This window comes from Christiangramia forsetii KT0803 (assembly GCF_000060345.1).
Classification (GTDB): Bacteria; Bacteroidota; Bacteroidia; order Flavobacteriales; family Flavobacteriaceae; genus Christiangramia; species Christiangramia forsetii.
In genome coordinates this window covers 2,767,599-2,825,269 of sequence record NC_008571.1, presented here as the reverse complement: position 1 = coordinate 2,825,269, position 57,671 = coordinate 2,767,599, and the positions used below count along the sequence as shown (strand labels likewise).

Annotated in this window: 57 protein-coding genes (2 of these 57 cut by a window edge); 19 read left to right on the top strand and 38 right to left on the bottom strand. The window is 36.2% G+C overall.

From position 1 onward, the window contains the following. Both GFO_RS12755 and GFO_RS12750 read right to left on the bottom strand, forming a co-directional pair. Nucleotides 1-351 carry the start of a zinc ribbon domain-containing protein gene (locus tag GFO_RS12755; RefSeq protein ID WP_011710567.1) on the bottom strand. The gene continues 429 nt to the left of window position 1, outside the view, so only the first 351 of its 780 coding nucleotides appear in the window; the start codon lies at nt 349-351; its stop codon lies off the left edge, out of view. Nucleotide 352: 1 nt separating this feature from the next. Beyond that, nucleotides 353-1,447 (bottom strand): Nif3-like dinuclear metal center hexameric protein, encoded by a 1,095-nt coding sequence (locus GFO_RS12750; RefSeq protein ID WP_011710566.1) that lies wholly within the window; start codon nt 1,445-1,447, stop codon nt 353-355. 121 nt (nt 1,448-1,568) lie between these two features. Here GFO_RS12750 and lpxK point away from each other — a divergent pair, with 121 nt between their 5' ends. Next, nucleotides 1,569-2,579 carry a tetraacyldisaccharide 4'-kinase gene (gene lpxK, locus GFO_RS12745; protein ID WP_011710565.1) on the top strand — a complete coding sequence of 337 codons (1,011 nt, stop codon included), beginning with the start codon at nt 1,569-1,571 and terminating at the stop codon, nt 2,577-2,579. A gap of 107 nt (nt 2,580-2,686) precedes the next feature. Here lpxK and GFO_RS12740 read toward each other — a convergent pair whose 3' ends face one another. From GFO_RS12740 to GFO_RS12715, 6 genes are all read right to left on the bottom strand, one after another. Then, complete coding sequence (locus GFO_RS12740) at nt 2,687-4,918, bottom strand: ATP-binding protein (RefSeq protein ID WP_011710564.1); 2,232 nt, start codon at nt 4,916-4,918, stop codon at nt 2,687-2,689. Between the two features lie 41 nt (nt 4,919-4,959). Further along, entirely contained in the window at nt 4,960-5,967 is a 1,008-nt protein-coding gene (gene gap, locus GFO_RS12735) for a type I glyceraldehyde-3-phosphate dehydrogenase (protein ID WP_011710563.1), read from the bottom strand. Between the two features lie 7 nt (nt 5,968-5,974). Then, complete coding sequence (gene lipA, locus GFO_RS12730) at nt 5,975-6,856, bottom strand: lipoyl synthase (RefSeq protein ID WP_011710562.1); 882 nt, start codon at nt 6,854-6,856, stop codon at nt 5,975-5,977. Nucleotides 6,857-6,934: 78 nt separating this feature from the next. Next, nucleotides 6,935-7,504 carry an RNA polymerase sigma factor gene (locus GFO_RS12725; protein ID WP_173362637.1) on the bottom strand — a complete coding sequence of 190 codons (570 nt, stop codon included), beginning with the start codon at nt 7,502-7,504 and terminating at the stop codon, nt 6,935-6,937. Continuing rightward, nucleotides 7,495-8,598, bottom strand: coding sequence for a glycosyltransferase (locus tag GFO_RS12720; protein ID WP_011710560.1), 1,104 nt, complete (start codon nt 8,596-8,598; stop codon nt 7,495-7,497). Before GFO_RS12720 ends, GFO_RS12725 begins: the two co-directional genes overlap by 10 nt. Before the next feature lie 5 nt (nt 8,599-8,603). Next, complete coding sequence (locus GFO_RS12715; RefSeq protein ID WP_011710559.1) at nt 8,604-8,810, bottom strand: hypothetical protein; 207 nt, start codon at nt 8,808-8,810, stop codon at nt 8,604-8,606. A gap of 167 nt (nt 8,811-8,977) precedes the next feature. On the opposite strand from GFO_RS12715, the gene GFO_RS12710 reads away from it, so the two are divergent. Next, a complete protein-coding gene (locus tag GFO_RS12710) occupies nt 8,978-9,598 on the top strand; it encodes a fasciclin domain-containing protein (protein WP_011710558.1) in 621 nt (206 codons plus the stop codon). Between the two features lie 365 nt (nt 9,599-9,963). On the opposite strand, the gene GFO_RS12705 is transcribed toward GFO_RS12710, so the two are convergent. From GFO_RS12705 to rsfS, 6 genes are all read right to left on the bottom strand, one after another. Continuing rightward, the gene (locus GFO_RS12705; RefSeq protein ID WP_011710557.1) at nt 9,964-10,239 is read right to left on the bottom strand and encodes an acyl-CoA-binding protein; all 276 of its coding nucleotides are present in this window, start codon (nt 10,237-10,239) and stop codon (nt 9,964-9,966) included. Nucleotides 10,240-10,244: 5 nt separating this feature from the next. Next, nucleotides 10,245-10,901, bottom strand: coding sequence for a phosphatidylserine decarboxylase family protein (locus GFO_RS12700; RefSeq protein WP_011710556.1), 657 nt, complete (start codon nt 10,899-10,901; stop codon nt 10,245-10,247). Beyond that, nucleotides 10,891-11,727, bottom strand: coding sequence for a phosphatidate cytidylyltransferase (locus GFO_RS12695; protein WP_011710555.1), 837 nt, complete (start codon nt 11,725-11,727; stop codon nt 10,891-10,893). The genes GFO_RS12700 and GFO_RS12695 overlap by 11 nt, the downstream gene beginning before the upstream one ends. A gap of 3 nt (nt 11,728-11,730) precedes the next feature. Further along, nucleotides 11,731-12,342: an LUD domain-containing protein gene (locus tag GFO_RS12690; protein ID WP_011710554.1), complete on the bottom strand. Its 612-nt coding sequence runs from the start codon at nt 12,340-12,342 to the stop codon at nt 11,731-11,733. Between the two features lie 96 nt (nt 12,343-12,438). Then, entirely contained in the window at nt 12,439-14,499 is a 2,061-nt protein-coding gene (gene ftsH, locus GFO_RS12685; protein ID WP_011710553.1) for an ATP-dependent zinc metalloprotease FtsH, read from the bottom strand. A 23-nt stretch (nt 14,500-14,522) separates the two neighbouring features. Beyond that, nucleotides 14,523-14,894 (bottom strand): ribosome silencing factor, encoded by a 372-nt coding sequence (gene rsfS, locus GFO_RS12680; protein WP_011710552.1) that lies wholly within the window; start codon nt 14,892-14,894, stop codon nt 14,523-14,525. A gap of 91 nt (nt 14,895-14,985) precedes the next feature. Between rsfS and GFO_RS12675 the strand changes: the two genes are divergently transcribed. After that, nucleotides 14,986-15,714, top strand: coding sequence for a biotin--[acetyl-CoA-carboxylase] ligase (locus GFO_RS12675; RefSeq protein WP_011710551.1), 729 nt, complete (start codon nt 14,986-14,988; stop codon nt 15,712-15,714). 161 nt (nt 15,715-15,875) lie between these two features. On the opposite strand, the gene GFO_RS12670 is transcribed toward GFO_RS12675, so the two are convergent. Both GFO_RS12670 and pyrE read right to left on the bottom strand, forming a co-directional pair. Then, nucleotides 15,876-16,268, bottom strand: a complete 393-nt coding sequence (locus tag GFO_RS12670) for a hypothetical protein (RefSeq protein ID WP_011710550.1) — start codon at nt 16,266-16,268, stop codon at nt 15,876-15,878. Between the two features lies 1 nt (nt 16,269). After that, complete coding sequence (gene pyrE / locus GFO_RS12665; RefSeq protein WP_011710549.1) at nt 16,270-16,911, bottom strand: orotate phosphoribosyltransferase; 642 nt, start codon at nt 16,909-16,911, stop codon at nt 16,270-16,272. An 8-nt stretch (nt 16,912-16,919) separates the two neighbouring features. Between pyrE and GFO_RS12660 the strand changes: the two genes are divergently transcribed. Next, nucleotides 16,920-17,543, top strand: a complete 624-nt coding sequence (locus tag GFO_RS12660; RefSeq protein ID WP_011710548.1) for an NUDIX hydrolase — start codon at nt 16,920-16,922, stop codon at nt 17,541-17,543. Here the strand turns inward: GFO_RS12660 and GFO_RS12655 are convergent. Continuing rightward, nucleotides 17,511-19,262 carry a M14 family metallopeptidase gene (locus tag GFO_RS12655; protein WP_011710547.1) on the bottom strand — a complete coding sequence of 584 codons (1,752 nt, stop codon included), beginning with the start codon at nt 19,260-19,262 and terminating at the stop codon, nt 17,511-17,513. The two genes, GFO_RS12660 and GFO_RS12655, sit on opposite strands and share 33 nt — an antisense overlap. 164 nt (nt 19,263-19,426) lie before the next feature. Here GFO_RS12655 and GFO_RS12650 point away from each other — a divergent pair, with 164 nt between their 5' ends. Beyond that, nucleotides 19,427-20,719 (top strand): PQQ-dependent sugar dehydrogenase, encoded by a 1,293-nt coding sequence (locus GFO_RS12650; protein WP_011710546.1) that lies wholly within the window; start codon nt 19,427-19,429, stop codon nt 20,717-20,719. 8 nt (nt 20,720-20,727) lie between these two features. Next, nucleotides 20,728-23,016 carry a TonB-dependent receptor domain-containing protein gene (locus GFO_RS12645; RefSeq protein ID WP_011710545.1) on the top strand — a complete coding sequence of 763 codons (2,289 nt, stop codon included), beginning with the start codon at nt 20,728-20,730 and terminating at the stop codon, nt 23,014-23,016. A 160-nt stretch (nt 23,017-23,176) separates the two neighbouring features. On the opposite strand, the gene coaD is transcribed toward GFO_RS12645, so the two are convergent. Beyond that, complete coding sequence (gene coaD / locus GFO_RS12640; RefSeq protein WP_011710544.1) at nt 23,177-23,632, bottom strand: pantetheine-phosphate adenylyltransferase; 456 nt, start codon at nt 23,630-23,632, stop codon at nt 23,177-23,179. Nucleotides 23,633-23,679: 47 nt separating this feature from the next. Next, a complete protein-coding gene (locus tag GFO_RS12635; RefSeq protein ID WP_011710543.1) occupies nt 23,680-24,660 on the bottom strand; it encodes a D-alanine--D-alanine ligase in 981 nt (326 codons plus the stop codon). Between the two features lie 101 nt (nt 24,661-24,761). Between GFO_RS12635 and GFO_RS12630 the strand changes: the two genes are divergently transcribed. The 7 genes from GFO_RS12630 (at nt 24,762) to GFO_RS12600 (ending at nt 32,893) form a co-directional block, all read left to right on the top strand. After that, the gene (locus GFO_RS12630; RefSeq protein ID WP_011710542.1) at nt 24,762-25,385 is read left to right on the top strand and encodes a PASTA domain-containing protein; all 624 of its coding nucleotides are present in this window, start codon (nt 24,762-24,764) and stop codon (nt 25,383-25,385) included. Next, nucleotides 25,375-26,439, top strand: a complete 1,065-nt coding sequence (locus GFO_RS12625) for an RluA family pseudouridine synthase (protein WP_011710541.1) — start codon at nt 25,375-25,377, stop codon at nt 26,437-26,439. The genes GFO_RS12630 and GFO_RS12625 overlap by 11 nt, the downstream gene beginning before the upstream one ends. A gap of 162 nt (nt 26,440-26,601) precedes the next feature. Next, nucleotides 26,602-27,087: a type II RES/Xre toxin-antitoxin system antitoxin gene (gene parS / locus GFO_RS12620; RefSeq protein WP_011710540.1), complete on the top strand. Its 486-nt coding sequence runs from the start codon at nt 26,602-26,604 to the stop codon at nt 27,085-27,087. A 12-nt stretch (nt 27,088-27,099) separates the two neighbouring features. Continuing rightward, nucleotides 27,100-27,558, top strand: coding sequence for an RES family NAD+ phosphorylase (locus GFO_RS12615; RefSeq protein WP_011710539.1), 459 nt, complete (start codon nt 27,100-27,102; stop codon nt 27,556-27,558). Nucleotides 27,559-27,738: 180 nt separating this feature from the next. Beyond that, entirely contained in the window at nt 27,739-28,500 is a 762-nt protein-coding gene (yaaA, locus tag GFO_RS12610) for a peroxide stress protein YaaA (RefSeq protein ID WP_011710538.1), read from the top strand. A 277-nt stretch (nt 28,501-28,777) separates the two neighbouring features. Then, a complete protein-coding gene (locus GFO_RS12605; protein WP_011710537.1) occupies nt 28,778-32,227 on the top strand; it encodes a pyruvate carboxylase in 3,450 nt (1,149 codons plus the stop codon). Further along, nucleotides 32,228-32,893, top strand: coding sequence for a uracil-DNA glycosylase family protein (locus tag GFO_RS12600; RefSeq protein ID WP_011710536.1), 666 nt, complete (start codon nt 32,228-32,230; stop codon nt 32,891-32,893). Between the two features lies 1 nt (nt 32,894). On the opposite strand, the gene GFO_RS17580 is transcribed toward GFO_RS12600, so the two are convergent. The 12 genes from GFO_RS17580 to GFO_RS12550 form a co-directional block, all read right to left on the bottom strand. Beyond that, a complete protein-coding gene (locus GFO_RS17580) occupies nt 32,895-33,029 on the bottom strand; it encodes a 30S ribosomal protein THX (protein WP_011710535.1) in 135 nt (44 codons plus the stop codon). Between the two features lie 3 nt (nt 33,030-33,032). Continuing rightward, the gene (locus tag GFO_RS17830) at nt 33,033-33,176 is read right to left on the bottom strand and encodes a hypothetical protein (protein WP_173362636.1); all 144 of its coding nucleotides are present in this window, start codon (nt 33,174-33,176) and stop codon (nt 33,033-33,035) included. A 71-nt stretch (nt 33,177-33,247) separates the two neighbouring features. Beyond that, a complete protein-coding gene (trpA, locus tag GFO_RS12595; protein ID WP_011710533.1) occupies nt 33,248-34,018 on the bottom strand; it encodes a tryptophan synthase subunit alpha in 771 nt (256 codons plus the stop codon). Nucleotides 34,019-34,129: 111 nt separating this feature from the next. Next, nucleotides 34,130-35,311, bottom strand: coding sequence for a tryptophan synthase subunit beta (trpB, locus tag GFO_RS12590; RefSeq protein ID WP_011710532.1), 1,182 nt, complete (start codon nt 35,309-35,311; stop codon nt 34,130-34,132). Between the two features lies 1 nt (nt 35,312). Next, nucleotides 35,313-36,026: a phosphoribosylanthranilate isomerase gene (locus tag GFO_RS12585; protein ID WP_011710531.1), complete on the bottom strand. Its 714-nt coding sequence runs from the start codon at nt 36,024-36,026 to the stop codon at nt 35,313-35,315. Continuing rightward, nucleotides 36,027-36,815, bottom strand: a complete 789-nt coding sequence (gene trpC, locus GFO_RS12580) for an indole-3-glycerol phosphate synthase TrpC (RefSeq protein ID WP_011710530.1) — start codon at nt 36,813-36,815, stop codon at nt 36,027-36,029. A 5-nt stretch (nt 36,816-36,820) separates the two neighbouring features. After that, nucleotides 36,821-37,816, bottom strand: coding sequence for an anthranilate phosphoribosyltransferase (gene trpD, locus GFO_RS12575; RefSeq protein ID WP_011710529.1), 996 nt, complete (start codon nt 37,814-37,816; stop codon nt 36,821-36,823). A 111-nt stretch (nt 37,817-37,927) separates the two neighbouring features. Beyond that, a complete protein-coding gene (locus tag GFO_RS12570) occupies nt 37,928-38,542 on the bottom strand; it encodes an anthranilate synthase component II (protein ID WP_049792134.1) in 615 nt (204 codons plus the stop codon). A gap of 10 nt (nt 38,543-38,552) precedes the next feature. After that, on the bottom strand, nt 38,553-39,947 hold the full coding sequence (locus GFO_RS12565; protein ID WP_011710527.1) for an anthranilate synthase component I family protein: 1,395 nt from the start codon (nt 39,945-39,947) through the stop codon (nt 38,553-38,555). 223 nt (nt 39,948-40,170) lie between these two features. Further along, nucleotides 40,171-40,740, bottom strand: a complete 570-nt coding sequence (locus GFO_RS12560) for a YceI family protein (protein ID WP_011710526.1) — start codon at nt 40,738-40,740, stop codon at nt 40,171-40,173. Between the two features lie 18 nt (nt 40,741-40,758). After that, nucleotides 40,759-41,412, bottom strand: a complete 654-nt coding sequence (locus GFO_RS12555; RefSeq protein WP_011710525.1) for an NAD(P)H-dependent oxidoreductase — start codon at nt 41,410-41,412, stop codon at nt 40,759-40,761. Then, nucleotides 41,396-41,848, bottom strand: a complete 453-nt coding sequence (locus GFO_RS12550; RefSeq protein ID WP_041250129.1) for a MarR family winged helix-turn-helix transcriptional regulator — start codon at nt 41,846-41,848, stop codon at nt 41,396-41,398. The genes GFO_RS12555 and GFO_RS12550 overlap by 17 nt, the downstream gene beginning before the upstream one ends. A gap of 150 nt (nt 41,849-41,998) precedes the next feature. On the opposite strand from GFO_RS12550, the gene GFO_RS12545 reads away from it, so the two are divergent. Together GFO_RS12545 and GFO_RS12540 are read left to right on the top strand one after the other, a co-directional pair. Beyond that, complete coding sequence (locus tag GFO_RS12545) at nt 41,999-42,313, top strand: rhodanese-like domain-containing protein (RefSeq protein ID WP_011710523.1); 315 nt, start codon at nt 41,999-42,001, stop codon at nt 42,311-42,313. Nucleotides 42,314-42,475: 162 nt separating this feature from the next. Then, complete coding sequence (locus GFO_RS12540) at nt 42,476-43,156, top strand: outer membrane beta-barrel protein (protein ID WP_011710522.1); 681 nt, start codon at nt 42,476-42,478, stop codon at nt 43,154-43,156. A gap of 346 nt (nt 43,157-43,502) precedes the next feature. Here the strand turns inward: GFO_RS12540 and GFO_RS12535 are convergent, their stop codons facing one another. The 4 genes from GFO_RS12535 to rlmF form a co-directional block, all read right to left on the bottom strand. Next, nucleotides 43,503-44,138 (bottom strand): HD domain-containing protein, encoded by a 636-nt coding sequence (locus tag GFO_RS12535; RefSeq protein ID WP_011710521.1) that lies wholly within the window; start codon nt 44,136-44,138, stop codon nt 43,503-43,505. Between the two features lie 284 nt (nt 44,139-44,422). Beyond that, entirely contained in the window at nt 44,423-45,958 is a 1,536-nt protein-coding gene (locus GFO_RS12530; protein ID WP_011710520.1) for an alanine/glycine:cation symporter family protein, read from the bottom strand. Between the two features lie 81 nt (nt 45,959-46,039). Beyond that, a complete protein-coding gene (locus tag GFO_RS12525; protein ID WP_011710519.1) occupies nt 46,040-47,170 on the bottom strand; it encodes a helix-turn-helix transcriptional regulator in 1,131 nt (376 codons plus the stop codon). A gap of 66 nt (nt 47,171-47,236) precedes the next feature. Then, nucleotides 47,237-48,094 carry a 23S rRNA (adenine(1618)-N(6))-methyltransferase RlmF gene (gene rlmF / locus GFO_RS12520; protein ID WP_011710518.1) on the bottom strand — a complete coding sequence of 286 codons (858 nt, stop codon included), beginning with the start codon at nt 48,092-48,094 and terminating at the stop codon, nt 47,237-47,239. 77 nt (nt 48,095-48,171) lie between these two features. Here rlmF and GFO_RS12515 point away from each other — a divergent pair, with 77 nt between their 5' ends. From GFO_RS12515 to GFO_RS17685, 3 genes are all read left to right on the top strand, one after another. Next, complete coding sequence (locus GFO_RS12515; protein WP_041250128.1) at nt 48,172-49,482, top strand: DEAD/DEAH box helicase; 1,311 nt, start codon at nt 48,172-48,174, stop codon at nt 49,480-49,482. Between the two features lie 379 nt (nt 49,483-49,861). Beyond that, on the top strand, nt 49,862-50,692 hold the full coding sequence (locus GFO_RS12510; RefSeq protein WP_011710515.1) for a GIN domain-containing protein: 831 nt from the start codon (nt 49,862-49,864) through the stop codon (nt 50,690-50,692). A gap of 122 nt (nt 50,693-50,814) precedes the next feature. After that, nucleotides 50,815-51,264, top strand: a complete 450-nt coding sequence (locus tag GFO_RS17685; protein WP_148264623.1) for a hypothetical protein — start codon at nt 50,815-50,817, stop codon at nt 51,262-51,264. On the opposite strand, the gene GFO_RS12505 is transcribed toward GFO_RS17685, so the two are convergent. Then, entirely contained in the window at nt 51,145-52,668 is a 1,524-nt protein-coding gene (locus GFO_RS12505) for an exonuclease domain-containing protein (RefSeq protein ID WP_011710514.1), read from the bottom strand. The genes GFO_RS17685 and GFO_RS12505 overlap by 120 nt on opposite strands. Nucleotides 52,669-52,785: 117 nt before the next feature. Further along, nucleotides 52,786-54,564 (bottom strand): vWA domain-containing protein, encoded by a 1,779-nt coding sequence (locus GFO_RS12500; RefSeq protein WP_011710513.1) that lies wholly within the window; start codon nt 54,562-54,564, stop codon nt 52,786-52,788. Nucleotides 54,565-54,839: 275 nt separating this feature from the next. Between GFO_RS12500 and GFO_RS12495 the strand changes: the two genes are divergently transcribed. Beyond that, nucleotides 54,840-56,966, top strand: coding sequence for a catalase (locus GFO_RS12495; RefSeq protein ID WP_011710512.1), 2,127 nt, complete (start codon nt 54,840-54,842; stop codon nt 56,964-56,966). A 170-nt stretch (nt 56,967-57,136) separates the two neighbouring features. On the opposite strand, the gene GFO_RS12490 is transcribed toward GFO_RS12495, so the two are convergent. Further along, nucleotides 57,137-57,671, bottom strand: partial view of an SGNH/GDSL hydrolase family protein gene (locus GFO_RS12490; RefSeq protein ID WP_229664724.1) — the 3' portion only. It continues 32 nt past the right edge of the window; 535 of the gene's 567 nt are visible here — the last part of the coding sequence; its start codon lies off the right edge, out of view; the stop codon is at nt 57,137-57,139.

Sequence of the window (57,671 nt, the reverse complement as noted above, 5' to 3'; positions counted from 1 at the left end):
TTTATCAGAAAGTTCTATTTCCAATTCCTGGAATTCAACTTCCTTGCTTAAAGCGTTAAACTCTCTGTTGTTACGAACATTCTTTTGCTGATCAGAATATTTTTTGATGGTAGTTTTAGATTCCTCAATCTGGTTCTTCTTGTTCTTGATGTCATTTTCAATGACTTCTATATCTGCATCCAGCTTTTCCAGGCGTCTGTTTAAACCTGCTACTTCATCTTCCAGATCTTCAACTTCCAGAGGAAGTTCACCGCGTACGTTTCTGATTTCGTCTATTCGCGAATCCACCAACTGAAGATCGTACAGTGATCTTAACTTCTCTTCTACAGTAACATCGTTTTTTTTCGCCATATTATAAATAATGTATTGGATTGGTATTTGTATCTCCTAAAATAAGTGCAAAACTACTAATTTTTTTGCTAAGAAAAGAATATAGTAAATTTTTTGTAAACTGTTCACTTTCATAGTGTCCAATATCTGCCAGCACCAGCTTTTCCTCGGCTTTATAGAAGTCATGGTATTTAAGATCTGCAGTGATAAATATATCTGCTCCTACAGCTTTTGCATTAGTAATGGCAAAAGCACCGCTACCGCCAAGAACTGCCACTTTTTTAATTGGTTTTTTCAATAATTTTGAATGCCTCACACATCCTGATTTAAAAGTATCTTTTAAATGCTTTAAAAATGCCTCTTCATCTGTTTCAGATTCCAGTTCACCGATCATGCCCATTCCAAGATGTTGATTTTTATTTTCGAGACTACTAATTTCATATGCAACCTCTTCATAAGGATGCGCATCGAAAAGATTTTTTAGGATTTTTGATTCTAAATGAGAAGGAAAAGTGATACTAATTTGTGACTCTTCTTCGAAGTGAACCATTCCTTTTTCTCCTACAACTGGATTAGATTCTTCATTCCCTCTGAAACTACCCTTACCCTGAATATTAAAGCTACAATGATCGTAATTTCCTATACTTCCTGCCCCTGCTGCGAATAAAGCTTCCCTAACCTTATCTGTATCTTTTGAAGGAATAAAAGTGGTGAGTTTTTTTATTGAATCTTTACGTGGAATAAGGATCTGCCGGTTCTTAAGACCTAATTTTTCACAAATCATATCGTTCACACCCTTATATTGATTGTCTAAAGCAGTATGAATGGCGTAAATAGCAATATCATTCTTTATCGCTTTTAAAACAGTTCTTTCAACATAATTCTTACCGGTCAGTTTTTTTAAGCCTGAAAAAATAATTGGATGGAAGCTGATAATAAGATTGCAATTCTTTTTTATAGCCTCTTCAACTGTAGCCTCAAGTGTATCCAGCGTGATTAGTGCACTAGAAACTTCAGCAGAAGAATCACCTACTAAAAGACCAACATTATCAAAATCTTCAGCATATTTTGTGGGAGCGAAATCTTCTATCAGGTCTATTACTTCCTGTATGATCATAATTTAATATTTTAGCTTTCAGTTTTAAAAAAGATAGATATTTGGAATTGTAGAATTATTCTTCAATTCTTCAAATTTTATTTACTAGCTGTTCAAATATAAATATTATAGAAATCCTTTCATGCCGAATCCAAGAAAATTGCTTTATCCCTTTTCAGTAATATACCATGGGGTAACCGAGGTTCGGAACAAACTTTATGATGCTGATATTTTTAAATCGGAGTCCTATAATATTCCGGTAATAGCTGTGGGGAATCTCAACATGGGTGGAACCGGGAAATCACCAATGATAGAATATTTGCTTAGAACAATTGGGAAGGATAAAAAAATAGCAACTTTAAGTAGGGGGTATAAACGTGAGAGCAAAGGTTTTCAATTAGTTCAAATTGATGATTCCGCATCAAAAGTTGGAGATGAGCCTCTGCAATTTAAAAATAAGTATCCTGAAACGCTGGTTGCTGTAGATGCAAACAGGAGGGAAGGTATTGCGGAATTGATGAAATTTTCGCCAGATGTGATCCTGCTGGATGATGCTTTTCAGCATAGAAAAGTAAAAGCCGGATTTTATATTTTACTTACAGCTTTCGATGATCTTTATATTAATGATCTCTTGTTGCCAGGCGGGAATTTAAGGGAGTCAGCTTCTGGTGCCAGTAGGGCAGATGTAATTGTAGTAACAAAATGTCCTGAAGATCTTTCAGAAAACAAAATGAAAGAGTTTGAGAAGCAATTGAAGCCTTCACCAAATCAAAAAATATATTTCAGTTCTATTGGGTATTCAGATAAAGTTTTTTCTATGAAGAATAGTTCAGGCGTAGAGCTTAGGGATATTAAGGGAAGAGATTTTTCGCTGGTAACCGGAATTGCAAATCCAAAGCCACTACTGGAGTATCTTAGGCAGAATGAAATTAATTTTAATCATTTAAAGTTCTCAGATCATCATAATTTTAATAGCACGGAAATAAAGGAACTTCAGGGGCTTTCGGAAATAATTACTACTGAAAAGGATTATATGCGATTGAAAGATAGACTGCCGGCAGATAAACTGTTTTATCTTCCAATACAAGTAGACTTCTTAAGAGATCGGGGAAAATTCGATTCTAAAATCTTCAGATTTATAAATAAAAAATGAGGTGTGAAAACACCTCATTTTACTTTGGCTAATTCAAACTATATAAGTGTCTTTTTCTCTATATAATTTTACTGGCCATTTTATTTACAAAGCATGTGCCAAAGAATCTAAACTGTTGTTTCTCTCGCAGCTAAGTATTTATTGATTTTGTGAAAGAATTCTTCTGTTTTATATGGTTTTGGAATAATATCGTTGAAGCCATTTAAGTAGAATTCATCCAGATTATCGTCTAGCGTGACAGCTGTTAAAGCGATAATAGGTATTTCTGAATCAAATTTTCTTATTTCTATAGTTGCCTCAATCCCGCTAATTCCGGGCATATGGATATCCATTAGAATTAGATCAAAATGATTGTTTTGAACCTTCTCGATGGCAATACTACCATTATCTGCCACATCGCAAATTACTTTATTCTTTTCCAGAATCTTACGGGTAATCATCTGATTGATCTTGTTATCCTCAACAACCAGAATGTGTTTGTCTTCCATGATTTCGTTAGAAATCGGTTTCTCATCAATTTTTATTGGCGCTACAGTAGTATCTTTCGTATCTGCTTCATGAGATTCGAAATTTAATTCAAATGTAAACTTGGATCCTTTACCCAGTTCACTTTCCAGCTCTATTTCACTATTTAGAAGGCTTAGCAGGTTTTTAACAATAGACAGGCCTAAGCCGGTTCCACCAAATTTTCTATTGATCTGAGTAGATCCCTGTGTGAAATTCTCAAAAATCGCTTTCTGTTTTTCCTTGCCAATTCCCTCACCATTATCTTTAATTTCAAAAAATAAAGAAACCATCTTTTCCTTGCGTCTGACTTGTTTTACTGAAATCCAGATATCTCCGTCTTCGGTAAATTTAATGGAGTTGCCTAGTAAGTTAATCAGGATCTGAGATATTTTTAAAGGATCACCAACGAGATTTTTTGGAATATTCTGGTCAAAATCGAAATGAATTTTTGTGTTTCTTTCATCTGCAGAATTCTTTAATGCAATAAGAACATCAGACATTCTTTTTTCCAGATCAAAATCAGTTTTTACGATTTCAACTTTATTTGCTTCCAGCTTGTTAAGATCTAAAATATTGTTGATGAGGGATAATAAATATTCTCCTGAAAATTTTAAAGAGTTTAGATGTTCCTTTTGACTTTCTGTTGGACTTTCTTCTAAAAGTAGATGCGTAAGCCCTGTAACGGCATATAAGGGAGTTCTTAATTCGTGGGTTATGGTGGTTAAGAATTGGGCTTTAGCCAGAGAGGCTTTTTCAGCGTTTTCTTTGGCTAGAATCAATTCAGAATTTTTCTTTTGAAGTAATTCATTAGCCCTAGCCCTTAAATTATTGTTTTTATAAAGTGATAAGGTGAGTAATGACAAGATTGTTATCAAAGCCACACTTAAAATTGTAGTTAGCTTATTTACTTTTAAAGTTTTTTCCTGCTCGGCATTTTGTACTGTTAGCTCATCTAAAGTACTTTTCAATGCATCTACTCCCTTTCTGTCATTAGCTTCAGTGAGTAACGCTTCTTTATTAATATTAAATACATACTCACGAACTTCGTTCATCTTCTGTAAATAGTTTAAAGATCCGGCAAGGTCTCTTCTTTTTTCTGCAATACCACTTAAAAGCCCATAACTGTACATAGTCATGCCAGTGTAATTACCCTCTTTTGCAAGTTCTAAAGATTTCAACGCAGAATTCTCTGCCTTTTCGTAATTCCCTTCATGTTCAAATGCCCGGGCTAAAAAATAGTGGAGTCTGGACAGTTCGTAAGTGTTTTCACTGTTTTCAAGATAAATTTCAGCATTTTTAAGTTCAGATAATGCTCTATCTTTAGTCTCTTCATTATTTAAATAAAGTACAGCCTTATTTAATGAGACAAGGCCTAATTGTTCCAAGTCACCTTCTGATTCATAATATTTTTTGGCAAGATCAAGATATTTTAGAGCTCTATCATAATCTCCTTTGGAGTTAAGAATTTTTGAATATAAAACGTATGAGTATGCCAGTCCGGCCTCATCTTCTGCCTCTCTTTGTATAGAAATGGCTCTTTCTAATTCTGTGATGGCTTTGTCATATTCATGACGAACCTGGAACATTCTTGCTAAAATTCCGCTGGTAAGAGCTACATAAGGTTTGTGGTCTATTTGCTTAGCGTAATCAAGAGATTTGTTGAGCTGTTCCTGAGCTTTATCAAATTCCATCATGTCTATAGAACTTTCTGCCCTTGCAAGTAATTCTCTAATTTGCTCTGGCTTAGGTTCAGTCTTATCAATATTTGATTCCTGAAAACCAAAGGTTATAAAACAACAAAAAAGTAAGATGATAAACTTTAGGTTCTTCATTTCGGAAAATAGCTAGAAGCTTTTAATGTGGTTAAATATAGCTATTTATCGTTAATGAGTGAAATTAAATCGATAAGACGGTTAGAGTAACCGATTTCGTTGTCGTACCATCCAATCAATTTCACCATTCTGTTGCCAATAACAGAAGTCATTTGAGCATCAAAAATACAACTATAACTGCTGTCTAAAATATCTACAGAAACTATAGGATCTTCAGTATATTCTATGATCCCTTTAAAAGATTTTTCAGAAGCTTCTTTAAATAAGGCATTCACTTCTTCAATAGAAGTATCCTTTTTTACATTCAAGGTCATATCGGTGAGAGAACCATTGGGTACGGGAACTCTTATTCCGCAACCTCCAATAACATCACTAAGATCGGGAAAAATGCTTGTTAAAGCTTTTGCTGCGCCGGTGGTTGTAGGAATTATAGATTGTGCCGCCGCCCTACTTCTTCTTAAATCCTTATGAGGCTTGTCATGCAGGCTTTGATCTGAAGTATAGGAGTGTACGGTGGTGATATAAGCCTGGGTTACTTCTAGGTGATCGTGGATCACTTTCAGCATTGGCGCGGCATTATTTGTCGTGCAGGAAGCGTTTGAAATAATTTTTTCTGAACCATCAAGGATATGCTCATTTACCCCTAAAACAATCATTTTAATATTTTCGTCCTGAGGCGGTACCGATAAGATAACCTTCTTGACACCATTTTTCAGGTGGCCTTTTAAAGTATCTTCAGTTTTGAATTGGCCGGAAGATTCTATAACGTAATCCACATTGTAAGAATCCCATGAAATATCTGAAGGTTTATTGAAATTTAATAGCGGGATAGTCTTACCGTTTATAATAATTCCGGTTTCATTAGAAGAAACATCAGCCTTGAGCCTTCCATGTATGCTATCATATTTTAGAAGATGGGCAAGAGTTTTTATATCATGAATATCGTTAATGGCCACCACATGAATAGCAGGATGATCAAGAAGAATTCTAAATAAATTCCTTCCTATTCTGCCAAAACCGTTTATAGCAATATGGATAGGTTTAGCCATTGACTGACTAGTTAAGGTGTTTTTGAGCTTTGTAAGAAGACCTAACTAAAGCGCTGCTTTCTACATGTCTAAATCCTAACTCAAGTCCTATTTTTTCATATTTCTGAAACTGGTCTGGAGTGATAAACTGCTTTACCGGCAAGTGTTTCTTACTTGGTTGTAAATACTGGCCTATGGTCACAACGTCAACCCCGGCTTCTCGAAGATCTTTCAGCGTCTGGATTACTTCTTCTTCCTGTTCTCCAAGTCCCAGCATAATTCCAGATTTTGTTCTTCTTATACCGTTATCTTTTAGATATTTCAGTACTGCAAGGCTACGATCGTATTTCGCCTGAATTCTTACTTCACGTGTAAGCCTTTTAACAGTTTCCATATTGTGAGAAACTACTTCAGGAGCAACCTCGATGATGCGATCAATATTTCTTTCATTTCCCTGAAAATCGGGAATTAAGGTTTCCAAGGTAGTTTCCGGATTCATACGCCTTATAGCTTTCACTGTTTCGGCCCAGACAATAGACCCCATATCTTTAAGGTCATCCCGATCCACGCTCGTTACTACAGCATGCTTTATCTGCATAAGTTTAATAGATCTTGCTACTTTTTCTGGCTCGTCCCAATCTACCGTCTCAGGTCTACCGGTTTTTACACCACAAAATCCGCAGGATCTGGTACAAACATTTCCTAAGATCATGAATGTAGCAGTCCCTTCACTCCAGCACTCACCCATATTGGGGCAACTACCGGAAGTACATATAGTATGAAGATCGTACTTATCTACGAGGTTTCTTAATTCGGTGTATTTTTTTCCAGTGGGAAGTTTTACACGAAGCCATTTTGGTTTTGGCTTTCTTTCTGTTTTTGATTTTACGGGCGCAACGTCTGTATTCATAGCAAAAATCTAGTGGTTCAAAGATACAATAATAAGCTGAACTGCATAAATTAGACAGGGAAGGATTAGATTCCTTACTTAAACATTTCGAGATTCTATTATTTCAGCTAATAACTTTTTGGCTCTAAGTAATTTAACCTTAACATTGTTCATCGGTTCATTAAGAATGCTGGCTATTTCTTTATAAGATTTCTCCTGAAAAAACCTGAGATTGATGACCTCTTGATAATGTGGCTTTAGTTGTTTGATATCGGCTAGTAATTGCTTCAGATTTTGCTCTTTAATAAGCTTATCTTCAATTCCCGGAGTTTCATCCACAATTTCATAAACCTTTTCTTCATCATGTACAGAAGTTTTGGATCTTATGGAAGCATTTTTTTTTCTAACCTGATCTATATGAATATTCTTTGAAATGGCGATTAACCAGGTAGTGAAAGAGTAGTTCTCATCAAAAGTATCTATTTTATTAAATGCTTTTGAAAAAGTTTGAATCGTGATGTCTTCAGATTCGTACTCATTCCTGGTTTTTTTCAACTGAAAACCATACACATCATTCCAGTATCTGTCCAGAAGATAATTGAAAGCCGACTGACTTCCGTTCTTCGCCTCCATAATCTTTTTGAGGAGTTGTTCCGGATTTATTTCCAATGTTTCGGTTTTGAAATGAGGTTGGAGATAAAGATAGCTAATTGTAAGAAAATTAGAAAGAGATCGAAAAATGGAAATAACCATACAACATCTTTTTCGTTTAATTTCTTGGCTGCTTTAAAGAATACAAAAGCTTCTGTGATCAATTTAACACCTAAAATGCCCACGACTATTTTCGGGTAAATCTGAAGTATTAAAAGAGTTGCTAGCAAAAGCCAGAATAAAACTCTGAAAATATAAAAAGCACTTAATAGTACTTTATGCTTCGTCTTATAATTTCCGGCTACAGATACATGTCTTTTTTTCTGATGAAACCACTCCGAAAAGTTATTCTTTGGAACACTTCGAGTGATCGAGTCAGGATGGAAGCAAATAGCAGTATTTTCTGCAGTTGCTGCCTCATTCACAAAAAGGTCATCATCACCAGATCTTAAATGAAGATGGTTAGCAAAACCTTTTAATTCATAGAATTGGGTAGAAGTATAGGCGAGGTTTCTCCCAACTCCCATATAAGGCGAGCCTAAACGGGCATAAGAAAAGTATTGAATAGCGGTGAGAAGTGTTTCAAACCTGATTAATTTATTGAGTATGGACCCGGTATGCTGAAAATAACCTCCATAACCAAGAACTATTGTGTTTCCAGGCTGAAAATTACGGGACATTTCTTTAATCCAGTTCTTTGATTGCGGTGCGCAATCTGCATCTGTAAATAGTAAATGTTTATTTCTTGCTTTCTTAATACCGAGTGTTAATGCATATTTTTTATTGGCCCAAAAAGCTTCATTGTTTTGAACATTCACAATTTGAATTCTTGGATCTATTTTCTGAAAATCCTCTATAACTTCTAAAGTATTATCAGTAGAGGCATCATTAATAACAATAATTTCGAAATTGGGATAATCTTGTTCAAGTATGGAAGGGAGAAAATTCTTTAAATTTTCCTCTTCATTTTTAGCGCAAATTATTACAGAAACTGGAACTTCGGGATGCAGTTTATTCTTTGTTCCAGATGTGGAGAATGAAAAGAATGAAAAGAAATAAAAAAGGTTTATTAAACTAACTAAAATGAAAATCCCCAGTAATATTGTTCCCATTTATCCTATTTAATCTTAGGAGTGTCAGAGCAATTTTCTATTTCATCAGGTAATTTCCCACAGAAACTGCAGGGCTCACCAGATTTATTAAGATAGGGATTCTGGCTTGCACAGGTTCCAGCAAATTTCCCTTCTTTCTTTCCCCATATCTTTATGGCGATTCCGGCGAAAGCAAGACCAAGTAAAATGATACTAATTATAAACAGTTTCATATTCTAATGATTCTGTTGCAAAAATAACAATAAAATAAAGCATCTAAAAATCCAAAGAATCATTAATATAACCTTTACAATATTTAACTAAACTTTAATCTAAACTGTGGCTATAACTGCCTTTTGCGCAATAACTTGCATTGTTAATCACGAAAAAAACTACAATTATGAAATTTAAAATGTTATTTACAGTGTTGGCTCTATCTGCTGTTGTATTTACTTCTTGTGAAGACAATAAGAAAAAAGAACAGGATGAGAAAGAGCGAATGGAACAAATGGAAGCCGAAAGAGAGGCTGAAATGGAAGCCGAAAAAGAAAAAATGGACATGGAGTCTAATAGTATTGCAGCAAAAGCAATGGCTACAGACACCTTGAGTACCTTAGTAGGTGCTTTAAAATCTGCTGAATTAGCAGAAATGTTCAAAACAGAAGAAGGACCATTTACTGTATTTGCTCCTAATAATGCTGCTTTTGGAAAGGTAGATAAGGCTACATTGGATCAATTAATGATGAAAGAGAATAAGGATAAGCTGGCTGGAGTACTGAAATATCATGTTGTTGACAAGAAAGTAATGTCTTCAGACCTGGTAAAAATGATTAAAGATAATGATGGAAAATATACTATTAAAACCATAGGAAGCGGAAATCTTGATGCTTCTCTTGAAGGGGATAAAGTTATTCTTACAGATGAGTCTGGAAACAAAGCAACCGTTGTAAAAGCTGATGTTAATGCTTCAAATGGAGTTGTTCATATTATTGATGCTGTTGTAATGAAAAAAGCTTCGTAAGTAGAGCTTTCTTATAGATAATAAAAAAGTGAAAAACCTGGAAGTCATAACTTCCGGGTTTTTTTATTTCATATTTTTTACTCTGATATTTGAATGATAGAATCTGTTGGATGTGCATCTTAAAACTTATCAAGTTTAATAAACTTGGGTGTGAATATCTCCGTAAGTAATAAATATCCGGAATCGATGCATGATTATTTATAGTGATTTTCTGGTGATCTGTGTCATTAGAAATAAATATTAGATATCATCTAAAATAAATAGTACCGGAAAGTGAGGGATGCATTGATTGATCTACATAGATTTTACGGAATAAAAAAAGAGGACAATTTGCCCTCTTTTTTTATTTACTATATAATTTAATATCACTTCGGAATTTCTCCAATATGATGTTCAACCAGTTCTATATATTGCTTTTCAGCTTCTTTTTTGCTTAAGTCTTTAACTTGTATGAGCGCATTTATTTTAAAAGCGCTTCTTAGATCACCTTGGTTCGTAGGAGGTATGTAGAATCCGTTTTTCTCTGTAGCTCTCTTATAAAGAGCATAAAAGTGTAAAAGCACATCAGGTGGAAATTGCTGATCTGTGCTACTTGCCATTTCGTAGGCTTTTAGAAACTCTAAATTTTCTTCTGCCATCATATTATTTAAGAAGCCACATCAGCAATTATACTAATGCCTCCTTTTACTTTTTGATTGATTTCAACATTCACTTTTGTTCCAATAGGAACAAATACATCAACCCTGCTACCAAATTTAATAAATCCGCTATCGCTTCCCTGAACTACTTCAGTATCCACTTCAGCGTAATTCACTATTCTTTTTGCCATTGCTCCTGCAATTTGACGATATAGTATTTCTCCTATAGCCTCATTTTTTACAACCACGGTAGTTCTCTCATTTTCTTCACTGGACTTTGGATGCCAGGCAACCAGAAATTTTCCAGGATGGTATTTGCTAAAAGTAACTTTTCCACCTACTGGATGTCGCGTAACATGTACATTGATAGGCGACATGAAAATTGAAATTTGCAGTCTCTTATCTTTAAAGTATTCTTTCTCATAAACCTCCTCAATTACCACAACCTTTCCGTCTACCGGGGCAATAATGTGCTCATTGTTTAAGCTTGTGGTTCTTTTTGGATTTCTGAAAAACTGAATAATCAGAAAGAAAAAAAGAATAGATGTAAGCAGAACTGCAAACTTTATCCAGTATACATTAATTAAACTGTATGAAATGATATTTATTGCAATCAGGATGATCGCAGTAATGGTCATTATTTTATATCCTTCTTTATGAAACATAATTCAATATATATAAATAAGCATAAATGAATGGGCTTGCAAAGATAATACTATCTAGTCTGTCAAACAATCCTCCATGTCCGGGCATTAGTTTCCCGCTATCTTTTACACCGGCCTGTCTTTTAAATTTGGATTGAATTAGATCTCCTAAAGTTCCGAAAAGACTTAAAATAACAGCCATTCCCAGCCAGATCGCCGGAGTGTTGAAAGAGCTGAATTCCGCAAATGTTGAAGGGAATAAAGGGCTGTAATACCAAATGGCATAACTCATTAGACAGGTAAAAAAAAGTCCGCCTAAAAATCCTTCAATCGTTTTATTTGGAGAGATTTTTTCGTAAAGTTTATGCTTTCCGAAATTCTTGCCCACTAGATATGCAAAAGTATCATTAGTCCAGATCAGAAAAAATATTCCGATCACTAGTTTTGGTATAAAAATTCCTTCAATTGTAGGAATAAGGGTTAAAAATATCGTGGATGATATAAGGTAAAATATGATGATGATATATTTCTTCTTCTCAAAAACAGGAATTTTTTTGACTACAAGTAAATCTTTAACCAGAAACAGGTTTACGAAAACTGTAATTAAGAGTAATAAGACTGTAGCGTCCTGATTAAATTTTAAAAAACTGAAAAGATAAAATAGTATAGCCTGCAAAAAATACAGTGCGTAGCTTTTTAAACGTAAAAGCTTCTGCATTTCTACTAAACACACAAGACTTAACAGGTAAAAGAGAATAATGAAGATCACCTCTGAAGATAGGATGGAAGCAACCAGTATTGCGGTATACAACAATCCTGAAACAGCACGAATAATGGTTTCTCTCATAAATTACAGATCTTCCAGCAGCAGCAAATATAGGTTTTTTGTACTACTTCCGTAACTCATAAAATCACCTTCTTTTTGAGTTTCAAAATTTTTAATAGTAGTAATATTGGAAGGAATTTGCTGTTTGTTCTTAAATTTAATACCTCTTAAACCTTCTCCAATAGTGTCAATTAGTTGACTGGTAGAGGATAGTATAATAAAGTTTGCAGGAAGATCGTGAAGTTTTCTTTCTTTAATCTGGTTGGATGAAATGAGGATTGATCCATCATTAGCTACTAAAAATTCACAAGTTGAAAGATAAAAGTCAGCATCTGCTGATTTATTAAATTCAAGATTGAAATTTTTGAATTTGCTTTTTAGTTTATCATCAAAACAACAACATTGCTTTTCATACCAATCATTCTCCATAAGAATATTGTCAAAAGCTTCCTGAATTTCTGCATCATCAACGCAGTATAAAAACTTCCCTCCGTTATTTTTAAAATTGAGCATAAAACGCTCGTCGGTAGGTAATTTTACCTCCGGCATATACTTTCCTCTGTCAGCATTTTCAGGGATATCTTTTTCCTGGTCTGCTTTTGACTTGGGATTAAGAAATCTCTTGAATAGATTCATAGAGTTTAGGTGTGATTCTTACAGTCATTTTATCAAAGTTAAAAAATCTGAAATTAACCCTTGTTTAATTTCAGATTTTTTACTTCAACTTCTACACTACTTATTAACCGAATCATTTTCGGTTAACTTTCCTTCTTCATCTTTAGTTTCTCCTGTGGAATCATCAGATTCAGCGTCGTTCTTCGTCTTTTTTTCTAGAGCTTTTCTTTCCTTGGCAGTTTTACTTTCTCGTTCTTCTCTTTCAAAAGGACGTTTTCCGAATATTTTTTCCAGGTCATCTTTGAAAATCACTTCTTTATCCAGAAGTATTTCTGCTAGTTCAGATAATTTATCCTTATTATGCTCAAGTAGATCTATTGCTCGCTTATATTGATCCTCAATAAGATTAGAGATCTCCTTATCGATTAATTCTGAAGTTTTCTCACTGTATGGTTTAGTGAAATTATATTCACCCTGGCCAGAAGAATCGTAATAGGTTAAATTACCCACCGCTTCATTAAGACCATAAATGGTAACCATAGCCCTTGCTTGTTTCGTAACTTTTTCAAGATCACTAAGGGCACCGGTAGAAATTTTGTTGAAAATTACTTTTTCTGCGGCACGTCCACCAAGAGCAGCGCACATCTCGTCCAGCATCTGTTCTGGTCTTACAATAAGGCGCTCTTCAGGTAAATACCAGGCAGCACCTAAGGACTGTCCACGAGGAACAATAGTTACTTTTACCAGTGGAGCGGCATGTTCAAGCATCCAGCTAACGGTTGCATGGCCGGCTTCATGAAAAGCAATTGCTTTTTTCTCACTTGGAGTGATAATTTTATTTTTCTTTTCAAGACCACCTACAATACGGTCTACGGCGTCAAGAAAATCTTGTTTACCAACGGCTTTGTTTCCTTTTCTTGCCGCAATTAAAGCAGCTTCGTTACAAACATTGGCAATATCTGCCCCTGAAAACCCAGGAGTTTGTTTTGCTAAGAAATCTGTATCTAATTCATCTGCAACTTTTTTAAGAGGCTTCAAATGAACATCAAATATCTCTTTTCTTTCATTTAGATCAGGAAGATCCACGTATATCTGTCTGTCAAAACGTCCGGCACGCATTAGCGCCTTATCCAGTACATCTGCACGGTTGGTTGCTGCGATAACAATCACGTTGGTATTGGTTCCGAAACCATCCATTTCAGTTAACAGCTGGTTAAGTGTATTCTCACGTTCATCGTTAGAACCAGAGAAATTACTTTTTCCTCTCGCTCTACCTATTGCGTCAATCTCATCAATAAATATAATGGAAGGTGACTTTTCTTTTGCTTGTTTAAAAAGGTCTCTAACCCTAGATGCTCCAACACCTACAAACATTTCAACAAAGTCTGATCCGGATAATGAGAAGAAAGGAACTTTTGCTTCCCCTGCCACTGCTTTTGCAAGTAATGTTTTACCGGTTCCGGGAGGTCCTACCAGTAAGGCTCCTTTTGGGATTTTACCACCAAGTGCAGTATATTTTTCCGGTTGTTTTAAGAAATCTACAATTTCCTGAACTTCCTCTTTTGCACCTTCCAGACCTGCCACATCTTTAAAAGATGTTTTTACGTCTGTATTTTGATCAAATAATTTCGCTTTAGATTTTCCAATATTGAAAATTTGTCCTCCGGCACCTCCTCCGGCTCCGGAACTCATTTTTCTCATGATAAAGATCCAAACACCGATAATTAGGATAAATGGGAGTAGCGCCCAAAATAAATCGCCGAGGACATCACTGGAAGTATCGTAAGTAACTACCGTATCAAGATTATCTTCATTCTTGATTTCGTTAATGTCATTTTCGAAATTCTGGAGATCTCCAAACTGAAAGCTATATACCGGAGACTCGCCGGTAGGGAAGAGGTCCGGGTCAATATTCTTCTTATGAACTTCTTTCTCTTTTGCTTCTTCGGTTAGGTAAACTCTCGCTTGATTTCGATTGATAATCTCAACCTTCTTAACATCACCATTCCTTAGATATTCTTTAAATTCTGCAGGATTGGTTTTGGCAGGTTCTGAGAAACCTCCATCACCGAAAAGATTAAGTCCTAAAAATATTATGATGATCGCCGCATAAATCCAGTAGGCACTAAATTTAGGTTTTTTGGGATCTAATTTTTTCTTTGGTTTTTGATTCGCCATTCTATGCTTCTAATAATTTAGATTTAATAACTGCTTTCTATAGAAGTGATCTTTGCATCACCCCATAGGCTCTCAATATCGTAAAATTCCCTGATATGCTTCTGGAAAACATGAACAACTACATTAACGTAGTCCATGAGTACCCATTCTGCGTTCTCGCTACCCTCTATATGCCAGGGTTTATCTTTCAGGCCTTTACTAACTGTTTTTTGTATGGAATTGACTATGGCGTTAACCTGCGTGTTGGAAGTACCATTGCAGATTATAAAATAATCACAAACTGTATTCTCAATTTCTCTAAGGTCCAGGATGCTAATATCATTTCCCTTTACTTCTTCTATCCCTTTTATGATATGTGCAATAAGTTGATCGCTGTTTTTTTCCTTTTTCGACATTAAATTAATTTATTTACGCAAATTTATCATTTTTTGCTCTTTTAAAGAGTTTGTTAAAGAAGATTTTAACGCCTAATCTCCTATATTTTATATGCGTACAATCAAAGTTAATGCCATTGACTCCACCAATTCCTTCGTTCGGGAATTTTACGAAGGTACTGCAGATTTTGAACCTGTTTGTGTTAGGGCGATAATTCAAACTTCTGGAAGAGGCCAGCGTGGCTCCCATTGGGTGTCTAAGGCAGGTGAAAACCTCACTTTCAGTATCCTGTATCCACAAAAGGAGTTGAATATTTCGAGACATTTCCTGTTGAGTGCTTCGGTTTCTCTCGCCGTTATTAAGGTATTAGATGCTCTTGGAATTCCAGAATTAAAAGTGAAATGGCCTAACGACATTCTGTCAGCAAAAAAGAAGGTGGGAGGAATTCTAATTGAAAACATTGTGAAAACCGAAGGAATTGTAGCCAGCGTTATAGGAATAGGTCTAAATGTGAATCAAATTGAATTCAGTAATCTACCCTCTGCGGCATCTTTAAAGAGCCTCACAAGTAAAGATTATGATTTAGATGAGCTGTTGGAAAATCTTGTTGCCGGGATCGAGGATGAGCTTCAGAAATTACCGTTACGATCTGGTGAAGAAATTCTGGAAAATTATGCTAAAATGATGTTTAGGCTGAATGTTGTATCAACTTTTAATTTTAACGGGCAAAAACTTAATGGAATTATCAGGGGGGTTACTACGGAAGGAAAATTGAATTTGGAGATAGAAGAAGGTGTTTTCAAAACCTTTCAGTTAAAGGAAATTCAGTTACTTTATTAAATAAAAAGAGGCTGTCTAAATAGTGAAAGTAATATCATTCTATGTCTGTTGTCGAAAAATCTCAATTTACTTAAAATTGGATATTTAGGTTTATATGAGATTCTTCATTTCCTTCAGAATAACACTTCTTAGACAGCCTCATAATTTTATAGAACTGAGAATTAAAGTTTGCCAATATTTTCTGTCAAAGCAGTAATGAATTTTTTAAGCGGACTTTTTATCATCATGCTCATCATGGCATTAAACTCTCCTTCAAATTCCATATTCACTTCACTTTTATTGTCTCCAGCTTCAGCAATATGAGTTTTAAGCCTGAATGGGAATTTTTCTGCAGTAGAACCCAGCACAACCAGGTTAGGCTCATCGGTCTCGATAATTTTCAACCTTATCTCTGGCATACCTTTCAACTGAAATAGAAAACTATCATCTTGGATTACTTGAAATTTCTCTTTGCTGTCTGGCATTATTTGTTCGTAATTCTCAACATTTGTCAAAAATTGAAACATTTCCTGCTGATTTTTATCGGCAGTTACTTTTGGACTTTCTAATTTCATATTATGGTTTCCAGTTTGCAGGGTCTTCTCTCCACTTACGAAGGATGCCTGCTTCTTCAATAGTTATATAATTTGTGTTCTGAGCTGTTTCTATAAGGTTTTCATAATCGCTTAAAGTATGCAGGTCAATATCTAACTTTTCAAAATTTTTCACCGAAGTGTCAAATCCATACGTAAAGATAGCGAACATGCCTTTTACATTAGCTCCGGCTTCCTTTAAAGCTTTTACCGCATTTAGGCTACTGTTTCCTGTGCTTATAAGATCTTCGATAACCACCACGGTTTGTCCTTCTTCTAAATTGCCCTCGATTTGATTTTGTCTTCCATGGCCTTTTGGCTCTGGTCTAACATATGCAAAAGGGAGGCTTAAATATTCTGCCACGAGCATGCCTATTCCTATGGCACCTGTGGCTACAGCCGCTATAACATCGGGTTTCCCATACTTGTCTTCGATTTGCCTGGCAAAGTTTTCCCTAACATAATTTCTAATTATAGGGTAAGACAAAATGATCCGGTTGTCACAATAAATTGGCGATTTCCAGCCGCTGGCCCAAGTAAAAGGCTCTTGTGGTTCTAATTTTATTGCTTTAATTTGCAATAAAAGCTCAGCAGTCTTTTTTGCTGTTTCTTTATTCAAAATCATAATTGCAAATGTATAAAGTTTTTGTGAATGATATTCCTATAATTGTCTCTACACAGAAAGAAATTGGGGAAAATTATACTTCTTATCCTTTAAAGAAGGTTCGGCTTAAAAAAGTGGTCAAAAAAATTATCAAGGGAAAACTGGCATATGTGAACCTCTATCACCATGATGAATCAAAACTTTTGAAGTTACTTCTAAGGAAGATGAGAGTGGTTACTGCAGCTGGAGGTATGGTAGTGAATAAGAATAAAGAAATTCTTTTTATTTACCGCAATAATAGATGGGATCTTCCAAAAGGGAAAACCGAGAAGAATGAAAGTATTCAGAATTCTGCTATTAGGGAAGTTGAAGAAGAAACCGGAGTTCAGGGACTGGAGATAACACGATTTATCACCTGTACCTATCATGTTTTTAAACGAAAAGGTAAACTGAGACTAAAGGAGACCTACTGGTACGAAATGCATACCGAATATGACGGTGAGTTGGTTCCGGAAGTGAAAGAAGGTATAAAAAAGGCTAAATGGAAGAATTTTAAGAAAAGCCAGAAAGCTCTTAAAAAATCCTATGCTAATATTAAGATGTTATTTCCTGAAAAATTTTTAGCGGGGAAGTCGGAAGACTGGGTAGCGTAAATGTGCCTCCTCATAATTATTCGATTGTTTATGTAGCCAATCCAGCTGGGCATACCAGCTATTTCTGAAATCAGAATCGCTACGCTTTTTAGTTTCAAACTCTTTCTTAAGATCCGGATTGTTTTCCAGCAATTCTTTGGCAACATCTTCAAACACATAAGGAGAGAAACCTTCTTTTTGCTGAAGTACCGTATCAAAGAAATTCCAGTTAAAAAATGAATCTACAGCTGATGGTTCCAATGTTTCTAATAGATATCTTGCCCCATCCTGAAATGTTGTGATTAGATAATCCCCTTTTCTGAATTTCACTTTTTCGGTTGACTTTGAAACTTTGGTGTTTTTATGCAAATAATGGCCTTCGTATGCAGTTTCACTTGTCTCAAAATCTTCAATTTTGTAAACTTCAACATCAATCAGGGTATCTCTATCCAGGGATTCCATTTTAATATTATTCATTTCTAGACGATCTATTACCTGCCACCATCCCTGCGGAATAATATAAGCACGCGGAATCTCAATTTCTTCAGTAACCGTGAAATTATCGTAATATTCAATCTCTTTAGTAAAAGGTTTATCACGATTGTATTTTAATCGCGGCTGGCCTGTTAGTTCACTGGTGATATTTTCACCTTCATAGCCCTTGAATTCTCTTTTTGAAGGATTTTCCTGATCTGCTTCAAATTGCAAATTATATTTTCTGTCGGTTTTGTATTTCCTGAGGGCCTGATTTCTTAAATCTCTGATGACTTCAGTATCTGCATCGGTTATGCTTATCATGGACCGCATAAGTTCGTAGGTTCCCATTACTCTCTTATCATAAGGTTTTAGCATATGGGTTTCTACCATCATTCCCAGCGTATTCCATAACGTAGTATAGCCTGTTGAATATCTGGGAGAATCCATAAACTGAGAAAAGCCATTTTCAGGAACTTCATTAAAGACATTAACATAAGGCGTAATATCCCATTCTTTAACTTTTAATGAATCTTCCAGTGCCGGCATCATTTTATTCTGAAGATAATCTCCCAGGCTACCACCCAGTTTATCATGCTGGGTAAATAAATGGGTTAATGTGTACTGATAGTCTGCACCGTTGCTGACATGGTTGTCTATAAATACATCCGGATTCAGATAATGGAAAATCTCATAAAAGCTTTGGGCATTTTTCGTATCAGCTTTTATAAAATCTCTGTTTAAATCGTAGTTTCTTGCATTTCCTCTGAAACCATATTCTTTAGGTCCATTCTGGTTGGTTCTGCTTCCTGAATTTCGGTTAAGAGCTCCGCCTACATTATAAATAGGAATAGTGGCAATAATCGTATTCTTGGGGGAGGTTATAGAATCGCCCGCCATATCTCTAAAAAGCATCATGGTAGCATCAATTCCATCGCTTTCTCCGGGGTGAATCCCATTATTAATTAACATGACGCTATGTGATTTTTCGAGTTTTTCGAGATCAAACTCACCTTCAGGATTGTATATGGCAAGATGAAGAGGCAGACCACTGTCGGTTTTTCCAAATTCTTCCAGACTTATACTGGGGTAAGCATCTGCAAGTTCTTTGTAAAAAGCTATAACTTCCGTATAGGTGCCGGTTTCAGTTCCTCCCGATTTTTCAAATTGGGTTTCAAAATCATAGTCTTTGTTCAACTTGTATTTAGAAAAATCACAAGATGATAGGCTGATTAAGATCCCCAATACCAACCAAAGTTTTTTCATAAAGTTTCTTAAAAGATAATGCCGTAAACATACTTAAAAACTTAGAGAGTTACTAGAAACCTGGTACATTCTATCTCGGGAGCTGCTATGTTAAAGTAAACCTAATCATTTCCCAGGTCTTTCTATTGCCTGATTTTCATGTTATTTTTATAAAAAATTGAATTATGAAAAATCTAACAACCAGCGCTACTTTTCTAGTAGCAGTTTTGTTTGCTATGAATGTTGCGGGACAGGCAAATGAGAATCTAAGTGAAGAGAAAAAGAGCGAGCTGGCAGAATCAGGATCTGATTATGCTGAAACTGCTATAGGGAAAATTGAACTTCCGGCACCATTTGCTTCGGAATCAGTTCGAAAAGAGAGTAAGATTGTAGCATGGCCGGAAGGGAAGATGCCAGAGGCACCAGAAGGTTTTAAGGTCACTAAATTCGCTGAAGATTTAGAGCATCCACGCTGGACCTATGTGGCACCTAACAATGATATTTTTGTTGTGGAAACAGACGACGCGAAGAAAAGCGCGAATCGTATTACGATGTTCAGGGATAAAGACCAGGACGGAGTGCCGGATGAAAGTTATTCTTTTTTAAAGAATCTGAACCAACCTTTCGGGATGTTGATTATGGATGGTTATTTCTATGTTGCCAATGTAGATCAGCTAATTCGTTTTCCGTATAAAACGGGTCAGAATTCAATAGATGAGAATCCAGAGAAGGTATTAGATTTACCAGCTGGTGGTTATAACCATCACTGGACACGAAATATTATTGCCGGGCCAAATAACGATAAAATTTATATTACCGTGGGAAGTTCAAGTAATGTTGGAGAGCATGGTATGGAAAAGGAAGAGCGAAGAGCAAATATCATCGAGATTAATCCTAATGGTACCGGGGAGAAAATTTTTGCTGCAGGACTGAGAAATCCCGTAGGAATAGATTGGAATCCAGTTACCGGGGAACTATGGACTGCGGTAAACGAGAGGGATAAAATAGGAAATAACCTGGTGCCAGATTACGTGACCAGTGTACAAGAAGGTGGTTGGTACGGCTGGCCATATTCGTATTATGGTGATATTAAAGATCCAAGATGGGCCGAGGACCCACATTTAGAAATGGTAGAAAAATCTATCGTGCCAGATGTGTCGGTTGGACCGCACACAGCATCTTTAGGCTTTACTTTTTACAAAGAGACCGCTTTTCCGGAGAAATATCATAATGGAGCCTTTGTTGGGCAACATGGTTCATGGAACAGGGCAAATTTTTCAGGATATAAAGTTTTGTTTATACCTTTTGACGAAAAAGGAAATCCACAGCAACCTGAAGATTTTCTAACAGGATTTATAGCCGACGATGATGCAAGTCAGGTTTATGGACGACCAGTGGGTGTAACTACGCTTCCTGATGGTTCATTGCTAGTGAATGATGATGATGGTGGAGTAATCTGGAGAGTTTCAGCTGAATAGATAAAAGTTTGACAAAATATATATATTTTTTTCTGGCACTAACCTGTGTAAACGGATTGGTTGCTCAGGAATTTGAAGGTAGCGTTCTGGAAAGTGGGACAGGAGTTCCACTACAGAATGTATCAGTAAGAAATTTGCAGTCAGATGAAGTTGTATTTACCGATTCTGGCGGTAACTTTTCACTTAGTGTGAGCGAATATCCAGTTGATGTGGAATTTTCATTGTTGGGTTACCTGAATTCAACTATGAAAATTGAAAGTAACCTGAAACAAGGGGAGATATACCTTCAGCAGGATGTTGATCAGCTTTCTGAGGTAATTATCAGAAGTTCAAACATTTCACAGGCCGTGAGAAAGACCCCGTCTTCAGTTGGGATTATTTCAGAAAATGATTTAAATCGAACAGATAATTTTATCCTGGTACAAAACTTCAATTATGTACCGGGTGTTTTTGTGAGCCAGGGTGCACTTAATACCAATAAGATTAATATTAGAGGAATTGGAGCCAGAGCCCAGTATAGTACCAACCGCATAAAAGCTTATATCAACGGAATTCCTCTTACTACTGCAGAGGGAGAACTGACGCTGGATGATTTTGACCCGGAATATCTGGATAGAATTGAAATTTTCAAAGGCCCTGTTTCGTCTGTTTTTGGAGCAGGTTTAGGAGGCGCTATCAATCTATTTACCAGTCAAAACCGGAATGACCAGAAATCTGTTGTTACCGATTTTAATTACGGAAGTTTTAATACCAGAAAGACCAGAGCGAACCTTAATTTCGTAAATGATGGTCTGGATTTGTCTATTAATTACAATAATGTACAAAGCGATGGTTATCGCCGTAATGGGGACTATGATAGAAATTCATTGTTGGGCTCGGTAGGTCTGATGAATAAGTCCGGGAACTACTGGTCGTTATTTTTGTCATATACTAAACTGAAGGCTTTTATTCCAAGTTCTTTGAATGAAGATGATTTCAGAAATGATCCTGAAAAAGCGGCATTTACCTGGAACCAGTCAGCCGGATATGAGTCTTATGACAAAAATATTATTGGGATTTCCTATGATCATCGATTTACTGAAAACTTTAAAAATCAAACTTCTATTTTTTATAATTTCAGAGATGGTTATGAGCCGAGGCCTTTCAATATCCTGGATGAGAATAGAAATTCAATAGGCGCGAGGACAAAGTTCAATTACAAAACTTCCGTTTTTAATAGTCCTTCTGAAATCAGTTTTGGAGCAGAAACTATGTTTGAATTCTATGAAACCGGAACTTTTGAAAATCTTTATGAAGAAGTAGAGGAAAGAAGAAGTGTTCAGGGAGATCGGTTAAGTTTAAATGAGCAGAATAGAAACTATATAAATGTATTCGCTCAGATGAATACGGAAATCACTTCAAAGTTATTAGTGGAGATGGGTCTGAATTTTAATTCAACTACCTATGATCTCAAAGATAGGTTCATTGAAGATGGTATAGATCAATCCGGGGATTATAGTTTTGATCCGATATTCTCGCCGCGCTTAGGTCTAAGTTATGAAGCTTTTGAAGGGAAAAACTTTTATGCTTCTGCCAGTCATGGTTTTTCTACTCCTACGGTGGCAGAAACTTTAACGCCGGAAGGGCAGATAAATACAGACCTAAAAACCGAAACCGGCTTAAATTATGAAGTTGGATTTAAAGGAAACTGGTTCAATAATAAACTTTATACAGAGGTTAACCTCTATTCTATACAAATCCGAAACTTGCTGGTGGCGAGAAGAGTGGGGCCAGATCAGTTTGTGGGTGTTAATGCAGGAAAGGCAGACCATAATGGGATTGAATTTACTTCTGCTTACCGTACAAATCTTACATCAGATCTTCAGTTAAAATTATTTCTTAACTCAAATTTCAACTTTTTTGAGTTTGACAAGTTTGTAGATCTTGGGGAGAACTATTCTGGTAAAACTATTCCAGGAGTTCCTGAGTATATGATTTCACCGGGAACCGAGATCAGTTTTAAAGATCTTACTGCCAATATCAATTTTCAGGCATTTGGAGAAATGGCGCTTGATGATGCGAATTCGGGATATACAGATGCTTACGAATTACTTAATTTGAAACTTAACTATAACTGGAAATTAAGCCGGAGATTGAATTTTCAGTTTAATTTCGGCATTAATAATATTCTGGATGAAGATTATGCTGCGAGTATCGTTACAAATGCAGTTGGTTTTGGTGGCTCTGCACCCCGTTATTATTATCCGGGCAATCCAAGAAATTATTTTGGCGGAGTAAGGTTAAAATTTGACTTTTGATTGTCGTTCCGAACATAGCGAGGAATCTCCAGTTTATTCGGATCAGATTAAAGATTCTTCGCTCCACTTCGTTGCGCTCTGATGACAAAAGTGTGTCATTCCGAACGTAGTGAGAAATCTCTTGAGATCCTGAAACAAGTTCAGTATGACGTATTAAAAACTATTTTTTACGCACAACATCTGGTACCATAAACTCATAATTGCCACCATGGTGCATAACATCTCGTACTACTGTAGAAGAAATATGAGCTTTTCCTGAGCTTGAGAGCAGGAAGATACTATCAATACCAGACATTTTGTAATTGGTTTGTCCAATAGATTTTTCAAATTCAAGATCCTGCCCATTTCTTAATCCACGTAAAATAAAACCTGCATTCTGAGATTTGCAGAAATCAACCGTTAAGCCTTTATAAGTTTCCACTTTAACTTTGGATTCATTTTTATAGGTTTCCTTCAAAAAATGAAGGCGATCCTCCAGGCTAAACATATATTTCTTGCTGGAATTAGTCCCAATTGCCAGAATGATCTCGTCAAACAAGGGTAGCGCGCGATCAATAATATCGGTATGTCCTAGTGTAAGCGGATCGAAAGATCCCGGGAAAACTGCTTTTTTCATCAGGCGGGTTTTGGTCAGTTATGAATTTAAAAGATAATCAGAAAATATCACTTTTGGTTTAAGGCTGCCTCAATAGTGCTTCCAAATAGATCTTTCAGGCTTATTCCCGCCTTTTCAGCTTGTTGCGGTAAAATACTTGCCTGGCTTATTCCAGGATTGGTATTCATTTCTATAAAATGCGGTTCTCCTTCATGAAATATAAATTCAGAACGAGAAAGTCCTTTCATTTTTAGTTTTTTATAGATCATTATCGCAATATCCTGAACTTTCTTAGTGTCTTCTTCTGAAATTCTTGCAGGGGTAATCTCCTGTGATTTACCAAGATATTTAGCTTCATAATCGAAGAACTCGCCATCGGGAATAATTTCAGTAACGGGTAAGGCCAGTACTTTTCCTTTGTAAGTGATCACACCAACAGAGACCTCTGTTCCGTCAAGGAAAGATTCAATGATCGCTTCATCGTCTTCTGTAAAGGCAGTTTTTGCTGCTGAAATGATCTCGTCTTCAGTCTTTACTTTGGTCACGCCAAAACTGCTTCCGGCACGATTTGCTTTCACAAAACAGGGAAGTCCAACTTTATCAACAATTTCTTTTGTGTTGATCTCCTGATCTTTATTTAGAAAATAATTAGTCGCTGCTTTGATTCCGTAAGGCCTTAAAACACTTATGAGATCTCTTTTATTGAAGGTAAGTGCAGACTGGTAATAATCACAACTGGTCTGGGGAATTCCGATTAATTCCAGATAAGCCTGGAGTAAACCATTTTCACCGGGGGTACCGTGAATAGTATTGAAAACGCAATCGAATTGAATAACTTTGTCGTTTATCTTCACGGTAAAATTACTCTTGTTAATGGGATATGGTGTATCATCATCTGCCACTACAAACCATTCTCCTTTTAAAATATGAACGCGATAAGGTTCATAAAGGTCGTGGTCAAGATGTTTATAAACAATGTTTCCGCTATTTATAGAAATGCGATATTCACTGGAATAACCGCCCATTGCAATGGCAATTTTTTTCTTCATATTCAATATTTTCGCTTAGAGGTCGTTAAACAAAAATATCACTTAAAAGGGCAGTCACCAAAACCAATGGGTTTTATATCTTTGCTCATTATCTAAAAACTATGGGATTATTTCGATTTATATTCAGCAAGACTTTTTTAATACAGCTTGTGCTTGCTGTTATTATATTAGTGGTAATATCGTTTTTAACGATGCAGTGGCTTGATTATTCTACCAATCAGGATCAAAGGATTGAAGTTCCTGATCTTGCGAAAATGAACCTGAATGTGGTTGAAGATCGGCTGAATGAGAGGAATCTTGATTTCGAAATATTAGATTCTGCAAATTTCAATCCAGATTTTCCCAGGTATTCTGTAATAGATCAGGTACCGGCGCCAGGTAAATTTGTAAAGGAAGACAGGAAGATTTACTTAACACTGAATCCTTCGGGATTCAGGAAAATTGAAATTCCCAACAATCTTATTCGTAAAACCAGAAGACAGGTAGAACCAACCTTAAGGTCTCTCGGTTTTGAAATTGGAGAGATCAGTTATAAGCCAGACATTGCAGAAGATGCAGTACTGGAATTAAGACATAAGGGAAAACTTGTACAGCCGGGGGACGAAATAATGAAGACTTCTATTATAGATCTTGTTCTGGGGGATGGTAGTGGTAGATATAGAAGTGATGATGAAGATACTCTGGATATCCAGAACGAAACTGAAAGCGAAGTAGATGAATTCTAATAAAGACCAAAGGGAAGAGATTGAAGATCAGGAAGAGGACGAAAGTCTTTATGAGCATCATAAGTTTGTAGCTGAAGTAGGGCAGAATCCACTAAGAGTGGATAAATACCTGATGAATTTTATAGAAAATGCTACTCGTAATAAAATTCAGAAGGCAGCGAAAAGCGGAAATATCTATGTGAATGGAGACACCGTGAAGCAAAATTATAAGGTAAAAGGAGGGGATACCGTTCAGGTGATGTTCGAGCACCCACCTTATGAATATTTATTGGTTCCGGAGGATATTCCCCTGGATATTGTATATGAAGATGACACCTTGCTGGTAGTTAATAAACAAGCGGGGATGGTGGTGCATCCGGGACATGGGAATTATAGCGGAACTTTGATTAATGCGCTGGTACATCATTTTGATAATTTGCCCAATAATAGCAGTGATCGCCCGGGACTTGTTCATAGGATAGATAAAGATACTAGCGGACTTTTGGTTGTTGCGAAAACTGAAGAAGCCATGGCGCACCTTTCCAAACAGTTTTTCGATAAATCCAGTGAACGTGAATATGTAGCGATCGTTTGGGGTAACCTAGCCGAGGAAGAAGGAACTATTGAAGGGAATATTGGTAGAAACCCCAGAAATAGATTACAGAATATAGTTTTTGAAGGCGATGATGTCGAGAATGGTAAAGCTGCCGTTACACATTATAAAGTACTTGAGAGATTAGGCTATGTTACGCTGGTTGCCTGTAAACTGGAGACCGGAAGAACTCACCAGATAAGGGTTCATATGAAATATATAGGTCATACACTTTTTAATGATGAGCGTTATGGAGGCGACAGGATACTTAAGGGAACTACTTTCACCAAGTATAAACAGTTTGTAGATAATTGCTTTAAAATACTGCCTAGACAGGCGCTACATGCTAAAACTTTGGGCTTTGTACATCCAAAAACCGAAGAATGGATGAGCTTCAACTCTGATATTCCACAGGATATGGTAGATTGTATAGAAAAGTGGCGCAGTTATGCGAAAAATCAGAAAGAGTTTTTAGATAATTAGGGCGTGCCCCCAATAAAAATTGGGGTCGGGCTTTCGGCAGTCGCTTCCCGGTGAAAACCGGGAGAGCTCCAACAGTGCCTCAATCCCTCACGCAAAATAAAATTTATCTTAAATTATTAAATCACGACAAAATGGATTATATTTACGTAAATTGTCGTGGTTATGGAATCACAAAATATTCAAGATTTTTTAAAAGAACCTGAAACTTTTTACGGTTTAGAAAATAAATACGATCGTATTGTAAGTGTATTGGGTGGTAGCAGCCAGGTTGGGTATATTCAAAGTGATATAGACCTAATTAAAATAACCCGTAAAGGCCTGCCTGTTTCTGTAGTGGTATCTATAAGCAATATATTGGGTATCTCTATGGAGAAGATGAGCAATCTGCTGCATATAAGCCACCGTACTATTCAGCGCAAGCATGATGATGAGCTGCTTAGCGTTTACAGCACTGAACAAATCCTCGAAATTGCTGAGGTTATTTCCCGTGGGATTGAGGTTCTGGGTACTTTAGGAACCTTTACAAAGTGGGTGCATAGGGAAATTCGAGCCCTTGATAATAAAAAGCCTATAGATTACCTGGATACAGGTTTTGGTATCCAAATGGTCAAAGATTTATTGGGCAGGATAGAACATGGTGTGTATTAAAACCCTGGAATTGTGAATATCTATCGCATTGCAAAAACCAAATATATTAATGATTTAAGTGGGGAAGGGGCGCGTTTGTATGGCGGCCGATGGAATAAAAAAGGCACTGCCGTTATCTATTTTTCGGAACATCTTTCCCTTTGTGTTTTGGAGATGCTCACCCGGCTGGATTATGAAGATTTAAGTGAAGGCTTTATGTTTCTTGAAGCCGAGATTCCTTCAAGCTTACTGTCGCATTTGCCAAACCCGGAAAAGGTTTCCCTGTTTTGGCGCAATAATCCGCCTATTTCAAATACGCAAGAATATAGCTCTAATTTTTTATTGGAGAAAAATAGTTTAGGCTTTTCCATCCCTTCGGCTGTATTACCCAATGAACGGAATATTATATTGAATCCATTTCATAAAGATTTTTCCAGTTTTAAAATTCTTCAAACTGGAACCCTGGAACTGGACGCACGCATTTATAATTAGAAAGGGTTCTATAGCAGTTTTGAAGCGAATCTAAATCAATATTATTCAATAATATTCGGGATTATGAGCTGTTAATCCTAAATATAAAGGAATCTTATCCTTATATAAAAAACAAATTTCAGGTGCTTTTTATTCTCAAAAAGTATAGGTTATATTTGATATAAAATTAATCGAAGAGAAATGAAAATCGTTGTTTCCCCTGCAAAAACGCTAGATTACGAATCAAAATTACCAACTACCAGAGGCACTCAGCCTGAATTTCTAGAAACCGCTTCAAAACTGAACAGAAAACTTTCCAGGCAGAGTAAAAAGGAGCTTTCAGATTTAATGAGCATCAGTGATAAACTTGCTGATCTTAACTATACCAGGTATCAGGAATTTCAGGAAGATCATAATAAAAAGAATTCCCGGCCTGCCATCTATGCTTTCAACGGCGATGTTTATACCGGTCTTGACTCCTATACAATTCCAACTGATAAACTAGATAAACTTCAGGATACCTTAAGAATCCTGTCAGGGATGTATGGTGTGCTGAGGCCTTTAGATCTAATCCAGCCTTACCGACTTGAAATGGGCTCTTCTATAGGAATTGAACGTAAAAAGGATCTTTATGGTGTCTGGCAAAAGAAAGTTACTGAGTATCTAAATGCTGAAATGGAAGATGATGAGTTTTTTATAAATCTTGCCAGTAATGAATATTCTAAAGCTGTAGATACTAAAAAATTAAAGGGGACTGTGATCTCTCCCGTTTTTAAAGATTTCAAAAATGGTAAACTAAAGATCATTAGCTTCTTTGCTAAGAAAGCACGTGGTTCTATGGCACGTTTTATTATCGATAAGGATTGCAAAACCCTGGAAGATATAAAAGGATTTGATTATGACGATTATAGATTCAGTGAAGAGTATACTGAAAATGAGAATGAACCGGTATTTATCCGGTAATCATAATTTTTAGTTTCTCAAAAACCTAAGTTAAGTAAAGATTTTAATATAATAATTCCCCGCCGGTGCGGGGATTTTCATTTTCCATCTCTATAAGATAGCTCAAAACCGAGTTTTCAGAAATACAGGAGCGGGAGATATTAAAATTTCATCTATTTGTTCCAATGTTAAATTCGGCTAAAAATATTCATGTCCTGCCACAGTGGTAGTGGTTTCATGAATTTTTTTATTAAATTCCCGAATAGTTCTTATTTACAATACACTAATCAATATTTAGATGAAAATTAAAAAGGTTCTTGTAGCCAACAGAGGTGAAATCGCCATTAGGATATTTCGAGCATGTACAGAAATTGGTCTTGGTACCGTTGGGATTTACACCTTTGAAGATCGTTACTCATTGCACAGATATAAGGCAGATGAATCCTACCAGATTGGGGATGATAATGAGCCTTTAAAGCCTTATCTAAATATTGATGCAATTATAAATGTTGCCAAAAATAATAATGTTGATGCTATTCATCCCGGTTATGGTTTCCTTTCTGAAAATGCTGAATTTGCCAGAAAATGTAAGGAGAACAACATCATTTTTGTAGGGCCGGATGTTGAGGTGTTAAAAAGCCTGGGAGACAAGGTTACCGCAAAAAAAGTGGCGAAGGAAAATAATGTGCCTATAATCGAAAGTAATGAGCCGGCATTAGAAACGTTGGACATAGCACTTAGTGAGGCAAATCGAATCGGATTTCCTCTAATGCTTAAAGCTGCTTCCGGTGGGGGAGGTAGAGGAATGCGTGTGATTAGGGACGAAGAAGGCTTAAAAAAATCTTTTTCTGAATCTAAAAGAGAAGCCTTGAATGCTTTTGGTGATGACACAGTTTTTATTGAAAAATTCATCGAGAACCCCAAACATATCGAAATTCAAATAGTTGCCGATAGTCACGGGAATATGGTGCATTTGTTTGAAAGGGATTGTTCAGTACAGCGCCGGTATCAAAAAGTGATAGAATTTGCACCTTCCTATGGACTTAGCACTGAAATTAAAGAAAAACTCTATCAATATGCCCTGGATATTTGCAAGGCGGTAGATTATAACAATATTGGAACGGTAGAATTTTTGGTAGATGAAGACGGATCCATTTATTTTATTGAGGTTAATCCGCGTATTCAGGTAGAGCATACCGTTACTGAAATTATTACCAATATAGATTTGGTAAAAACGCAGTTGTTTATAGCCGGCGGATATAAGCTGAGTGATCAGCAAATAAAAATTGCCAGTCAGGATCAGCTGAAAATGAATGGCTTCGCATTACAATGCCGAATTACCACGGAAGATCCTTCCAACGATTTTCAACCAGATTATGGAACCATTACTACCTATCGAAGTGCTTCCGGTTTCGGAATAAGGCTTGATGCTGGTAGTTTGTATCAGGGGGTGACGGTTTCCCCATTTTTCGATTCCATGTTAGTTAAAGTTTCAGCTAATAGTAGAACACTAGATGGTGCCTGCAGAAAAATGAATAGAGCTTTGGCCGAATTTAGAATTAGAGGGGTGAAAACCAATATTCCTTTCTTGATGAATATTCTAAAGCATTCAACGTTTAGAGAAGGAAAAGTCACCGTTAATTTTATAAAAAATCATTCTGATCTTTTCAAATTTCAGGAGAGCAGAAACCGTGCTACCAAAATAGTAAAATTCCTAGGTGATGTTACCGTAAATGGAAATCCAGATGTTAAAGAACTGGATCCTACTAAGACCTTTATCAAACCGGAAGTGCCAAAATTTGATGCTAATGCTGGACATCCGGAAGGAACTAAGGATTTACTGACTAAGCTTGGTCCTGATGAATTTTCGAAATGGTTGAAAAAAGAAAAGAAAATTCATTTTACAGATACCACGATGAGGGATGCCCACCAAAGTTTACTGGCAACCCGTATGCGTAGTTTTGATATGCTAAAAGTAGCTGAGGGTTTTGCCAAAAATCATCCAGAAGTGTTTAGTATGGAAGTTTGGGGAGGTGCTACTTTTGACGTTTGCATGCGATTTTTGCATGAAAACCCGTGGGAGCGTCTTCGTTTATTACGAAAAGCAATGCCCAACGTGTTACTGCAAATGCTGATACGTGGTAGTAATGGTGTTGGATATACCGCTTATCCAGATAATCTTATTGAGAAATTCGTTTCCGAAGCCTGGGAGAATGGGGTGGATGTTTTCCGAATTTTCGATTCTCTAAACTGGATGAAATCTATTGCACCGTGTATAGAATATGTGCGAAAAACAGGAGGCCTTGCAGAAGGTTCTATTTGCTATACCGGTGATATTTTAGATACTTCCAATAAAAAATACGACTTAAACTATTATGTACAGCTTGCTAAAGACATAGAAAATGCCGGTGCTCATATTTTGGGAATCAAAGATATGGCTGGCCTGTTGAAACCTTATGCAGCTCAGGAATTAGTTGGTGCTCTAAAATCTGAAATCAATATACCTATTCATTTACATACGCATGATACTTCTTCCATACAGGCGGCCACATATCTTAAGGCAATAGAAGCTGGCGTAGATGTGGTAGATGTTGCATTGGGAGGTCTTTCCGGACTTACTTCTCAACCTAACTTTAATTCGGTGGTAGAAATGATGAAGTTTAAAGATCGGGAAGCCGACTTTAATATGGAAAAGTTGAATGAATATTCACATTACTGGGAGGCGGTTAGAAAATATTACTATCCGTTTGAAAGCGGATTAAAAGCAGGTACTGCTGATGTTTATAAGCATGAGATTCCTGGCGGGCAATATTCAAATTTGAAGCCACAGGCAGAATCTCTAGGCTTGGCTTCCAGATTCCATGAGATCACCGAAATGTATGCCAAGGTAAATAATTTGTTTGGTGATATTGTTAAAGTAACTCCTAGCTCTAAAGTAGTAGGGGATATGGCGCAATATCTAGTAAGTAATAATCTGAGCATAGAAGATGTCATGGAAAAAGGGGAAGAAGTTTCCTTTCCACAATCTGTAAAAAGCTTTTTTAGAGGAGATTTAGGTCAGCCGGTTGGAGGTTTTCCAGAGAAGATTCAGAAGATTGTATTAAGAGGTGAAGAGCCTTATACTAATAGACCAAATGCACATTTGGAGCCGATAGATTTTCAAAAGGAATTTGAAGAATTCACCAATATTTTTGAGGAAGATTTGAGTAGAAAACCTGAAATCACAGATTTTCTTTCTTATAAATTATACCCGAAGGTCTTTACAGATTCATTAAACCATCATAAGGAATTTGGTAATTTAATCAATATCCCGACTCAAAACTTTTTCTACGGAATGAAGCCAGGAGAGGAAATTCTGGTAGAAATGGATAAGGGGAAGACTTTGATCATAGAATTACTTTCTGTGGGTCAGGCAAATGAAGATGGGCAGGTTGATGTATTTTTTAAAGTGAACGGGCAGGGTAGAACCGTAGTAATTCAGGATAAAACCGTAAAAGTTGAGAAAGTAGCTCATATTAAAGCAGAAAAGGATGATTCTAAGCAAATTGGAGCACCATTGCAGGGTTCACTGTCTACTATAATGGTGGAGAAAGGCCAAAAGGTTAAAAAGAATGAACCCCTGTTTATTATTGAAGCGATGAAAATGGAAACAACTATTACGGCGAATGAAGATGGCGAGGTGGTTGAAATTCTTCATAAGGAAGGCACCATGCTATTTTCTGAAGATCTGGTAATAAAAATGAAGTGAATGAATCTATTTCATCATAAACATCCATACCCGCCATTTATTCCTGAAAATGCGACCAAACTTATCTTTGGTACGCTGCCTCCTCCCAGGTTTACTCAAAGAGAGTTTAAGGAAGACGATGTAGATTTTTGTTATGGGAGCAGAGATGGTCAGTTATGGACTATTCTGAATAAAATATTTGATCTAAACCTGAAATTCGAGAATACGCAGGAAGCCGTTCAGCAAAGGAAAGATTTTCTAATAGAGAGAGGAATTGGAATCTGTGATGTGGTAGAAAGTAGCAGAAGAGAAAAGATCGATGCTTCAGATCTTGGAATGCAGAAAGTGGAGTTAAGGGATATGATCGCAATTCTCAGAGAAAATCCAAAGATTAATACTTTGTTGTTTACCGGTGGGAACTCCAAAAATGGACCCGAGTATTTTTTCAGGAAATATCTGAAAGATTCAAAACATGATATTAGATTAAAGGTGATTTCTAATAAATCCCCAAGGATACATCAGTTTATAGTTGATGGGAGACTTATAAAAACAGTTTCGTTGATTGCTCCTTCGGGAGCTGCTAATATTGCGGTTGGAAGCTCACGGCTATATAAATACATGAAAAAGAAAAACCCTGAATTCAATACTCTTGATTTCAGGGTTCTTCAGTATAAAGAATTTTTCTAATTCACTGCAATTCTTTCTTATCCTGGTTAGCCAGTGTGGTTGGCTTGATCTTAAACTTTTTACGTTTAGGTCTTAGTTTCCCACTGGTACCAATTGCAATTTTACCTCTTTTGGTTTTTTTATCACCTCTTCCCATGAACTACTTTTTGTTCTGCTGATCTTTGATGGTTTTTTCATCTATGTCAACCTTATTCGTTTCTTCATTACGGTTTCCGGTTGGGTTCGTAGGATTCTTTTGATCCTTACTTCTTTCTCTGTGATTATCTTCAATTGGTCCTCCCATAATATTAAGTTTTTAAGTTGACTCTAAGATAACAACAACGCCTCTTAAAACCTCTTAAGAGCCTGTTAGAATTAGGTTAAAGCCTTCACTTTCTTCACAAATGAACCAACGTTTGAAGTTCCATTTTCATTTATGTGCTTAATAAAAGCACTACCAATAATGGCTCCTTTTGCATATTCAGTAGCCTGATTAAAGGTTTCGTTATCTTTTATTCCAAAGCCTACAATTTGAGGATTTTTAAGCTGAAGATCATTTACTCTTTTAAAATATGCTCTGGTATCTTCACCAAATCCACTTGTGGAACCGGTCACACTCGCACTACTTACCATATAAATGAATCCGTTGGATACTGAATCTATAAAATGAATACGTTCGTCTGAAGTTTGGGGAGTAATTAAAAAGATATTTCTTAAACCATATTGTTCAAATAACTCCTGATATTTTTCATGATAAACGTCTACCGGAAGATCTGGGATAATGAGTCCATCAATTCCCGTTTCCTGGCATTTTTTACAGAAATCCTCCACTCCATATTGCAAAATAGGATTAAAATAGCCCATAATAATAAGTGGAATTTCAACCTTATTCCTAATACCTTTTAGTTGCTCAAATAATTTTGAGGTCGTCATTCCATTTTTGAGCGCTTTGGTAGAACTTTTCTGAATGGTTGGTCCATCTGCCAGCGGATCGCTAAAAGGAAGTCCGATTTCAATAAAATCGACTCCACTTTTTTCCAGATCTACAATGATCTTTTCAGTATCCTCAAAATCAGGATACCCGGCAGTAAAATATATTGAGAGCAGTTTATGGTCTTCCTGCAATTTTTGATTAATTCTGTTCATTTTCTACTTTTTCTGTCATTGCGAGCGCGAAGCCCGAAGCATATTTTTTCATCATTCTGAACTTGTCTCAGAATCTCAAGAGACGCTGAAAAAAGTTCAGCGTGACGTGTATTATAAATTAAAATATTCGATATAGGTATTCAGGTCTTTATCTCCACGTCCTGAAAGGTTCACTACCACAATGTCATCTTCCTTGAACTTTCTGGTTTCAAAAATTGCCAGCGCATGAGAAGTTTCAATGGCGGGGATAATTCCTTCCAATTTTGCCAGTTCCAGACCGGCTTTCATGGCAGCTTCATCAGTAACACTTATAAATTCACCTCTTTTGCTGGTAAATAGATTGGCATGCATAGGTCCAACTCCCGGATAATCGAGTCCGGCAGAAATAGAATAAGGTTCGGTAATCTGGCCATCACCGGTTTGCATCAATAAAGTTTTACTTCCGTGAATAATTCCAGCTTTTCCAAGTGCTGAGGTTGCTGCACTTTCACCTGAATTAATTCCTTTTCCGGCAGCTTCCACAGCAATAATTCCAACATCAGGATTATCAAGATAATGATAGTAAGCACCGGCAGCATTACTTCCGCCACCTACACAGGCCACAACAAAATCTGGCTCTTCTTTACCTTCTTTTTCCTTTAATTGATTTTTAATCTCCTCAGAAATTACAGCCTGAAACCTGGCCACCATATCGGGATAAGGATGTGGTCCTACTACAGATCCAATAATATAATGCGTATCTACAGGATTGTTGATCCAGTCTCTAATAGCTTCGTTCGTTGCATCCTTAAGGGTGCGGCTTCCCGACTTTGCCGGAACCACTTTGGCACCGAGCATTTTCATCCGGGCCACATTTGGCGCCTGGCGATCTATATCGATCTCACCCATATAGACGATACATTCCATACCCATAAGAGCGCAAACCGTTGCCGTAGCTACACCATGTTGTCCGGCTCCGGTTTCAGCAATAATTCGCTTCTTGCCAAGTTTTTGGGCCATTAGAATCTGGCCAATAGTGTTGTTGACCTTGTGCGCTCCTGTATGACAAAGATCTTCTCTCTTTAAATATACTTTAGTGCCGTATTTTTCACTAAATCGTTTCGCATAATAAAGAGGAGTTGGGCGTCCAACATATTCCTTCAAAAGTTCCTTAAATTCCTTCTGAAAGGATTCTTCCTGCATAATATCTAAATAACGCGAACGCAATTCTTCTACATTTGGATATAACATTTCGGGAATATAGGCGCCGCCAAATTCTCCGTAATATCCATTTTCATTAACCTGATAGCTCATTCTATGAATTTATCTGAGTTTTAAAATCTTTCAATTCCTTTAATTTCTTTAATCCGGGTTTTAGTTCAAATTTGCTATTTACATCTATAGCATATAGCAATTCCGGTTTGCCTTTTTTATGAAAATGGCTTTTTAATTCGGTAATCGCTCTTCCGTGTTCAGGACCAATCCCTCCACTTAAAAAGAACGGCGTGTTTGATGGATAGTCCTTCAGAATTTGCCAATTAAATTCGGTTCCATTTCCTCCTCTTAAGGCACCTTTTGTATCGAATAAAAAATAATCAACGATTCCTTCAAAAGCTTTTATTTCCTGAAAATCAAAATCATCGCCCACAGAAAACACTTTAATTAATTCTGGCGTATTCCCAGATTTCTGAAGTTCAGTCCTAAGATCTTTAGAAAAACCAGCCGATTCTTCCCCATGCAGCTGAACGGCATTTAAATTATATTTTAAAACCTTTTCTTTGATTTCCTGAATTTCAGCGTTTACAAAAACACCGGTTTTTTTAATTTCCGGATCAATTTCCGGCAGGTCACCGTCAAAGTAACGAGGAGATTTATCATAAAATATCAAACCCATATAATCGGGTTTTAATTCTGATACCTGGATCATATTTCCAGAATTTTGCATTCCGCATACTTTTAAGCTCAATCCTGAACTTTGTCCAGAAGCCGAAGTAACCATGGATTTTTCTTTCATGTTTTCTAGATCCATTTATGCCATAGATTTTAATTCTGTAATAAATTCTTTTGCCGCAGCTCCGGGATTATCGGTTTTCATGAAGTTTTCACCGATCAGAAATCCTTCAAAGCCGTAATTTTTAAGATCTGTAATAGCCGCAGTAGTACTAATTCCACTTTCTGAAACTTTAACGAATTCATTTGGAATAAGCTTTGCCAGCCTTTTTGAAGTATCAATACTCACTTCAAAAGTCTTTAGGTTTCGGTTATTTACTCCGATCATATCAGCATTTACATTTAAAGATTTTTGCAATTCTTCTTCATTATGAATTTCTAATAGAACATCCATTCCAAGTTTTTTCGCGGAATCTGCAAGATAGATCAATTGTTTTTCAGATAAAACCGCAGCAATCAATAGAATGGCATCTGCACCATAGGCTTTTGCTTCGGAAACCTGATATGCATCGACCATAAATTCCTTCCGAAGAAGTGGCGTATTTACGGAAGCTCGCGCATAAAGCAAATCTTCTAATGAACCACCAAAATATTTCCCGTCTGTAAGTACTGAAATTCCTGAAACCTCGGCTTCTTCATATCCTTTTACGACATCCTGAACATTCAGGCTTTGATTGATCACAGATTTTGATGGTGATCTCCTTTTATGCTCCGCAATAATACCGGAACCATTTTTTAAGCTTTCAGCCAGAGAAATACATTTTCTGTCAAATAATACAGAATTCTCAAGTTGAGAAACCGGAATCAATGATTTTTTTAATTCTACTTCCTTGAATTTATCTGCAATTATCTTATCGAGAATATTCATTTAATTCAATTTTGACTTAATTTCTGTAATTTCTTAAAACTATCAAAGGCTTTTCCAGATTCCAGGGACTCCTTTGCTTCTGCAAACCCTTCGTGCGGACTCATATTCCTGGAAGTTGCAATCGCCATACCAGCATTTGCGCAAACCACATTATTTTGAGCCTGGCTGCCTTTCCCTTTGAGAATATTGGTGAGAATTTCAGCAGAACTTTCAACGGAGCCACCACCGGCAATTTCGGTTTGTTTTAATTCTGAAACTCCAAAATCTGAAGCTTTTAAAATTCTTTCAGAATTATTACTAATACTTTTAGTTTCTCCGGTAAGAGAGATCTCATCATACCCATCTAACGAATGTAAAATAGTATAATTCTTATCGGTATTTTGATATAGGTAAGCGTACATTCTTGCCAATTCAAGACTAAAAACTCCCACCAGTTGATTTTTCGGAAAAGCTGGATTTACCATAGGTCCCAACATATTAAAAAATGTTTTTACCGCCAGACTTTTCCTAACCGGTCCAACATTCTTCATTGCCGGGTGAAATAATGGAGCATGTAAAATACAAATATTGGCCTGATCTATACATTTTTCGAGAAAACCGGCATCACTGCTAAATTTGATACCAAGATATTCCATTACATTAGAACTTCCACTCACCGAGGAGACTCCATAGTTACCATGTTTAGCGACTTTAACACCAGCGCCGGCAGTAACAAAGGAGGAAGTAGTAGAAACATTAAAAGTGTCTTTTCCGTCGCCACCTGTTCCGCAGAGATCAACGGCATTGTAAGCAGATAGATCTACTTTAATACATAATTCCAATAATGCATCCCTAAAACCTTCAAGCTCCTCAATGGTAATGCTTCTCATCATATATACCGTTAAAAAAGCAGCGATCTGGGTGTCATTATATTTTCCTTCTGAAATATTAAAAATAACCTGCTTGGCTTCGTCGGTACTTATCGTTTCGTGACTGATAAGTCTATTTAAAAGTTCTTTCATTATTATATAAAATCTTATGATTCGTCAAGCTGAACTTGTTTCAGCTTCTCTAAAGATCCTGACCTTTCGACTTCGTTCAAGGAGACAGGATGACGATTGATATCAATATTTTTACTGAATAGTTTTTTCTGCTTTTTCTTGCGCAACATGTTTTTTAACAGGACCTTCCACCCAGTTTTTGATCATTTTCTTACCTTCGGGTGTTAAGACAGATTCCGGATGAAACTGAACTCCGCGAACATCAAATTCTTTATGCCTTAGCGACATGATCTCGCCTTTTTCATCATAACTTGTAGCCTGAAGGGTAGGAGGTAGGTTCTTTTCTACAACCCAGGAATGATATCTTCCCACTATGAGTTCTTTTTCCAGACCATCAAATAAATATTCGTCATCTACGAATAATGTAATCTTAGTCGCTACCCCATGATGAACTTCATCAAGATTCAATAATTTACCACCGAAAACTTCACCAATTGCCTGCATCCCCAGACAAACTCCAAGGATGCTTTTTGTAGCCGCATATTTTTCAATAATTGGTTTTAAAAGTCCGGCCTCCTCAGGAATTCCGGGGCCGGGAGACAATAGAATTTTGTCATATTCTTCCACATCATCTATATGCAGCTTATCGTTTCTTCTTACTATCACTTTGCAATCCAGTTCCTCAAGGTAATGAACCAGATTATATACGAAAGAATCGTAATTATCTATAACCAGTATTTTCTTTATTTCTTTCATTCTAAATTTCTTCAGCAATTTCAAGGGCTTTGGTTAAAGCGCCTAATTTATTATATACCTCCTGTAGTTCGTTTTCAGGTTTGGATTCAGAAACAATTCCGGCTCCGGCCTGATAATGCAATTCATGATTTTTACTCACAAAAGACCTGATGATAATGGCGTGATTAAAGTTACCTTCAAAATCCATAAAGCCAATCGCTCCACCATACGCACTCCTGTTTACATTTTCAAACTTTTCAATTAGTTTGAGAGCCATAGGTTTTGGAGCTCCACTTAAAGTTCCGGCAGGGAACGTATCAGCAACAATTTGTGGGGTTGAAACATTAGGATGTTTTTTTCCGGTTACCTTACTTACCAGGTGAATCACATGAGAAAAAAACTGAATTTCACGATAATTTTCGACTTTTACATCGCTTCCATTTCGGCTAAGATCATTTCGAGCAAGATCTACCAACATTACATGCTCAGAATTCTCTTTTTCGTCAATCGCTAATTCCTTTGCGATTTCAGCATCTTTTTCATCGTTTCCGGTTCTTTTAAAGGTGCCGGCAATTGGATGAATTTCGGCCCTACCTTTATCTACCACTAATTGTGCTTCAGGAGAACTTCCAAAAATTTTAAAGTTTCCGTAGTCAAAATAAAAGAGGTAAGGGGAAGGGTTTACATTACGAAGAGCTCTATAAACGTTAAATTCATCGCCTTTGAATTTCTGAGAAAATCTTCGGGAAAGTACGAGTTGAAAAACATCTCCTCTGTGGCAATGTTCTTTGGCTTCTTTCACTACAGTCTTATATTGCTCGTCTGTTAAATTAGATCTAGGATCATCGCTCCTACTAAAATTATAAGAAGCGAAATTTTTTACTTTTAATAATTGCTCGATTTCATCGATTTTATTTTCAGAATTATACGAGTGATCAAAAATATACGCCTCATTCTTAAAATGATTGATAGCAATGATATTTTGATACACTGCGTAATAGATATCAGGGATCTGAAGATCTTTCTCTTTTCTGGTTACATCTACATTCTCAAAATAACGAACCGAATCATAGGCGATATATCCAAAAAGACCATTATTAATAAACTTAAATTCGGAAGAATCTGCTTTAAATTTTTTCGAAAATTTCTGAATTTCCTGAGGAACAGAAACTTGCTTGTCAATATTTAAAATTTCTCTGTTTCCATCTGGAAAAGTAGTAGTAATTACATCATTTTCAATTTTAAATGAAGCGATGGGGTTACAACAGATATAAGAGAAACTATTGTCACTGGCGTGATAATCACTACTCTCAAGCAACAGGCTATTAGGGTATTTATCGCGCAATTTCAGGTAGATGCTAACCGGAGTGATAGTGTCGGCAAGGATCTTCTTGTATTTTGTATTTAATTTAAACATGTAAAGTCGATTTTATGCAATAAAAAAAGGCTTGTCGTGAAACAAGCCTTTTTAATTTCTATATTGAAAATAGCAGTTTAGCTCACGAAGTTTGACGTAAGTTATTCCACCACCAGTTATTTTTTTTCATTTTAAACATGACTTCAAAGATAGAGATGAAATTTTTCTAAACAAATATTTTTTAAAATAAAATCCTGAAAGATTAATTTCAGGATTTTAATTCTTAGAATTTTAGATTTATATCAAGCTCAAAATTGTCATAAATTGTTTTGTCCCCAAGATTATCAAAGAAACTTCCAGAGCCATATCTTACATTGTATTTTGATCTGTCTATCGTTAATTGTGTAGAGGCAGACTCTCCGTTCATTTCCAGATCAAAAGTGATTGGGTGGGTTTCATTTTTAATAGTAAGATCTCCAACCACTCCATATTTTCCATTTCCTTTCTCAGCAGCACTAGTGATTACCAGTTTTGCAGTTGGATGTTTTTCAACTCCGAAGAAATCTTCAGACTTTAAATGTCCCTCTAATTTTCCTTTGTTCTCACCGGTTAGGTCTGTAACAGTGATCGAGCTCATGTCCATTACAAATTCACCACCAACGATCTTTTCGTCTTCCATCATTAGATGTCCGCTCTCAAGATCTATAGTTCCGTTATGAGAACCAGTCACTTTTTCTCCAGTCCAGGTAATTGTACTGGACTCCACTTTTACTTCTTTCTTTATATTGGCAAAACCAACTGTTGCTAGTACAATAACTGTGGCGATTCCGCCTTTTAAGATTCTATTTTTCATGATTTCTAATTTTTATTATTAAATAATTTCAATAAGGTCAGATTTTGATTTTCTTACTTTGGTTAAATGCTGATATTGATCATCTTCGCTTCTGTAACCAATAGGTGCAATCACAGCCGTGGTTAAATTTCTGTCTTTTAATCCTAAAATTTCGTCGAATTTAGCGGCATCAAAACCTTCCATGGGGCAGGCGTCGATTTTCTGACTGGCTGCAGCTGATAATAAATTACCTAGAGCAATATAGGCCTGTTTTGCAGCCCAGGTATTTTGAGCATCTGCAGGAAGCTGAAGGGTAGTATTTCTAATCATGTCTTCCATGCCTTTTAAATCCTCCCTGCTCATATTCCTGGTCTCGGCAATATTGTCTAAATATGTATTTACATATGCCTCATTAACATGCGTTAGATTTGCGAAAACCATTAGGTAAGAAGCATCGGTAACCTGTGTTTGATTCCAGGCAGCCGCTTTTAACTTTTCTCTGATTTTTTGATCTTTCACCACAATTACTTCATAGGGTTGAAGTCCGTAAGAAGAAGCCGAAAGCTGAACACTTTCCAGTAGTGTGTTAAGATCTTCCTCGCTTATTTCTTTTCTTGAATCGAATTTCTTCGTGGCATATCGCCAGTTCAAATCTTCGTTGTACGTATTTTTAGTTTTAACTTCTGAGTTCATTTAATTTAATATTTAATAATTCTATTTCGTTTTTATTTAATTTATTTGAAAAGCTATTCTCAACATTTTCAATAATTGGATCTAATTCCTTCAGTAACTGAAGTCCCTTAGAGGTAATTCTTATTTCAATTTTTCGGCGATTTGAAGGGCAAACAATTCTCTCACATAATTCTTTTTCTACGAGTTTATCTACCAGTCTTGTAGTATTACTCATTTTACTAACCATTCTTTCCTGAATAGTAGATAGATTAGCTGGTTTACCATTTTGTCCTCGTAGAATTCTAAGAACATTAAATTGTTGAGAACTTATTCCGAAAGGTTTAATCGCCTCCTGTACTCTATCGCTTATGTGATTAGCAGTAACCATTAAATTAAGTGCCAATTTTTTAGATGGCGACATGGTATCTTTTGTTTTTAATAATTCTTCAATTTTCATTTGTATAAACAACATTTGTATGTACAAATATATAGTGAATTGTAACAAGTTATTTTAATGTTCTGTTAAAATTTCCACTCAATTTCATATCAAGGCTTCAGAAAAAAAAATGAGGTTATATTTACAAAACCAATAATAAAACTTACTACCATGAAAGAATTAAGTCAGGAAGAATGGCAGAAGCAAATACAAAACGATAAGGATGCGGTGCTTTTAGATGTCCGTACCGAAGAAGAAGTAGAAGAGGGATATATCCCAAAATCAAAAAATATTGATATATACAAAGGACAGGGGTTTATTGATGAAGTTGAAAAATTAGATAAATCTAAACATTATTATATCTATTGCAGATCAGGTAAAAGAAGTTCGCAGGCATGCACTCTGCTAGATCAAATGGATTTTGCTGAAACCTATAATTTAATAGGAGGTTTTTCGGAATGGGAAGGTGAAAAGAAAACAGATTAATTCTGAAATTCCTTAAATATTAGAAAGCACCAATTTTGGTGCTTTTTTTATTTCAGAATACTCAATTGATTTTTTTTACGTTAAAAACATAGGTCTAACTATTTGATTAGTCTATTAAATTGATATATTTAGCCCCGATTATCTGTCAATTATACTATAGTTATGAATAGAGCACTTTATCTACTTGTTATTGGTTTATTATGCTTTTCAGCTTCTAACGCTCAGGAATTTAGCTTTGGAATTAAAGGAGGTCCCAGTTATGTTATGGGCGGCCAGATTACAGGTTTAGTAGGTGGCGGTACCGATTTTGGAGGTGTTGTAGAAGGCGATTCTCAGTTCAATTTTCATGGGGGGGGATTTTTCGAGATTAGATTTGATAAATTCCTTATTCGGCCGGAGGTAATATATAGTGCTATGGAGGTAGAATTTGGATTCCCTTCACAGCCCGCAATTTATGCTGTTGATAAAATTAGTGTTCCACTTTTGGTAGGATATAATGTTTGGGGGCCAATTGATATATATGGCGGGCCCGCATATCAGAAAATATTAGATTCAACTCTGGAAGGAAACGAAGCTGATGAACCGGTTGTGGTTCAAAACAGTCCATTAGCGGCACAAGCAGGAATTAAAGCAGCTTTTGGTAGATTTGAATTAGACCTTAGATATGATCGCAGTTTAGCCTCGAAGGAACCTTATGATATTAATATCGTGAAATCTGACTATGGCATAAACAGAGCTTCATTTGATGATTCGAGATTAAATCAAATTTTATTAAGTATAAGCTTTAAAATATTCGATAGCGAAGCTAATCCAGGAAGAAGAAAAGGTGGTTGCTATTTCTAGAAATAATTACACAAGATATTTTAATATGAAAGCTCCTCATTAGGGGCTTTTTTTATTCCAAGAGGTTTTACTTCAAAGGTCGCCTCCTGAATAAATATTTACAGTTTGAAAACATGATTTTTCTGAATAATTAGTTGACTTGCTTCGGAAAAATTTAATGAACTATCAAAATTCATTGAAATAGAGTATAAACAAAACATTCTAACATAGTGAATTAGTGATGGGTTTTTAGTTTTAATGGGGTGCGGGTATTACCTTATCTATTTAATGGATACTCAAAACTATTAAAGTCTCAATTATCTAATATTGGAATGACCGGAAGAATGTGAGAACAGGTATTTAGTCTTTATAATAATTTAGCCCACATTTTCATTAATTTATCAAGATGCTTCTTTTTTACCGGTGATAGCACCTCAATTCCATAGGTTGTATGAAAGCTGTGTGATTGTAAAAAATCAAGTTGAATCCTTAGCCAGTCTTTTTCAGTAATTTTTGGTTGAAAATGTCTAAGTTCTAAAAATAATTTGTTTGAATAATAATCATAAGTATCCGTCCCCAGATAAAAGAGATCTGCATCGGCTACAATATCTTCATAAATATTATGGGTTTTTTGAGGAATCCTGGTTGCATTGATCATCCCGCAGATAATCTCGATTTGTTCTTCAGAAAAACCGTACTTAGGAAGTTCTTTAGTCGCAAGTTTGCAACTTTTTTCTTCATGCTCTTTGCGGCCTAACATAAAACCTGCATCATGATACAAAGCAGCTATTTTAATAAGAACAATTTCAGATGCACTTAAACCTTCTTTTTCTGCTAAAAAGACCGATTTTTCAATGACGGTTTTTGTATGCTCGGCATCATGGTATGTAAGATAATGCGGAAGATCATTTTCAAGCCGTTGGTGGACAATATTGAAAATTTCAGTTTTATTCATCCCAATTCGATTATTACTGGTAAAACCTTCCTGACCTAGTAGAGTCAATAAAAATTAAATAAAGGTTGATTGCTGCCTGAAAAGAGAAATTAGTATCCCATGAGCTAATATCAATTGTATTCATTTAGAATAATTTAGTATCCCATATTCAGAATAGGATCATAAGATTTATACCAAGATACTTTAAAAAATTGGTTTTCAGTAATGAAGAGATTAAACAAAAAAGGAGGCAGGCACCCCAATGTCTGTCTCCATTTAAAAATTGAATCGAAACGAATGTACCTGATAATAGTTTGACCTAATGACGCTTACCTATAAAATATTGACTCTATTCATGCTTTCGATTTTATCAGTTTACGGTAACGCTTTAACTCTTCAGCCACTTTTGGACTTAAAATAAACAGGCCTATCATATTTGGGACTAACATGGAAAATATCATGGCATCACTAAAATCTGTGACCGCACCAAGAGTTGCAGCGGCCCCAATAACGGTAAAAACACAGAATAAAAGTTTATAAGTATATTCCGTTCTTTTTCCTCTTCCGAAGAGATAGCTCCAGGCCTGATAACCATAATAAGACCAAGAGATCATGCTGGAAAATGCGAAGAGAATAACTGCAAAAGATAATAAATAAGGGAACCACGAAATCCCACTTTCCAGTGCCTGGGCAGTTAATAGCACCCCTTCTTCATCGTTTAAAGTCATATTTGGAGTTATAACATTTGTGATGATAAGAACAAGAGCAGTCATGGTACAAACTACCACGGTATCAATAAATGGCTCCAATAGAGCAACTAAGCCTTCGCTTGCCGGATATTTTGTTTTTACGGCACTGTGAGCAATAGATGCACTTCCAATTCCAGCTTCATTACTAAAAGCCGCTCTTTTAAATCCCTGGATCAAAACTCCAATAAAACCTCCAATGATGCCTTGCGGATTAAAGGCTCCATCCCAAATTGAGCGAAAAGCATCTGGAATTAATTGGTAATTCATCCCGAGAATTATGAGTACGGCAAGAATATACATAACCACCATAAAAGGTACTATCTTATCTGTTACCCTGGCGATTTTACGAATTCCGCCTATAATCACAATTCCCACGCAGATGGCCATGATCAGTCCAAAAATCCATCCCCGTTCATAAAGGATACTTTCTGAACCTCCGGTAACATGCTCAAATAATTTAAATGCCTGATTTACCTGGAACATATTTCCGCCTCCAAAACTCCCTCCTATACACATTATAGAAAAAATAATAGCCAGTATTTTCCCTAATTTTTGAAGACCTTTTTCCTCTAAACCTTTTCTTAGGTAATACATAGGGCCTCCAAAAATAGTCCCTTCTGCATTTACTTCACGGTATTTTACCCCAAGGGTACATTCTACAAATTTGGATGACATTCCCAGGAGTCCGATTAAGATCATCCAGAAAGTAGCTCCAGGACCTCCAATTCCTAAGGCGATGGCAACACCAGCAATATTTCCAAGTCCTACGGTTGCTGAAATTGCCGCAGTGAGTGCCTGAAAATGGGATACTTCCCCATCACCTTCTACTTTTGAAGGTTTGGAACGATCTTCCTCAATTCGGACAATATTTTCATCTGAAGTTGGATTTTCAAGGTGTTCATAATCCCCGCGAACTACTTTAATCGCGGTAAAGAACTCCTTTATATTTACAAATCTGAAATAGATTGTAAAATAAAGAGCTCCTAAAATTAAAACGATCAAAACCCAGGGAATCCCGACATTTGGGGTTAGAGGAATTTCAGCAAAAATGCCATCTATAAACCAGCCGGTAGCATTTTTAAACTGTTCATTAATGGTTTCATCTAAATTTTGTGGTGTATTTAATAACAGAAATAACATATTGAAGATTTTCAATCAATTTGATCTAAAAATCTTCAAAAGAAAAGCTTACGTACTGCTGTTTCATTTTAAAACGAATGCTTAAGCATGTGCTTGTTCGTCGTTATTTCCAGTTGCATGAGTGATAAAATTATTCTCCATTGCGAATGTGATTAATTGCTCTTTTCCGCCGCTACCACTAATATTGAGCAATTTTTTAATTTGATAGATGTGGGTTTGAAAACCTTCCAAACTAATATTCATGGCATTTGCTACTTCAGAATAAGATGTATCCACTCCAAAATAGGCGAGGTTGCCCAGAACTTCTTTTTGCCGATCTGAAAAGCTAACTTTTTGATTTTCTTTTAGAGTAGATAATTCGGTTTTCATTGATTTTATGGTATCCAAATGACTTTCATTAGAAAGTTCAAGTCGCTCTAATCTTGCTTTCAATTTTGAATTTTCTGAAGTCAATCTTTCTGCCATAGATTCATGATGCTCTTTTTCAGATAGAAATTTCCAGCTATAGAGTAGGATCGAAAATAACAGGATGAAAAGAAATTTGAATGAAATGGCCGTAATACTCCCAATCATTGCCCAGAACTGCTGATCTAAAAATTCTAAGGCTCTATCCTGAGGAATAATTCGGTGACTTACCGCAATTAAAATTAGTAGAAATAAAGAAAAAGTGGGTAACAGCATAAACTTCATCTTCCTTGATGAGAATGCACTGTTCAGTTCATAAAGAAGGGAAATAGCGACAAATATCGAAACTGGTATGTCTATTAGCCAGATAAAGTTATTGCTTGTTTCAGGATTATTATAAGAAGCGGTGATAAACACAAAAATGATCATTCCCATGACCCCACAATAAAGACCTATAAATTCTTTGGTGCCGAATCGTTTTATCAATTTCACAATAAAACTGCGGTTTTTTGAATGTTCTATAGATGGAAGGGAAAGTAAGATAAAAAGCGAATTGGCAAGAGAAATGATCACCCCGGTATAAATCACAATACTGTTGGTAGAAGACCAGTTGAATATTTCTGTGAATATAAGGTTAAGAACCGCTCCAAGACCCCAGGCAAAAATTGCGATCCCAAACCATTTAATTCCTTGAATAGAATTGTTTGCTGTACCCCGCGATCGTTCTTTTATAAAAATTCGTTGAATCACAATTGCAGTAATAATACATACAATGGCTGTAATGGTAAATTCTATGGTGGAGAGCATAAAAACCGATTTCTGCTAAGATATAGAAATTTCGATCTTGTATGTTTTTAAAAGATTGAGATGCTTTTAATCAAATTTCCAGGCGATTATTCTGCTTTTTTTATTTCCCTGACCCATTTCAATTGTTTTGAAATCGGCTTTTAATTTATTCAAATGCTTATAGATCTTTGGCAAGTTTTCTTTTTTTGAAACCAGGCTGGTAAAATATCCTACCTGGGATTTGAATAGTACACTTTCCTTTATCATTCGTTTTATAAATAAAGCTTCCCCACCATTACACCATAATTCGTTCGCCTGTCCGCCAAAATTTAAAGCTGAACCTTTTTCTAACCCAAGATTCTTAAATTTTCGGGAAGTAGCTTTATTTGCTTCTTCTTGGGAAGCATGAAAAGGAGGATTACATATGCTAAAATGATAATATTCCCCTTTTTTAATCATCCCCTTAAAAATACTTCCACGATCTTCCTGATGTCGGATTTCAATATTTTTAGCTATCGTTGGATTAGTTTCAATATTTGCTTGAGCTATTGCTACCGATTTTTCTTCAATATCGGTTCCCAGCATTTTCCAATCGTAAATTCGGCTTGCCAGAATTGGATAAATAGCATTGGCCCCCACACCAATATCAATTCCCCTTATTTCACCTTGAATATTTTCTTCGGAAAGCAAATCGTTCAAATAATGAATGTAGTCTGCTCTACCCGGAATTGGCGGACATAAATACTGCTTCGGAATACTCCAGTTTTCAACCTGATAATGAAATTTCAGCAAAGCTTTATTTAACTGAAGAACCGCTTCCGGATTTGCGAAATTGATAGTTTGGGTTCCATATTTATTTTGAAATACAAATTCGGATAGTTGGGGATTAGATTCAGTAAGAGCTTCGAAGTCGTAAGAATCTTTATGGATATTATCTGGGTGCATTTTCGGAAATTAAATAATCTCAAAGGTATAAGATTTCAAGCTGAATAAACTTTACAATTTTGCTGTACTTTTGGACCATGGCGAATCATATAAAATCTGAAGAAGAAATTCTGAAAAAACTGAAGATAGCAAAGCTAAACCCAATGCAAAAAGAAGCGGGTACAGCAATAAAGTCTTCCAGAAATACCATTCTATTATCCCCGACCGGAACCGGGAAAACGCTGGCTTTTTTATTGCCTTTACTCGAAGATCTGGATCCGGAGGTTTTCAATGTTCAGGCCATGATTCTTGTTCCTTCCAGAGAATTGGCGATACAGATCGAACAGGTGATTAGAGAAATGGGTACAGGATTCAAAGCGAATGCGGTGTATGGAGGAAGGTCTTCTGCAAAAGATAGACTAGAGTTGAAGCATCCGCCGGCGATCATTATAGGGACTCCCGGGAGACTCGCAGATCATTTGCGCAGAGAAACTTTTTCTTCGGAAGCTATTAAAATTATTATTCTGGATGAATTTGATAAATCACTGGAGATAGGTTTTAAGGAAGAAATGTCTGAAATATTTGATCTTCTTCCCGCTATTGAAAAACGCATTTTAACTTCAGCGACTCAAAATGTTGAAATCCCTGGTTTTGTGGGGATGAAAGATCCTAAGAAAGTCAATTATCTGTCAGAGGAGGTAACCTTATTGAAAGTTAAAACGGTAAATTCTACAAATAAGGATAAACTGGACAGCCTTATAAATCTACTGGCTCATATTGGGAATAAACCCGGAATCATTTTTTGCAATTTTAAGGATAGTATTCAGTTTGTAAGTGATTTTCTTTCTGAAAATAATATTCCGCATGGAACTTTTCATGGTGGAATGGAGCAACAGGACCGGGAAAGAGCTTTGATTAAATTCAGAAATGGAACTCACAGGATTATTATTGCGACCGATCTGGCGGCGAGGGGAATTGATATTCCCGCGTTGAATTTTATCATTCATTATCAGCTCCCATTGAAAGAAGCTGAATTTACACATAGAAATGGTAGAACGGCAAGAATGGAAGAAAAAGGAACCGCCTATGTTTTAAAATGGGAAAAAGAACAATTACCTGAATTTATTGAGGAGTCTTTCATCCAGAGTCTGGAATCTAATTCTATAAAAAAGGAGACCGAATGGAAGACTTTGTTTATTTCGGGAGGAAGAAAAGACAAAATTTCAAAAGGAGATATCGCCGGTCTGTTTTTCAAGCAGGGAAACCTAAACAAAGATGAATTGGGGACTATTGAATTGAAACAGGATTGTAGTTTTGTTTCAGTGGTTTCTTCAAAAGCTCAGGAGGTGATTAAAACCCTTGACAATTCGAGATTGAAAAAGAAGAAGGTTAGGATAAGACTGGTGTAGCATTGACTTTGACTTCATCTGAAGTTCCTATATATCTATCCATAACCGAAATAGATATCTTGACTGGGTCATTTCAGCGATTACTCTATGTATATATGAGCTTTCTCGAGAAGCAGGCAGCATCATTATTTTCAATATATGTAATTGCTTTTTTTTGCGGGCTTTATAATCGGTTTACCTTGAGTCTCTTTGGTTCAATTTCAAGGTTTTTACTGAAATTTGAGAGAATAAAAATAAGTTCTAAAAGTTATTTGATATTTAGATCTACCGAAAATGTCGACAGGTCTATTCTGTATTAATTATTTTAAGTTATTGTTTTTCAGCAGAATAAGAGTTATCTTTAATGGTATAAGCCTTTCGGTTTTCTAATTTCCATACGATGAAATCACTAATATTAGTTTTGTTAATTCTAGTAGTTCCTTTTCAATTAAATGCTCAGAAAAAAGATAAGATTAAGGGAGATAAACAGGTGGTAAGCACTTCCGGAGAGATCAAAGAAAGCTTTAATAAGCTTGAGATTTCAGATAACATAACTGTAGAATTACAGAATGCGAATAGAAATTCTTACGTTTTAACCGCTGACCAGAATTTACTGGAGGAGGTTGAAATTGATGTGAGCGATGAAACTTTAAAAATTTCAACAAAGAGCAAGATCACCGGCAGTAAAAAACTTCATTTAAATCTGAATATTCAGGATTTGAAGAGTCTTATTCTGAATGATGATGCTATGGTGAAAAATAGTTCAAAATTTCAAACCGATAATCTTTCTATAGTTTTAAATAATTCAGCAAAAATTGAATTAGAGCTGGATATTCAACAAAATTTAGAAGTGTATTTCTCTGATAATTCCGGAGGGAAAATAGATTCAGATGCCGGGAATATTTTAATTAATATGAAGAACAGGTCTGATCTGAAAGCGAAATTTGACACACCAAACTTACAAGTGAATCTGGAAAATTCTGCAGATCTAAAACTAGACGGATCTTCTAACCATACGGAATATAATCTCAAAGATTCATCCAATTTAAATGCGAAGAAATTAAAGACTCAAACCGCGGTTTTAAACAGTAAAAACAGGTCTGATATTCATGTAGATGCTTCTAAAGAGATCGAGATCGATGCCGAGGGTAAAAGCAAGATTTACGTTTATGGAAACCCGGAAATCAAAGTGAAAGGCCTTACTGATAAGTCCAGAATTATCAAACGTTAGCAATAGAGAGCATCTTTTTTGGCCATTACGAATATTATCATCTATGATTTCTAAGATTAAAGCTTAACTACAGCTTATAGAAATATAGAAGTAGTTCTATCTATTTTTTAATAATAACGCCAATGGCTAAGATTCTAACAGTAGAGGTGCTTGACTTTCCAAAAGAAATTCATATTGGGAATCAGGACACGACGATCAATGTATTTGCAAAAATTGAATTTCATAAACTTGATATGCAATATGAAATGGAATATTGTCTGCATGTTTTTGTTTATGATATTCACGATCAAATAGATCCTCCTATAATTATTTCCAACTGGGATGAAAGCTATGTGATTTCTGTTGCTACTGCTTTAGATAGAAAGGATGATTTTATAGGGGAAGCAAATATTATTATTAAGGCCACATCAAATGAAACCAATTTAAAAATACCGGTGATGCTCAAATTAGGATCAGTGAACACTAAAGAGACCTATTTTTCTCGTAATCTGAAGGTTTTCGTAACAGCTACTCCGGCGATTGGTAGAGTTTCTATGTGGTCCAGCCCCCATAATACCCGTGTGTTCTACTAAATCTTCTGGCTCCTCCTCATCATTGCTGAGGCTAATTTTAGTAAAATTTCTCTTTATTTTTAAGTATCTGCTTACGATTCTATCGGCATAGCTGGAATTTTTCGCCGGTGTCAGGAAATTTTTAAATTCTTCAGGATGGTTAAAGTCATCAGAAGGGCCTATATATCCATAGCCCGCATACTTACCCTTATTGAGATAGATAAAAGACTTTTCTTCTCTTGTACGACCTTTCTCAAGAAGCAGGCAGGAATCATCATATCTTTCGATATATTCAATCGCTTTTTCAACGCGGGCATTATATTCTTCTTTGCTAACCTCACCTTTACATACGCCACCACAATTCGTGATCTTATAATGGTCACATATTTTAACACCCGTCTGTAAACCACAATATTTTGGACAAAGCTGAAACTCCTCACAAAGGAATTCCATAAATTTTATAGCTTCCTCGCGTGTATAGAATTTCATCCAACTCACCGGGGCGATCTTATTCTTATGTAAAGCAAATTGCTCTATTCCTTTTTGATTATGATAAGAAGTGAGGGTGTAGGGTCGGCTTACTTTTTTCTGCGCTTTGTTATATTTCGGAAAAAACTTCAGAATCAACTCAGATTCCCTCAATAGCGCCAGCAATTCATTTCCGGTAAGTTCATAATCGATGCTGTAGGTTTCCTGCATCAATTTATATTTTCGGTTCGATTTTTCCTGAAAATGAGACTTTATACGGCTTTTTATATTCTTTGCTTTTCCAATATATAGCGGCCTGCCATCTTTGTCTTTAAAGAAGTAAACTCCGGTAGTAATAGGAAGTTTTTCAAAATCTGAACTTTTAAAATTCGGAGGTAAATAAGAAGCCGCGGTCTTTTGATTCAGCAACTGATTTATCACTTCAAATTCCGGATCCAGTGAAATACAACGTTGGAAGAGTGTAACCGTGGCGTCGCAATCACCTTTCGCTCTGTGGCGATCTATATGCGGAATATTGATAGAGGTACAAATATTTCCCAGACTATAAGAAAACAGTCCCGGGATTAGTTTTTTTGTAAGCCGTACAGTGCAAAGTCTTTTCCGTTTAAAATCCCTATCCAGACTAGCAAATTCTGCTCGAATAATATTATAGTCAAAATTCACATTATGTGCTACAAAAATGCAGTCTTTGGTGATCTTTGTTATCTCGTCGGCTATTTCTGAAAACTGCGGAGCATTGAAAACCATTTCATCATTTATACCGGTTAAAGTTTCGATATAGAGTGGAATGGCCTGACTTGGATTTACCAAAGATGAATATTCATCGATCACTTTTCCGTTCTGAACAACGATTACACAAATTTCAGTAATTCTGTTTCCCTTAATCCCGTTGCCGGTGGTTTCAATATCAGTAATGGCGAACTTGACATCTTTCATGCGGGAAAATTACTGCTAATTTGGAAATTATCCAAACGATAGGAAATAATCCATTTTGCTGGGAATTATTCATTCAGAATTAAAAATTGTGGCGGCTTAAAATAATTTTTTTTTAAGCTATTCTTCTGTCAGGTAATCCATATTTTCATAGCTTTTTACCAATCTAATGAACTCAGCTCGATAACCTTCATTATCCTTTCCTCTTCCTTTTTCAGCAAGACTAAGAACTAAAGGGATTTCTTTTCCATTAGAAAATTCAGAATCCCTTAAATTCATTCCGAAAAGAGCAATAGCGGTTATAAAATTGAAATCTTCTGAAAGTTCCTTTTCCGAAGAAGTATAAATAATCTCTTCCATCAGTTTACTTTTCTTGCCATCTGGCTCCTTATATCTAAATTTCACCGTAAGAAGTTCACCGGAATTATTCCCTGTTGAAACTTGTTTAGAATACTTATAATCGTCAATATCCTTTAGAAATTTGCTTTTTACACCGGCAGGAATAATTTCATAAACGGCGGTAACATTATGGCCGCTGCCTAGTTCGCCTGCATCTTTTTCATCGTCTTTAAAATCTTCGTCGTTCAGGAGTCTATTCTCATAACCTATAAGTCGGAAAGCTTCCACGTTATCCGGATTAAATTCTACCTGAATTTTAACATCTTTAGCTATAGTATACAGCGTCCCGCCAAACTCAGTTTCTAAAACTCGCTGAGCTTCTTGCATAGAATCTATATATGCATGATTTCCATTCCCGGTTTGGGCAAGGCTTTCCAGTTTTGAATCTTTATAATTTCCCATCCCAAAGCCAAGAGCGGTCAAGAATATTCCAGATTCTCTTTTTTCCTTTATAAGGTCTTCCATAGCCTTATCACTGCTTAAGCCTACATTAAAATCGCCATCGGTGGCTAGAATAACCCGGTTGTTTCCGTTTTTAATGAAATTGTCTTTTGCAATTTTATAAGCTAATTCAATACCCTCACCTCCCGCAGTAGATCCGCCGGCAGAAAGTTTATCTAGTGCTTCTTCGATCTTTGTTTTCTGGTCCCCGGAAGTTGGTTCCAGCACAACCCCGGAAGAACCAGCGTAAACTACGATCGATATCTTATCCTGTTCTCTTAAATTATTGGTAAGTAATTTAAAGGCAGATTTTAGTAATGGAAGTTTGTTTTGCTGTCCCATTGATCCCGATACATCAAGTAGAAAAACAAGATTTGATGCCGGCACATTTTCTAAAGGAATCGTTTTGCCCTGGAGACCTATTTTCACCAATTTAGTATCGCTGTTCCACGGAGTTTGAGCGTATTCTGTCTGAATGGAAAATGGATGTTTTCCGGTAGGTTGTTTATAATCATAATTGAAGTAATTAATCATTTCTTCAATTTTAACCGCATCCTTCGGAATCTGGATTCCGTTGTTGATCATTCTTCGAATATTACTATAACCGGCTTTATCTACATCGATGGAAAACGTAGATAATGGAGATGCTTTTACCAGTTTAAACTGATTATCTTCCCTTTTATTATAAGATTCATTCGCTGTAACAGAAGTTTGGATGTTGGAAGTTCCTCGAATCTTCATTTCTGCCGAATATCCAGTAATTATAACTTCATCAAGAGAACTAGTATCTGCCAGCATGGTGATATTCATTACTGAGTTCTTTCCTATTTTGACCTCCTTAGTTTTTAATCCTACAAAGCTAAATACAAGGATTTCTCCTTCTTTAGCCTCAATAGAATATTTTCCGTCGAAATCGGTTTGAGAGGCGGTAGTTGTGCCTTTCACAATGATGTTAACCCCTGGCAGTGGTAAACCTTCGGTATCAGTAACCTTTCCTGTAATTGTTTTAGCCTGTACATTTAAGCAAACCATTAGAAATAAAACATAGAATAACCTCATAATATGTGGTTTAGAGTTGAGATCAGAAGGGTAGGGGCAACTGACAGTAGTTTCAATATAGAAAAATTTGAATCAAAATTCAGGCCGAAGTAAAATTAGAATAATAGTCCTGAACATTTAAAATATTTATAAAACCAGAATGGATGGATAGAATTAATAAATTATTTGTAACAGGTGCGATTTAAAATTAAGAAAAGTTTGATGAATCTTTAACTTGTACTTCAGTGGGTGAATAAATTCAGAATTATAACTTTAGTGGACTAAAAAAATTAAAGATGAAGGAAGATAAAGGCAACGCCAAGCAAAAAGACATGCAGCAGAACACCTCTGATGCCGAAGGAAAAACAATGACCACCAATCAAGGACTTAAAGTAAATGATACTAACAATTCCTTAAAAGCGGGAGAGCGTGGAGCAACTTTGCTGGAAGATTTTATTTTAAGGGAGAAAATAACACATTTTGACCATGAAAGAATTCCGGAAAGGATCGTTCATGCAAGGGGAAGTGCGGCTCATGGATATTTTGAGTTATATGAAAGTCAGGAGAAATATACCAAAGCAGGTATTTTTACAGATACTAAAAGAAAAACTCCGGTATTCACTCGATTTTCAACCGTTGCAGGTTCTAAAGGATCGGCAGATATGGCCAGGGATGTAAGAGGATTTGCCGTTAAATTTTATACCGAAGAAGGAATTTTTGACCTTGTTGGGAATAATATGCCAATCTTCTTTATTCAGGATGCGATGAAGTTTCCAGATCTTATTCATGCTGTAAAACCGGAACCGCATCGTGAAATTCCGCAGGCAGCTTCTGCACACGACACATTTTATGATTTTGTTTCCCGTACGCCCGAAACATTACATAATCATATCTGGGTGATGAGCGACCGGGCAATACCCAGAAGTTTGAGAATGATGGAAGGTTTCGGGATTCATACCTTCAGATTAATTAATAAAGAAGGGAAATCTCATTTTGTTAAGTTTCACTGGAAACCATTGCTAGGGGTAAATTCTGTGACCTGGGATGAAGCAGTGAAGTTGCATGGCGCCGATTCAGATTTTCATCGTAGAGATCTATGGGATGCTATAGATTCCGGTCAGTTTCCAGAGTGGGAGTTGGGAATACAGGTAGTTCCAGAAGAGGATGAGCATAAATTCGATTTTGATCTACTGGATCCCACTAAATTAATTCCTGAAGAAATGGTGCCGGTACAGCGTATCGGGAAAATGACCCTTAATCGCAATCCTGATAATTTCTTTGCGGAAACTGAGCAGGTAGCTTTCCATCCGGGACATATAGTTCCTGGTATTGATTTTAGTAATGATCCGCTGCTGCAAGGGAGACTTTTTTCTTATACAGATACACAGCTTTCAAGATTAGGAAGTCCGAATTTTCATGAAATTCCAATAAACAGGCCAGTCAATCCAACGCATAATAATCAACGTGACGGACACATGAGAATGACGGTTAATAAAGGAAATACAGCATATTTTCCAAATTCCATGAGCGGAGGATGCCCGCATTTGGCTAAAATGGCCGAGGGTGGATTTACCAGTTACGAGGAAAGAATTGATGCTAATAAAGTTAGAGCAAGAAGTGAAAGTTTTAGCGATCATTTTTCTCAGCCGGGGATTTTTTATAGAAGTTTAAAAGATTGGGAAAAGAATCATGTGGCAGAAGCATATTCTTTTGAGCTTGGAAAATGTAATCATGACTATATTAAGGAACGTATGTTATGGCTCATTAATAATATAGATGAAGATCTGGCAAAAAAGGTAGCCGATAACTTAGGATTGAAAATTCCTTCTAAAATTGAAAAACCGGTGAACCAGGCCATAGGAGCAGATGATGATGGCAAGAAAAATGAACCGCAAAAAAGAAAAGATTATATCGAAAAATCTGAAGCATTAAGTCAGACTCATATAAAAGCAGATAGTATTGCAACCAGGAAAATAGCCTTTTTGGTAGGTGATGGCTTTGATGCTGAAAATGTTGGCAGTATGAAAGAAGCATTGGAAAAGAAAAATGCAGTAGTAAATTTAGTTGCAACACACGGAGGGAAAGTAAAATGTTCTAAAGGTGAAATGCATAAAGTGGATGCAGCTTTAATGACTACGGAGAGTGTGGCTTTTGATGCACTTTATATCCCTGGTGGATCTAAAAGTGTAAAAGCTTTGAAAGATAGTGCCAAGGCGAAAAAGTTTATCAATGAAAGTCTAAAACATTGTAAAGCCATTGCGGTGGATTCTGAAGGTGAGGAGTTATTTGATGAGACCTTCGGAAAGGATTTTAAAGATGACGATGCCATTTGTATCAATAAAAAACCAGCAGATTTTATAAAAGCGATAGGGATGCATAGAAACTGGAATAGAGAGGAAAAAGCAAAAATGATTCCTGCGTAAGCTTATTCGGAAAGTTACTTTTTAATAAAAAATCCCGCCAATTAAATTTGCGCGGGATTTTACTTTTAAATGCGAAGCATCAAATTGATCATCTGGCCGGGTATTATAAATTACCGAAGCACGTCATTCTAAACTTGTATAAACGCTTATAACACAATAGTTATTAAAATTTAATTGGCAGGGATTTTTAACTGACTCAACGCTTCAACGATAACTTCGGCGGCTACTTTGCTGCCTTTTTTTGAAGGATGAAATTTATCAGAACCATAATAGTCAAAATTGCCAGTATTATCAAAATGAGCTTTCCAAACCTCGCCTGCAGGGAATAGAAGGGCATTGTGCATTTCAGCGGCTTCTCTGTAATTCTTTATCACCCCATCAAACGTATGAAAATATGCCATAGATGGCCAAACCATAAAATATCCCATTTCCACATCATTCTTTTTGCATAAATCACTGAATTTTTTTCCGTATTCCAATAAGAGCTGTCTTCCGTAAGCTTGAGAAGATGGTCCCTGCTGAACTATTACCAGATCATATTTATTATTTAAAATCAATTTTTGAACTTTACCGTCTTGCCAATGATCTATCAGAGCATAATTGGGATAAGCGATCATTTCTACCTGAATATTTATTCCCTTATTTTCGGCAGCTTCTTTTACCAGTGTTGGAAGATCATTGGTATAGGTTAAACTATTTCCGACA

Coding starts and splice junctions, on each gene's coding strand:
- coaD (WP_011710544.1), bottom strand. CDS start 23,632: ATGAAAAAAGCAGTTTTCCCGGGATCTTTCGATCCGCTTACACTAGGA.
- GFO_RS12740 (WP_011710564.1), bottom strand. CDS start 4,918: ATGAAGAACCTAAAGTTTATCATCTTACTTTTTTGTTGTTTTATAACC.
- gap (WP_011710563.1), bottom strand. CDS start 5,967: ATGGCTAAACCTATCCATATTGCTATAAACGGTTTTGGCAGAATAGGA.
- GFO_RS12550 (WP_041250129.1), bottom strand. CDS start 41,848: ATGAAAATTGAAGAATTATTAAAAACAAAAGATACCATGTCGCCATCT.
- GFO_RS12505 (WP_011710514.1), bottom strand. CDS start 52,668: ATGAAAGATGTCAAGTTCGCCATTACTGATATTGAAACCACCGGCAAC.
- trpD (WP_011710529.1), bottom strand. CDS start 37,816: ATGAAAGAACTTTTAAATAGACTTATCAGTCACGAAACGATAAGTACC.
- GFO_RS12605 (WP_011710537.1), top strand. CDS start 28,778: ATGAAAATTAAAAAGGTTCTTGTAGCCAACAGAGGTGAAATCGCCATT.
- GFO_RS12750 (WP_011710566.1), bottom strand. CDS start 1,447: ATGATCATACAGGAAGTAATAGACCTGATAGAAGATTTCGCTCCCACA.
- GFO_RS12625 (WP_011710541.1), top strand. CDS start 25,375: ATGAATTCTAATAAAGACCAAAGGGAAGAGATTGAAGATCAGGAAGAG.
- GFO_RS12705 (WP_011710557.1), bottom strand. CDS start 10,239: ATGATGGCAGAAGAAAATTTAGAGTTTCTAAAAGCCTACGAAATGGCA.
- GFO_RS12530 (WP_011710520.1), bottom strand. CDS start 45,958: ATGTTATTTCTGTTATTAAATACACCACAAAATTTAGATGAAACCATT.
- trpA (WP_011710533.1), bottom strand. CDS start 34,018: ATGAACAGAATTAATCAAAAATTGCAGGAAGACCATAAACTGCTCTCA.
- GFO_RS12600 (WP_011710536.1), top strand. CDS start 32,228: ATGAATCTATTTCATCATAAACATCCATACCCGCCATTTATTCCTGAA.
- GFO_RS12495 (WP_011710512.1), top strand. CDS start 54,840: ATGAAGGAAGATAAAGGCAACGCCAAGCAAAAAGACATGCAGCAGAAC.
- GFO_RS12555 (WP_011710525.1), bottom strand. CDS start 41,412: ATGAACTCAGAAGTTAAAACTAAAAATACGTACAACGAAGATTTGAAC.
- GFO_RS12560 (WP_011710526.1), bottom strand. CDS start 40,740: ATGAAAAATAGAATCTTAAAAGGCGGAATCGCCACAGTTATTGTACTA.
- GFO_RS12540 (WP_011710522.1), top strand. CDS start 42,476: ATGAATAGAGCACTTTATCTACTTGTTATTGGTTTATTATGCTTTTCA.
- GFO_RS12510 (WP_011710515.1), top strand. CDS start 49,862: ATGAAATCACTAATATTAGTTTTGTTAATTCTAGTAGTTCCTTTTCAA.
- GFO_RS12690 (WP_011710554.1), bottom strand. CDS start 12,342: ATGAATCTATTCAAGAGATTTCTTAATCCCAAGTCAAAAGCAGACCAG.
- GFO_RS12630 (WP_011710542.1), top strand. CDS start 24,762: ATGGGATTATTTCGATTTATATTCAGCAAGACTTTTTTAATACAGCTT.
- GFO_RS12515 (WP_041250128.1), top strand. CDS start 48,172: ATGGCGAATCATATAAAATCTGAAGAAGAAATTCTGAAAAAACTGAAG.
- trpC (WP_011710530.1), bottom strand. CDS start 36,815: ATGAATATTCTCGATAAGATAATTGCAGATAAATTCAAGGAAGTAGAA.
- lpxK (WP_011710565.1), top strand. CDS start 1,569: ATGCCGAATCCAAGAAAATTGCTTTATCCCTTTTCAGTAATATACCAT.
- GFO_RS12710 (WP_011710558.1), top strand. CDS start 8,978: ATGAAATTTAAAATGTTATTTACAGTGTTGGCTCTATCTGCTGTTGTA.
- rsfS (WP_011710552.1), bottom strand. CDS start 14,894: ATGTCGAAAAAGGAAAAAAACAGCGATCAACTTATTGCACATATCATA.
- GFO_RS12660 (WP_011710548.1), top strand. CDS start 16,920: ATGTATAAAGTTTTTGTGAATGATATTCCTATAATTGTCTCTACACAG.
- GFO_RS12720 (WP_011710560.1), bottom strand. CDS start 8,598: ATGGGAACAATATTACTGGGGATTTTCATTTTAGTTAGTTTAATAAAC.
- GFO_RS12650 (WP_011710546.1), top strand. CDS start 19,427: ATGAAAAATCTAACAACCAGCGCTACTTTTCTAGTAGCAGTTTTGTTT.
- GFO_RS12500 (WP_011710513.1), bottom strand. CDS start 54,564: ATGAGGTTATTCTATGTTTTATTTCTAATGGTTTGCTTAAATGTACAG.
- GFO_RS12585 (WP_011710531.1), bottom strand. CDS start 36,026: ATGGATCTAGAAAACATGAAAGAAAAATCCATGGTTACTTCGGCTTCT.
- GFO_RS12715 (WP_011710559.1), bottom strand. CDS start 8,810: ATGAAACTGTTTATAATTAGTATCATTTTACTTGGTCTTGCTTTCGCC.
- lipA (WP_011710562.1), bottom strand. CDS start 6,856: ATGAATACAGACGTTGCGCCCGTAAAATCAAAAACAGAAAGAAAGCCA.
- GFO_RS12545 (WP_011710523.1), top strand. CDS start 41,999: ATGAAAGAATTAAGTCAGGAAGAATGGCAGAAGCAAATACAAAACGAT.
- GFO_RS12695 (WP_011710555.1), bottom strand. CDS start 11,727: ATGAGAGAAACCATTATTCGTGCTGTTTCAGGATTGTTGTATACCGCA.
- yaaA (WP_011710538.1), top strand. CDS start 27,739: ATGAAAATCGTTGTTTCCCCTGCAAAAACGCTAGATTACGAATCAAAA.
- GFO_RS17580 (WP_011710535.1), bottom strand. CDS start 33,029: ATGGGAAGAGGTGATAAAAAAACCAAAAGAGGTAAAATTGCAATTGGT.
- GFO_RS12655 (WP_011710547.1), bottom strand. CDS start 19,262: ATGAAAAAACTTTGGTTGGTATTGGGGATCTTAATCAGCCTATCATCT.
- GFO_RS12675 (WP_011710551.1), top strand. CDS start 14,986: ATGCGTACAATCAAAGTTAATGCCATTGACTCCACCAATTCCTTCGTT.
- GFO_RS12670 (WP_011710550.1), bottom strand. CDS start 16,268: ATGAAATTAGAAAGTCCAAAAGTAACTGCCGATAAAAATCAGCAGGAA.
- ftsH (WP_011710553.1), bottom strand. CDS start 14,499: ATGGCGAATCAAAAACCAAAGAAAAAATTAGATCCCAAAAAACCTAAA.
- GFO_RS12525 (WP_011710519.1), bottom strand. CDS start 47,170: ATGCTCTCCACCATAGAATTTACCATTACAGCCATTGTATGTATTATT.
- rlmF (WP_011710518.1), bottom strand. CDS start 48,094: ATGCACCCAGATAATATCCATAAAGATTCTTACGACTTCGAAGCTCTT.
- parS (WP_011710540.1), top strand. CDS start 26,602: ATGGAATCACAAAATATTCAAGATTTTTTAAAAGAACCTGAAACTTTT.
- trpB (WP_011710532.1), bottom strand. CDS start 35,311: ATGAGCTATCAGGTTAATGAAAATGGATATTACGGAGAATTTGGCGGC.
- GFO_RS17685 (WP_148264623.1), top strand. CDS start 50,815: ATGGCTAAGATTCTAACAGTAGAGGTGCTTGACTTTCCAAAAGAAATT.
- GFO_RS17830 (WP_173362636.1), bottom strand. CDS start 33,176: ATGGGAGGACCAATTGAAGATAATCACAGAGAAAGAAGTAAGGATCAA.
- GFO_RS12565 (WP_011710527.1), bottom strand. CDS start 39,947: ATGTTTAAATTAAATACAAAATACAAGAAGATCCTTGCCGACACTATC.
- GFO_RS12635 (WP_011710543.1), bottom strand. CDS start 24,660: ATGAAGAAAAAAATTGCCATTGCAATGGGCGGTTATTCCAGTGAATAT.
- pyrE (WP_011710549.1), bottom strand. CDS start 16,911: ATGATTTTGAATAAAGAAACAGCAAAAAAGACTGCTGAGCTTTTATTG.
- GFO_RS12700 (WP_011710556.1), bottom strand. CDS start 10,901: ATGTTTCATAAAGAAGGATATAAAATAATGACCATTACTGCGATCATC.